The organism is Rhizobium lentis, assembly GCF_017352135.1.
Taxonomy (GTDB): domain Bacteria; phylum Pseudomonadota; class Alphaproteobacteria; order Rhizobiales; family Rhizobiaceae; genus Rhizobium; species Rhizobium lentis.
Genome location: NZ_CP071454.1, coordinates 1453119 through 1510027, shown reverse-complemented (window position 1 = coordinate 1510027; position 56909 = coordinate 1453119). Strand labels below are relative to the sequence as shown.

Genomic DNA, 56909 nt, shown 5'->3' with positions numbered 1-56909 from the left:
ACTGCTTGCGGTGCGCGAAGATGTGGGCCGGCACAATGCGCTGGACAAGCTCTGCGGCGCCGTCATCCGCGCCGGCGAAGGGGGCGGGAACGGCGCCGTCGTCGTCACCAGCCGGCTGTCGGTCGAGATGGTGCAGAAGGCGGCGATCCTCGGGAGCCCCGTGCTCATTGCCATTTCCGCGCCGACGGCGCTGGCCATCCGCACGGCCGAAGAGGCCGGCATGACGCTCATCGCGCTGGTGCGCGGCGAGGATTTCGAGATATTCACTCACCCGCACCGCATCTCGCCCGGAAGCATCGCCGATGTCGCATGATACCAAGACCAAGCTTGTCTATATGGCAAATCAGATCGCCACCTTCTTCAAGAGCCAGCCGGAAAGCGAAGCCGCACCAGGGGTCGCCAACCACATCAACAAATTCTGGGAGCCGCGCATGCGGCGGCAATTGTTTGAAATCCTGGAGACCGAGGAAAACGGCCTGGATGCGCTCGTGCTTCGGGCCGCTCCCATGATCCGCAAGCCGGAGGCGGAAGCAAGCCAGGTCCGGTAATCGAAAGTGGCGTGTGCGGGAGCAGCAGTAGACTCCGCGAATGCATGATCGAATACCTGAAAATTAAATCGATTTAAATTTAAAGCCTGGCAGAAATTCAAAATGCGACAGCGTCTTTTGCGCTCCTGAAAAGACGGGCAGCGCTCCCATCCCAGCAAGGTCTGAAATAAGGAGGAGTTGTTCATGACGGCAGCGGAAACCCGTACAGACGGAGCGGTGGCGGGCTCAGGCCTGCTAGATCGCGAAAGGATCGTCGCAAGGCCCGGTTTCAACCGATGGCTGGTGCCGCCGGCTGCGCTTGCCATCCATCTTTGCATCGGCATGGCCTATGGCTTCAGCGTGTTCTGGCTGCCGCTTTCCAAGTCGCTCGGGATCACCGCTTCGGCCGCCTGCCCCGATCTGACGCTCGCCTCGGCGCTGTTCACAACGACTTGCGACTGGCGCGTTGCCGATCTCGGCTGGATCTATACGCTGTTCTTCGTTCTGCTCGGCTCATCTGCCGCCATCTGGGGCGGTTGGCTGGAGCGGGCCGGTCCGCGCAAGGCGGGGGTCGTTTCCGCCTGCTGCTGGTGCGGCGGCATCGTGCTTGCCGCCGTCGGCGTCATCACCCATCAGCTCTGGCTGATGTGGCTCGGCGCCGGCGTTATCGGCGGGATCGGTCTCGGCCTCGGTTACATCTCGCCGGTCTCGACGCTGATCAAGTGGTTTCCCGACCGGCGCGGCATGGCGACCGGCATGGCGATCATGGGCTTCGGCGGCGGCGCGATGATCGGCGCTCCGCTTGCCAATCTGCTGATGAATGCTTTCAAGACCGATGTGTCGGTCGGCGTCTGGCAGAGCTTCATCGTCATGGCAGCAATCTATTTCGTCTTCATGATGGGCGGGGCCTTCGGCTATCGCATCCCGCCGGCCGGCTGGCGACCGGAGGGCTGGACGCCGCCTGCCGCCAAGAGCACGATGATCACCACCAGACACGTGCACCTGCGCAATGCCCATAAGACCAAGCAATTCTGGCTCATCTGGGCCGTACTTTGCCTCAACGTCTCGGCGGGCATCGGCGTTATCGGCATGGCATCGCCGATGCTGCAGGAGATCTTCGCCGGTTCGTTGATCGGCCTGCCGGATGTTGGCTTCGCTGAGCTCGACGCCGGGCAGAAGGCTTCGATCGCAACGATCGCCGCCGGTTTCGCGGGTTTGTTGTCGCTCTTCAATATTGGCGGACGGTTCTTCTGGGCTTCGCTGTCGGACAAGATCGGCCGCAAGAATACCTACTACTGCTTCTTCATCCTCGGCATCGGGCTCTATGCGCTGGCCCCGACCTTCGCCGGCATGGGCAACAAGGCGCTGTTCGTTCTCGCTTTCGGCGTCATCCTGTCGATGTATGGCGGCGGCTTTGCGACCATCCCGGCCTATCTTGCCGATATCTTCGGAACGCAATTCGTCGGCGCCATCCACGGGCGGCTGCTGACCGCCTGGGCAACGGCCGGCATCGTCGGCCCCGTCGTGGTGAACTATATCCGCGAAGCGCAGATTGCCGCCGGCGTCGCTCCAGGCCCAACGCTCTACACCGGCACGATGTATATCCTCGCCGGCATGCTGGCGCTCGGACTCGTCGCCAATGCGCTGGTCAGGCCGCTTCCGGATAAATGGTTCACGTCGGACGACGAGGTCTCGGCGCTGCAGGCGAAGTCGGCGGCCGTCAATGCCGGCCCGACCGGCTCCTTCGGCATTGGCACCGGGGGGCTGGACGCCAAGGCGGTGCTAGCCTGGGCTGTCGTCGGCATTCCGCTGCTCTGGGGTGTTTGGGTCACGCTGAAGGCGACCTTCGCGCTGTTCGGATGAGCAACGAAAGCGCGCGGCGTTGGCTGATGCGGCGCGCTTTATCCCGTCCTACGCAGATCGCCACAGAGCGCCGCCTGTCTGTCTTGTCTCCTGCGCGCCGGTGGTCTGAATCTGGTCCGGCAGGCGGAATCGCGTCAGCAGGACACGCAGCGTTTCAGCTTCCCTCGCAAGGCCGTGGCTGGCGGCTGTGCTCTCCTCGACCATGGCGGCATTCTGCTGGGTTGCCTGATCCAGCGTATTGACCGCCTGGTTGATTTCCTTGAGGCCGGTTGCTGTTCCCTGGAGGCCTCGACGATGGCGGAGACGTTGCCGTCGATATCCCGTCCTGGGCGACGATCTACTCGAGCGCCTTGCCGGTCTGGCCGACGAGGCCGACGCCATCCTTGACGAGGTCGTTTGCGACACGCACCAAAAACCGCCCAGGTCGGGCGGTTTTCGAGTGGTGAATTAATATCGGCCGGATCAGGCCGCCAGTTCATCCGTCTCGTTTTCCTTGAACATCTTGGCGAGGTTGAGGAAGCAGATCATGCCATTTTCCGAAGCGATGATGCCTTCGCAGAAAGCGCGGTCGAAGGAGGCGGTCACCTCGGGCACCGGCTGGACCTGGCCGGACGAAATGGTGAGAATATCCGAGACACGATCAACGAGCATGCCGATGACCATGCTGTGAACTTCGGCGACAACGATGGCGCTGCGTTCGTTGGCGACGGTGCTCTTCATGCCGAGCTTGTAGGCGAGATCGATGATCGGGATCACGGAGCCGCGCAGGTTCATAACGCCGATGACGTCGGCCGGGGCATGTGGGATCGGCGTCGATGGCGCCCAGCCGCGAATCTCGCGGATGGTCGTGGTCTTGACGCAGAATTCCTGATCATGCAGGCGGAAAGCAATGATCTCGAGCGTATCGCCGCTGAAGCTAGTGGAATTGATCGTGGCCATTAGATTCTTCCCAACTGTCGTAAGCCAAAGCAGAAGCGGGTGCGCCACCATTGGCGCCGACGAGCCTTGCCTTCACACCACGCGATGGCTTTGCGCTCAGCGAAGCATCGTTACGGTTAGCGACGACATTAACGGAAGAGTGTTGCCCAAATCTAAATCGGGAACGGGATTGCGAAAGGTTTTCAGCCTCGGTTTACTTCAGCTGATCGTCTTTTCAATCTGAGAGACGGCCCAATCGACCTGCTCCTTTGTTATGACCAGCGGCGGAGCGAGGCGAATCGTGTGGTCGTGGGTATCCTTGGCGAGAAGGCCGCTCTCCTTCAGCGCATGGCAATATTGCCGTGCGCCGCCGGCTTCGGGTTCCAGCTCGATCGCCATCATCAGGCCGCGGCCACGCACGTCCCTGACGATGTTGGAGCGGATCGACCTCAAGCCTTCGAGGAAATAGTCGCCCATGACGGCGGCGTTCTCGATCATGCCCTCCTCCACCAGCACCTTAAGGGCCGTGCGCGCCACCGCACAGGCGAGCGGATTGCCGCCGAAGGTCGAGCCGTGTTGGCCGGGTTTCAGCACGCCGAGCACTTCGGAATTCGAAAGCACGGCCGACACGGGATAGAAGCCGCCGGACAGCGCCTTGCCGATCAGCGTCACATCGGCTTCGATGCCTTCGTGTTCTTCGGCCAGCAGCTTGCCGGTGCGGCCGAGGCCGGTCTGGATCTCGTCGAGGATAAGGGTGACGTTGTTATCAGTGCAAAGCTCGCGAATGCGGGTGAAATAACCCGCCGGCGGGATGATGACACCGGCTTCGCCCTGGATCGGTTCGATCAGGGCGGCCACCGTATTCTCATTGATTGCGGCGGCGAAAGCCTCGGCATCGCCGAAGGGAATGATGCGGAAGCCCGGCGTGTAGGGGCCGAAGCCGGTTCGGGAGTCGGGATCTGTGGAGAAGCTGATGATGCTCAGCGTCCGGCCGTGGAAATTGTCGGCGCAGACGATGATCTCCGCCTTGCCTTCCGGCACGCCCTTGACCTCGTATCCCCATTTTCGCACCGCCTTGATGGCGGTCTCCACCGCCTCGGCGCCCGAATTCATCGGCAGGATCTTGTGCGAACCCGTCAGCGCCGCAAGCTCCTCGTAGAGATAGGCGAGCTGGTCATTGCGGAAGGCGCGAGAGGTGAGCGTCAGCCTGCCCGCCTGTTCGACCATGGCGGCGAGGATCTTCGGATGGCAATGGCCCTGATTGACGGCGGAATAGGCAGAGAGGCAATCGAGATAACGATTGCCGTCAGTATCCCAGACGTACACGCCTTCGCCGCGCGTCAGCACCACGTCGAGCGGCTTGTAATTGTGGGCGCCGAGGCGCTGTTCCGTGGCGATCAGTTTTTCCGAAGTGTTCATGGCGCTTCTCCCTCCAGTCTTGTTTACGCAGCGCGTGTCGGGCGATCGAAGATGCGGCGGCCGAAGAGGCTTGCCGTCAGTTCCACCAGTATGCGAGCGCTCTTGCCGCGATCATCGAGAAACGGATTGAGCTCGACGAGATCGAGCGACGAGACGAGGCCGCTGTCCGACAGCATTTCCATGACAAGATGCGCCTCGCGAAAAGTCGCGCCGCCAGGCACCGTCGTGCCAACGCCCGGGGCAATGTCAGGATCGAGGAAGTCGAGGTCGAGGCTGACATGCAGCAGGCCGTCCGCTTTGGCGACGACGTCAAGGATATGGCGCATGATGGCGCCGATGCCCTGCTCGTCGATGGCGCGCATATCGAAGACGTTGACGCCGTGTTCGTGGATCTCCTCACGCTCGCGCGCATCGACCGAACGGATACCGACCTGGAAGACATTCTTCGGATCGACGAACGGCCGGTCCCTCGGCAGGATTTCGGCGAATTCCGCCTCACCGCAAAAAAAAGCGACGGGCATGCCGTGGATATTGCCGGAGGGCGAGGTGGCCGGAGAGTTGAAGTCGGCATGGGCATCGAGCCAGAGCACGAACAGCGGGCGGCCTTTGCTGGCGGCATAGCGGGCCATGCCGGAGACGCTGCCCATGGACAGGCTGTGGTCACCGCCGAGAATGAGCGGAAAGCGGCCGGCTGCCGCGACCTCATAGACGCTGCTTTCGAGTGCGCGCGTGAAGGCGCCGACGATCCTCAGATTGTGGGCTTTCGGATGATTCGGCAGGTCCATCGCCGGCACGATGCGGAGATCGCCGTTATCGGCCACATCATGGCCGAGATCGATCAGCGTCTGGTCGACACCGGCAATACGCAGCGCCGCAGGGCCCATGGCCGCGCCCCTGCGGCCGGAGCCTTCTTCCAACGGAGCGCCGATGAGGGTGACAGATCGCGATTGGGCATTCATTCGATGGCTCCGTGTTGAGGCCTGTTTCGGCCGATAGTGGGATAAAGGGCTGGCAGCAAAAAGATGGAAAAATGCCAGAAATGGAGTATGATTGCGCAAATTGATAAAGCTATTTTGACAAAGTGTTCAGCGTGGACGATCTTGATACCGAACTTCTGAGTGCGCTTCGCCACAATGCCCGCATTTCCGTCTCGTCGCTCGCGGCAATGACCGGTGCATCGCGGGCAACGGTCGCCGCCCGTATCGACCGGCTGGTCGCCAGCGGCACCATCGTCGGCTTCACCATCCGTACCGGTCATGAGACGCGATCCGCCGGTGTGCGCGCCATTGTTATGATCGAGGTGCTCGGCAAGCTCGCAGACAGGGTGGCCGATCAACTGCGGGGGCTGCCGCAGGTCCGGGCGCTTCACAGCACCAATGGCAAATGGGATTTCGTCGCTGAACTCGAGGATCGCGACCTTGCCTCCTTTGACGAGACGCTACGCCGAATCAGATTGATCAACGGCATCAATTCGACCGAGACCAACATTCTTCTGAAGACAAGCAAGACGGGCTTCTAACGCATTGTCACGCGATGCCCGGCCTCCTAAATCGGGCGCCCCATCCCCCTGCCGGTAGCGTGTGGGGCGTAGGGGACCTGCCGCGACCTCGCCGTTCCTCTCCCACCTCGCGCTGGGCACGTCCCCTCTCCCCGTCAGAACGGGGATAGGGTTAGGGTGAGGAGCGGCTATCGGCCCGAAACGGAAGCCGGCTCAATATTCTCGCTCGTAGACAATGCCTGCCTCACCAGCGCCGTTGCCGCCGGCCGCTCCCCGGAGTTTGACGCCCCGGCCGACATCGAGATTGATGATGGCCTTGGCGCCGGCCGCGCCGCCTTGCTGCAGTTCGAAATAGGTACGGTCGTTGAGATAGCGGCCGACGCTGACGCTGGTCTGGCCCTTGGAATCGGTGCTGATGTCGAGATCGTCGACGCCGAGCTGGTTGCGCAGGCCTTCGAAAAGCGAGGTGGAGCGATTGCCGGCCAGCTGGCTGACGGCGTCGGCGAGCTGGGCGATTTGCACCGGCGAGAGCTTCGACATCGACTGCCCGAAGATCAGCTGCGCCAGCACCTCATCCTGCGGCAGCTGGGGCGAGGAGGAAAAGGTGATCGAAGGATCGGTGGCGAGGCCCGTGACGTCGACGGTCAGCGTCGTCGAGCCGGAGGTTGAGGTCGCCTCCATATCGAGCGCTGGCGTCAGGTCGCCGGCGAAGGTGATCCGGCTCTTGTCGGTAAAATCCAGGCGGCGGTTGAGAATGGTCAGGCGACCGCGGCGCATGGTGAATCCGCCGGTCACGATCGGTGCAGCCGCCGTTCCGCGGATTGTCACACGGCCGCCGAGCTCGGCATCGATGCCGCGGCCGCGCGCGAAGATCTGCGAGGGCGCGTCGATTTCGAGATCGAGGGTGATCACCGAGGATTTCTCGCCGGGTTTCCGCTCGCCGTCATCGCGCAGCTGTGCCAGCACCGCGCGCGGTGCATTCTTGTGGCGAATGTCGATTTCCCGCAGCGAGGTCGGCAATTTCTCCGGGACGGTGATCGAAGTCTTGTCCAGCCGGAGCTTGCCGCTCACCGTCGCGGCCATGATCGGGCCGCGCAAGCCCACTGTCCCATTGACGGTCGAAACGACGAGGGTGCCGTCGACATAGACCGCCTTGTCGAGCTTGATCGAAATGTCGGCGGGAAAACCGCTGGCCGGCTGGATGCCGATGGTGCCGCTTGCCGAAATCGTGCCGCCGCCGCCAAGATTGCCGCTGAGCCGCGATATCACGGCCTGATTGCCATTGAAGGTGACCGTGGCCGCAAGATTGTTGATGGCAAGATTGCGCCTGACGTCGACGAGTTTGGCGCGCGATGTCGAGATGGTGCCGTTAATGATGGGTGCTGCGGCCGTTCCGCCAAGCTGGAGATTGACGGCGGCGACCCCTTCGGCGACGAGGCCCTGCTGCGCAAGCGGGGCGCCGAGCACAGCGAAGGGAAGGTTGCCGTTGAACCGAAGGTCGAGGGCGCGATTGCCAGATATAACGACGCTGCCGCCGCCCTTCACCGACATGCCGGCGTCACCGGCAAGACTGGTGTCGACTGTCAGCCTGTTGCCGGCAAGCTTGCCGGATGCGTCGATGCTCAGTGGCGAAAGACCGGCGCCTTTCGTCTGGCTCGTCGCAGCATTCTTCCAGTCGACCTTGAAATCGACGGTAGGTGAGGATAGCGCGCCCGTCGCTCTGGCTGTCGCCGAGACCGCGCCCTCGGCTCCGATACCCGGAACAAACCCGTTGGCGATGGCCGCCGGAACATTGGCAGCGTTCGCCGTGACGTCGATCGATTGGATCGCTGTGCCTGCAATGGAAAGATTACCGGCGGCTTTCAGCGAAATGCCGCCGCTGCCGCTGAGAGCGGCATCGAAATCCAGCCGGTCGCCGGCATATTTTCCCGTCGCCGCCAACGCAAGGCGGGAGAGGCCGGCGGCCTTGGTGTGGCTGGTTGCGGCATCTTTCCAGTTCAGCTTGAAATCGACAATCGGATCTGCCGGCGTTCCTGAGGTCTTCGCGCTTGCCGAAAGCGTGCCTTCGGCGCCGAGACCGGGAACAAAGGCATTGGCGATATTTGCCGGCAGCGCCGGAATATCGGCATTGACCGAGAGATCCCGAATGCCATTTCCGGCAATCGTGACGCCGCCCACCGCCTTGGCCAACACGCCATCCTTACTGGCAAGGCTGGCATCGAAGTCGACCCTGTCATTGGCGAATTTGCCGGAGGCCGCAGCACTGAGACCCGAAAGGCCGCCGCTCCTGGTCTGGGCGGTGGCAGCGTTCTTCCAGTTGAGTTTGAAATCGACGGCCGGTTTGGGAAGCGCTCCTGCGGCGGATGCCGTTCCCGACACGGTGCCCTCCGCGGCAAGACCGGGGACGAAGGCGTTAGCAAGGCCCGCAGGCAGATTGGCAAGCTCGGCTTTGACGTCAAGATTGCGGAGTGAGGTGCCGGATATCGCGACATTGCCCACCGCGTTCAGCGAAAGGCCGTCCTTGCCGCCGAGATTGGCGTTAAAATCCAGCCTATTGTCGGCGAGGTGTCCCGATGCTGCAAGCGCAAGGCCGGAAAGATGCGCGCTTCTGGTTTGGCTGGTCGCGGCATCCGTCCAGTCAAGCTTGAAATCGGCCTTCGGCGCAGCCGGTGTTCCGGCCGCAGACAGGGTGCCTGATATCGTGCCGCCGGCCGCCAGATCGGGAATGAAGGCATTGGCGAGAGCGGCCGGGAGTCGGACGATTTCGGCATCGACCTTAACGCTGCCGATCGTCGTACCGGCGAGAGCGACATTGCCCATGGCCTTCAAGGAGAGACCTTGATCGCCAGCGGCCGCCGCGGTGAAATCCAGCTTGTTATCGGCAAATTTCCCCGATGTGGTAATGCCGAGAGCGGCAAGGCCGGCACGCTTCGTGTGGCTCGTCGCAGCGTCCTTCCAGTTGAGGTCGAAATTGGCGGTCGGCGCGGAAGGCGAGCCGGCGGCCGAGATTCTCCCGGAGACGACGCCTTCGGCGGCGAGATCGGCGACGAAACTGTTTGCGAGGCTTGCCGGGATATCGGACAGCGTCGCATCGACGCTGACGGCGCCAATTGTCCTGCCGGTAACGGCGACATTGCCGTTGGCCTTGAGCGAGAGGCTATCTGCGCCGGCGATCGCGGCGTTGAAATCAAGCTTGTTGTCGGCGAATTTCCCGGATGCCGTGACGCCAAGAGCGGCAAGGCCGGCGCGTTTCGTGTGGCTCGTCGCGGCGTTTTGCCAATGGAGATCGAAATCGGCTGCCGGAGCAGCAAGCGTCCCGTTGGCCGACACCGTTCCGGAAACAGCACCTTCCGCCGCCAGATCCGGGACGAAGCCGTTCGCAATGGCGGCGGGGACATTGGCCAGCGTTGCATCGACCTTGACGCCGCCGATCGTCGTGCCGGTGATGCTCACATTGCCGTTTGCCTTAAGCGAGAGGCTGTCGGCGCCGCTGGCCGCGACGTCGAAATCGAGCTTGTTGTCAGCGAATTTACCGGATGCCGTCACATCAAGGCTCGCTAGACCGGCGCGCTTCGAGTGGCTGGTCGCAGCTTTTTCCAGGCGAGATCGAAATTGGCGGTCGGAGCCTTGAGGGGACCGAAGGCGCTCACCTTTCCGGTGATTGTGCCTTCGGCGGCGAGATCGGAAACGAAGCCATTGGCGACGCGCGCAGGCAGGTTGAGGATATCGGCGTCAATATCGAGCACGGGCGCCGTCGGATCAGCGAGCGCGACGTTGCCGCCGGCCCTGAGTGAGAGGCCGTCGCTACCTCCGATTGTCGTGGCGAAATCGAGCTTCCTTTCGGCAAATTTGCCGCTGGCGGTGATGCCGAGCGGTGTCAGGCCGGCGCCCTTCGTCTGCCCTGTCGTCGCATCCTTCCAGTCGAGTTTGAAATCGGCGATGGGTGCTGCCGGCGTTCCCGTCACAGCAATCGTTCCCGAGATCGTGCCGCCGGCCGAAAGATTTGGCACGAAACCGTTGGCGAGCGCTGCCGGCAGCTCCTTGATGACGGCATCGAGTTTCAGCGTCTCGCCGGCAGTACCGGTCACGCTCACCGTGCCGGCGCCGGTCCTCAGCGTCAGACCGTTCAGGTTGGCGGCGCCGCCGCCGATCGTGACCTGCGTCGGCGCGGCAAGCTCGAGCTGAATGTTGCGCGGACTTGCCGCGAAACGATCGAGATTCAGGTTCACCACGTCGCCCGCCGTCTCGATATTGCCGACTGCCAGCACGGGATTGCCGTCATAGGTCGCATCAAGATCGAAGTCGGTCTTGTCCTGCTTCTTGCTAAAACTGAGGTAAAGTTTGCCGAGCTTGTTTGCTCCGGCATTCAGTTCGTCCGCCCGGACCGTGCCGTTTGCCGCAAGCGTGCCGAGATCAGTGACCGTGACGTCGATATCCGGCTTGACGATCGCGATGGTATCGCGGCGGATCGCGGCGCCTGATGCAATGAGCTTGAGCGCAATCTTGCCGCCATCGCTTTCGACGCCGAGCGAACCCTTGAGATCGCCTTCGGCTTTCTGCCCGCCGAGCGCGGCCAGGAGGCCGATATTGGGGAAATCGAAGCTCAACGCGCCCGAGGGCGTCAAGGAGGGCGAGAGCTCCAGACTGCCGGTCAGCCGATTGCCGCTGACATCGGCGCTCAGTGCGGGAATGCTCGTCTTGCCGTTCTCAGAGCGGATGTCGCCGGTGATGCTGAGCGGTTGGCCCTCGATCGTGCCGGTGGCCGCGATCTTCCCCTGAGGCGCCTTCGGATCGGCGACACCCGACAGATCGATATTGAGGTTGGCGAGCATGCGATCGGCCATCTCAAGGCTGGGAGACTTGACATTCGCTGTCACGGAGATCGCCGGCAATTCGCCTCCGACCCTCAGCGCATAACCTGCTCCGCCGCGCGCGCCTAACACAAGCTTGCCGATATCGGGCAGCCGGCCCGAGAGATCGGCGTTCAACATCGAGCCGTCGAGCGTGACGTTGCCGGCGGCTTCGAGCGTGCCGGATTTCAGGACAAGGTTGGACAGCGCGAATTTCGACGGGATGGTGCCGATCACCTGGCTTTCGAGCGAGATCGGCTGGTCGAACTTGCTCGTCACCGCGGCCGGCAGGGCCGCCGGTGCGATGCTCAGCTTGACATTGCCGGTCAGCGCGCGGTCCGCCGGCCGATAGGAGCCATTGAGGCTGCCGTTGATATTGGCGCTTTCGACCGTGGTGCCGTTGAAACCGATGCTGCCGGCCGAGATCTGCAGCGGTGAGGCGATCGTGATGGGGCCCTGGACTGCACGGTTGAGGTTCGGTTCGGCAAAGGTCGCCTCGCCGGCCACGAGGCGCAGCTGGACGCTGCCGGAGCGGGCGGCAAGATTGAAGGCGTCGCTCTTTGCCGTCAGCTTGACGTTTCCGATATCGGCCTGCGGAAGGGTCGCGCTGTCGAGCGAGCCGCTGACACTCAGTCGGGCGGCCTGCGCATTGCCTGTCAGCGCCAGGTTGAGGCCCGATATCAGGAAGCGCGCTTCGCCTTCGGCGAGCGGCCAGCGGAAATCGACAGGTCCGGATGTCCCGAGCAGATTGGCGTTGAGGCTGTTGTTGCCAGCCGGATCAAGCGCGCCCGATGCGGCGATGACGACGCTGCCGGTGGCGATATTGCCGGTCTGGATATCGATCTTGCCATGGTCGTCGAAGGTGGCGGCAAGATCGATATTGGTCTGGCCGGCGAAAAGCGGCCGGAATGCCGCAGGAAGCAGCGAGCTGAGGTCACCGCCACCCTTGAGATCGAGATGGTGCAGCCCGTCTGCGGCAATCGCGTGCCGGCCTTCGATTGCGGCACGCTGCTGTCCGTCGAGCGCAGCCTGCACCTTGCCTGTCCAGTCGGATATCGGTCCCTGGCCGTCGAGGTCGATGTTGACGGCCGGATCATCAGGCAGGCCGAGGAAGCCTGCCAACAGCCCGCCCTTCGGTTCGGCGAGCTGCGCCTTCAGCCGCAGCCGGTTTTCGGCCGGCGCATAGGCGATATCGGCAGTGAGCCGCGCATCCGGAACTGTGTGGCGGCTGACATTGACCTTCGCTTCGCCGCCGTTGCCATCTGCCGAAAGGCTGCCTTCGGCGGCGAGCGCAAAGGCGCGCCCGGCAAAAGGCTCGGCAAGTTTGATATCGGGCAGGGCCACGTGGTCGACATCGATCTTGACCGGAAGCGTGAAGCCGCCGGAACTTTCAGCGCTGGGCCGCGAGGGCAGGGTGCGCACCGGCTTGCGCAGCACGTTGATCGCTTCGATCTCGAAGCGTTTGGCGTGGAAGGTTCCCGTCAGCAGTGCCAGCGGGTTCCAGTCGATCGCCACGCCGTGGATTTCGGCAAAAACGCCCCTCGTGTCGGATAGGGAGATTTCGGCGGCGCGAAGCCCGCCGGTCAGGAGTCCTTCCGGTTCGCGCACCTCGATCGTCATGTCGCGGTTGGAAAGCGTGGAGGCTATCCTTTCAGTAACGATGCGGGCGCCAAAGGAGGTGAAGCCGAAGATCGCAAGCGCTGCAACAGCGACAATCAAAACGGCGCCGACGGCAAAGCCGGTGACCCGCACGATCCAGTTGACGATTTTTGCCAGCGTTTCCATCGGCGCGGACTACCCCGTTTTCATGCGGCCCATCGATCGGAAGCAGCCGGAATCGGCAATCCTAGAAGGACTGGCCGATGCCGGCATAAATTCCATAATCTGTGCCATCTTCGTACTTGTTCAGCGGCACGGCAAAATCAAGCCGCAGCGGGCCGAAAGGTGTGGCATATCGTATTCCCGCGCCGGCGCCGGCGCGAATATCGGAAAATCCCGGGAAGGTGCTGTCCGCTACGGTGCCGACATCGATGAAGGGCACGATGCCGATCGTATCGGTGATCTTGATGCGTGCCTCCAGCGAACCGGTTACATAGGAGCGGCCGCCGGTGGCATCCCCATCGTCATTATAAGGCGAGATTTCCTGATAGGCATAGCCGCGCACAGAGCCGCCGCCGCCGGCGAAGAAACGCTGCGTGGCCGGAATGTTCTCGATTCCGCCGCTGCTGACCAGAGTACCGGCTGCGACCTTGCCGGCAAGCACCACGCCATCCTCTGCGCCGAACGGCAGATAGCCGGAGATCGAACCCTCGAATGCCGCATAGGGCGTGGCATTGAAGACCTCGTAACCGGGCTTTGCCGAGACTGTTGCGCGATAGCCTTCGGTCGGGTTGAGCTTGTCGTCGCGCGCGTCGCGATCATATTGGAGCGGCAGGGCGACGGTCAGGTAGTCGTTGGTGCCGAAGGCGTCGTCGTCACGCTCCCAGCTGACCTCGCCGCTCGCCGAGACCGTATCCTGGTCGGTCAACTCGTAGGAAAGGCCGAGCGAGGCGGTGACGAGCGTCGCATTATAGGCATCCGGATTTTGGGTCTTGGCAACGATGCCGGCTTTCAAAGTGGCGGCGGGGAAGAAGGCGCCCGGCTTGGTAAAAAGGATGCCGGCGGAATAATCGAGGCTGCCAACATCTGTGGTTTCGCCGAGCCTGGAGACCGATCCCTCTATCCGCAGCGTTTCGGCTTCACCAAACAGGTTGCGGTGGCCCCAATAGCCCTGGACGCCGAAGCCGTCGGTGGTGGAATACTGCGCGCCGACGCCGAAATAGCGCCTCTTGCCTTCGGAAACCTCGATCGTCATCGGCAGGGTGCCATCCGGCGCCAGCGCATCGCCTTCGTGAATGGTGACGCTGGAAAAGACGCCGAGGGCGCGCAGCCGCTCGCCGGCCTTCTTCAGCGCTTCCGGGGAATAGGCTTCGCCCTTGTTCAGCCGGGAGTAGCGCTGGATAAAACCGGGCCTGACCGTCTTTTCGCCGGTGACGCCGACATCGCCGATCGGTGCGACCGGTCCGCCTTCGGCAGCAAGCACGATGTCGACCGTGTCGTTCCTGTGGTCGGCGACAACCTTGCGTTCGGTCAATTTGGCGAAGGGCCGGCCTTCGCTTTTCAACTGCTCGACGATCTTTTCGCCGGCCTTGATGATGGCGAGCGAGCCGGCCTCAGCGCCCGGGGCGAGGTCGTAATCGGCGGGATTGCGGCTTGCGGCATCGCCGCCGAACTGAACTTCCTTGACCCTGAAGACGGGGCCGGGAACGATGTCGACGGTGACCGGGATAGGCGCGGAACGGTCGAATGTCGGATTGGGTGGCAGGTCGTCGATGTTTCTGCCGTCGATGGTGATCGTCACCACGCCGCCATAGCGCGCCTTTTCATAAAGGGCGGCGATCAGCCGGTCACGATCGTCGCGCGCTTTAACGACGATGCCGAGATCGCCCGAGACAGGTCGCTTCTGGTCGCTGACCAGCCGGGAACTGTTTTCCAGGGCTTTCTTGAGATCGGGGTCGGCGCTATCGGCTTTGAGATCGACCGTGTAGCGTACAGGATCGGGCACCTGTTCGCCTTCGTCTTCCTCCTTGCCGAAGATGGTGATGCCGAAAAGCTTGAAGGCGTAAGCGTCGCCGATCAGGACCGGTGAGAATGCAGCCGCAGCTGCCATCACCATCATGGTGCCTGTTCGCCGATACGCAGTACCTGTTTTCGGACCTGTCCCTCTAATCCGCATCCGCTGCTTTTGGTTACGCTTACAATGAAGCTTCGTTGCCCAGCCGTGAATAACTTAGCGGCAAAATCGCGCAGGGTGTACCATTTTAAATTGACGACGCGCCGATTCAGTACAAAAAATCCCGGATGTGTGTCCGGGATTTCCTGTTTTTGCCGGTTTGCAAGCGCTCTCAGCGCGGGCAAGAATCGATGTAGCGGCGGCCGTAGCGATCGCGATAGTAGCACTGGCCGGGCTGTTCGGCGACGCTGCCGATGAGGGCACCGGACACGCCACCGATGGCGGCGCCGACCGCCGCGCCACGAACGTCGCCGGTAACCGCGCCACCGATGACGGCACCTGATGCAGCGCCGATGCCCGCACCCTGCTGGGTCGGCGTGCAGCTTGCGATCGACAGGCCGATCAATGCGAATATGACAGCTTTCTTCATTACGTTTCTCCTGGGTTGTCGCCCAATGGGCATAGGCCGTCCCTTTTGTTTTTTTGGCACGCTAGCTCGAAAACTATGTCGGAAGAAAGGGTTGTCCACACTTGCCCCGACTTTTTTGCGAACCGGTCCTGTCACGACCCCCCGATTTCGGGAATTTTCGGTCGCCTTCGGCAGGATCGATTTCATTGATCGCAGCGCGGATATTTTTTATCTGGAATCATTCAAAAAACTGGGCCTTTTGCCGCAGTTGATGTTAAAGCAAAGGGTAAGCATTGACGCGCGGACGTCCGGTCGGCAAGAACGGCCGCGCGAACTGGAGCATATGATGGATTTCGAAGCATTTTTCAAAAACGAGCTGGACGGGCTTCATGCCGAGGGCCGCTACCGCGTTTTTGCCGATCTCGAGCGTCACCGCGGCAACTTCCCGCGTGCGACGCGTCATACGGCCGATGGCGAGAAGGAAGTCACGGTCTGGTGCTCCAACGATTATCTCGGCATGGGCCAGAACCCGAAGGTGATCGAGGCGATGAAGACCGCCATCGACCACTGTGGCGCGGGTGCGGGAGGCACCCGGAATATTTCTGGCACCAACCATTATCACGTCCTGCTCGAGCGGGAGCTTGCCGACCTGCACGGCAAGGAAGCGGCGCTGATCTTCACCTCCGGCTATGTCTCCAACTGGGCCGCACTCGGCACGCTCGGCGCCAGGATCCCCGGCCTGATCATCTTCTCCGATGCGCTCAACCATGCCTCGATGATCGAGGGCATCCGCCATGCCAAGTGCGACAAGGTGATCTGGAAACACAATGACGTCGCCGATCTCGAAGCCAAGCTTGCCGCCGCCGATCCGAAGGCGCCGAAGCTGATCGCCTTCGAGAGCGTCTATTCGATGGATGGCGATATCGCCCCGATCAGGGAAATCTGCGATCTCGCCGACAAATATGGCGCCATGACCTATCTCGACGAGGTGCATGCGGTCGGCATGTACGGCCCGCGCGGCGGCGGCATTGCCGAGCGCGAGGGACTGATGCACCGGCTGACGGTCATCGAGGGCACGCTCGGCAAGGCCTTCGGGGTGATGGGCGGTTATATCGCCGCCTCTGCGGCGCTGTGCGATTTCATCCGCTCGTTTGCCTCCGGCTTCATCTTCACCACCGCCCTGCCGCCGGCGCTCGCCGCCGGTGCGGTCGCCTCGATCCAGCACCTGAAGGTCAGCCAGTTCGAGCGCGCCCGCCACCAGGACCGGGTGCGCAAGCTCAGGTCGCTGCTCGACCAGCGCGGCATTCCGCATATGCAAAACCCCAGCCACATCGTACCGGTGCTGGTCGGCGATGCGGCCAAATGCAAGTGGATCTCCGACCTGCTTCTCGACAATTGCGGCGTCTATGTCCAGCCGATCAACTATCCCACCGTGCCGAAGAAGACCGAGCGGCTGCGCATCACGCCCACACCGCTCCATTCCGACGCCGATATCGCCCACCTCGTCGAGGCGCTGCATTCGCTCTGGTCGCGCTGCGCACTCGCAAGGCATGTCGCCTGACCTGTCTATGATCGCGTGTGTTCAAGCCGCGAATCAAGACTTCCAGGGGAAGTCCTGATGGTGATCGTTTTCGCTCGGTAAGACATTCCGTCGAAACTCCCTTCGCCTTTGACGACATCATCCGCTCGGCGTTGATCTCAACATCGACGGCACATCGCGGTCGGCCGGCCGACGCGAATCTTTCCTCCCCACGCTCGCCGCGCTGTCATGCATTCGAGTTGCCGATTTCGATGAGAAAACCTTTTCTCACTTGACATGCGGCTTGGTAAAAGCTTTTCTCAAGCCACTGCAGAAGGAGGACGGGCTGAACATATCGGGAGGAAAAAGAGGCAGGATCACCATTCATGAAGTGGCGTCAGCTGCCGGGGTTAGCATCTCGACGGCGTCTAAGGCTCTCAATGACACCGGCCGGATGGGGACGGAAACGCGCGATCGGGTGAAGCGGATCGCCGGTGAAATCGGATATCGGCCGAACGCGCTGGCGAGAGGTCTTCTCAGCAAACGCAGCTTCACCATCGGGCTGCTGACGAATGACACCTACGGCCGTTTCACGCTGCCGGTGATGGCGGGTATTTCAGACGCGCTTGTCGATCACGGAGTTTCGGTCTTCCTGTGCGCCATCGAAGACGATCCGGCGCTCGCCCAGATCCATGTCGACGCGATGCTGGACAAGCAGGTTGACGGCATCATCGCGACGGGAAAGCGGCTGGACAGGCGTCTGCCTGTCGATCTGTCGAATTTGCATGTGCCTGTCGTCTACGCCTTCACGGAGGGGACTCAGAACAGCGTTACCTTTCGTTCGGACGACGAACAGGGTGCGAGACTGGCCGTGGAATGGCTCGTGAAGATCGGGCGGCGGCGGATCGCCCATATCACCGGGCCGGAGGATTTCTTTTCGGTGCGGGAACGCGCCGGTGCCTACCATCAGGTGGCCGGCCACAGCGAGCCGGTGCTCTACGGCGTCTGGTCGGAAAGCTGGGGGCACGAGGCGATCGAACAGCTTTGGAAGAGGCCGGGACAGAAACCGGACGCGCTCTTCTGCGGCAACGACCAGATCGCCCGCGGGGTGGTGGATGCCTTGCGCGAACGCGGCGTCAAGGTGCCGCAGGACGTTTCGGTGATCGGCTTCGACAATTGGGAGATTGTCGCGGCCCAGACGCGGCCGCCGCTGACGACGGTTGATATGGAGCTGAAGGAGCTCGGGCGGCAGGCCGGATTGACGGTGCTGGCGCTTGCGGAGGGACGGCCCGTCGAGCCGGGTGTCCGGAAATTGCCGTGCCGGCTGATCGTCCGGCAGTCATGCGGGGGCAAAGCTCCCGAGACATGAAAGCAAGGGAATGAGCAAAGGCGCAGGGAGATGCGCCATATCGGGAGGAGTGTCATGATCAAGCGTCTATTGGCGGCGACCAGCATCGCTACCTTGTGCCTGTTTTCGGCCGCGTCGGCTGCCGAGAATGTCGAAATGTGGGTTCGCACGGGGATCGGCGACTCCTTCAAGAAGGTGGTCGAGGCCTATAATTCCAGCCACGACAACAAGGTCGTGGTGACCGAGGTGCCGTTCTCCGAGCTGGTGCAAAAATATGCGACGGCGATCGCCGGCGGGCAGGCACCTGATGCGCTGTCGATGGACCTCATCTATAACCCCGCCTTTGCCGCGGCCGGCCAGCTGGAAGACCTCACGGATTGGGCGAAGTCGCTGCCCTATTTCAATTCGCTGTCGCCGTCGCATGTACGTCTCGGCACCTATCAGGACCGGGTCTACGGCCTGCCGCTGTCTGTGGAAACTTCGGTCTTCGCCTGGAACAAGGATCTCTACAAGAAGACCGGTCTCGACCCGGAAAAGGCGCCGGCGAGCTGGGAGGAAATTACCGCCAATGCGGAAAAGATCCGGGCGCTCGGTGACGATACCTACGGCTTCTATTTCTCCGGCGGCGGCTGCGGCGGCTGCATGATCTTTACCTTCACGCCGCTCGTCTGGGGCGCTGGCGCCGATATCCTGTCGGCCGACAGCAAGACGGCGACGCTCGATACGCCTCAGATGCGCAAGGCCGTCGACATCTATCGCAACATGGTCAAGAAGGATCTCGTGCCGGCGGGCGCCGCCAGCGACAACGGCACGAACTTCCTGACCTTCACCAACGGCAAGATCGGCCAGCAAAGCCTCGGCGCTTTTGCCATCGGCACGCTGGTGACCCAGCATCCCGAGATCAATTTCGGCGTCACCCTCATCCCCGGCGTCGACGGCAAGCCATCGTCCTTTGCCGGCGGCGACAATTTCGTCATCACTAAGGGCACCAAGAAGGTCGACGCGGTGAAGGAGTTCCTCGAATATATCTATTCGATGGACGGCCAGAAGATCATGGCGAAATACGGCAGCCTGCCGACGCGCGGCGACATCGCCGACAAGGTGCTGGAGGGTCTCGACCCGCGCATGCAGGTCGGCCTCAAGGCGATCAGCGTCGCCAAGACACCCTATACACTGCAGTTCAACGACCTGATCAACAGCGCCAACGGCCCATGGGCGAGCTTCACCAACGCCGCGATCTTCGGCGACGATGTCGACGGCGCGTTCTCGAGCGCCCAGTCGGAAATGCAATCGATCATCGATAGCGGCCAATAGTTCTCCCAGGCCGCGGCCGGGGAGCGGTGGCAGCTTCCCGGTCAACTTCCACAGATGCGGAGCGTTTGATGACCGGTTCCGGTTCCAAGACCCTATTGCCGCGGCGCAAACGGCGGCGCAGATCCAACTGGCGCGGCCTTGCCTACATCGCGCCGGCTATGGCGCTGGTCCTCGTCTTCTTCATCCTGCCGGTTATCTTCACGGGGTGGATGAGCCTGCACAACTGGCCGCTGATGGGGGCGTCGCGCTGGATCGGCTTCAACAATTACTTCCGCATGGTCAACGACACCCGTTTCATGACGGCATTGAATTTCACCGCCTATTATACCGTGATCGTGACCGTCGCGATTTTCGCCGTCGCCTTTCCGCTCGCAATTTTCGTCGAGAAGGAACGGCAGTTCGTCGGCGCCTACCGCACGATCATCTTCCTGCCTGTTGTCGTCGGCCTTGCCACCGCCTCGCTGCTTTGGGTTTGGCTTGCCAATGTCGACAGCGGCTTCATCGGCCCGGCCCTGAAAGCGCTCGGTTTCGTCGAAAAGAGCCCCAATCTGCTTGCCACCTTCGACACTGCCTTTCTGACCATCGTGGTGATGGTCGTCTGGAAGATCGCCGGCTTCACCATGATCATTCTTCTGACCGGGCTTCAGGCCATTCCGGCCGAACTGACGGAGGCGGCCCGGATCGACGGCGCCGGCCGCTGGCAACGTTTCCGGCACCTGACGCTGCCGCTGATGCGCAAGACGATCGCGCTGGCGCTGATCGTCTCCGTCACCGGCTCGATCCTCGCCTTCGACCAGTTCTACATCATGACGGCGGGCGGACCGCAGAACAAGATGATTTCGGTGGTCTACTACATCTTCAACCAGTCCTTCGTGTCGTTCAATCTTGGTTATGGCGCCGCACTCTCGATCGCGCTTCTCGCCATCCTGGTCGCCATCAGCATCGTGCAGCTCTGGCTGCTGCGCGTCGGGGAGGAGCGTCCATGACCACTTCGAGGGAGCGCCGCGCGCGCAAGGCCATCCGCACGAAGTCGGCCTATCATCTCATAGGCATCGCCATCTCGATCTTCTTCCTCGCACCCTTTGCCATCACGCTGCTCTCCTCCTTCCGGCACGGCGCCGAAGCCAGCCTGCCGCCCCTGCCGCCATGGCCGACCTCCGGCATCAGCTTCGATGCCTATGCGCTGCTCGATACGTTCGGCGCCGGCATCTGGCGGCATATGATCAATTCGCTGTTCGTGTCGGTCGCCACCGTGGCGCTGACCGTTCTCGTCAGCCTGCTCGCCGGCTACGGCTTCTCGCGCTATCGCTTCCCGATGAAGAATGCGCTCTTCGTGCTGATCATCGCCACGCTGATGATCCCGTTCCAGTCGATCCTGACGCCGCTCTTCATCATCCTGGCGAAACTCGGGCTCAACAATTCGCTGCTCGGGCTGACGCTCGTCTATGTGACGCTGCAGCTGCCCTTCTCGGTCTTCATGATGCGCAACGCCTTCGACGCGGTGCCGAAGGAGATCGAAGAGGCCGCGCGCATCGACGGTGCGCGGGACCTGAGGCTGCTCGCGCGTGTCCTCCTGCCGCTAGTGCTTCCGGGTGTTGCGACAGTTGCGATCTTTGCCTTCCTCAATGCCTGGAACGAATTCCTTGCCGCGCTCGTGCTGCTTTCCAGCAACGAGAAATACACCCTGCCGGTGCTGATGACGGCGGTTCGCGCCGGACGACTCGGCGCCATCAATTGGGGAGCGGTGCAGGCCGGTGTCGTCGTCATGACGATCCCCTGCCTGATCGTCTTCCTGCTCCTGCAGCGCTACTACATGCGCGGGCTGATGGCCGGCGCGGTGAAATGAACGAGAGAAAGAGGAGCCCATGACCCAATCAAGCAATGACCGCCAGTTTCGCCCCGTCGCCGTTCCCGATGTCGAGCTCGGCGGCTTCTGGGGCAAATGGCAGGATGCAGTCTGCAATTCCACTGCCGAGACCCTGCTCGACCGCTGCGTCGAGGCCGGCATGCTGACGGCGATCGACGTCAGCCAGCCGAGCCCCGGCGTCGTCATTCCCATTCAGCCCTGGGGCGGCACGACGCAGATGTTCTGGGATTCCGACCTCGGCAAGTCGATCGAGACCATCGCCTATTCGCTCTATCGCCGGCCAAACCCGAAGCTCGAGGCGCGCGCCGACGAAATCATCGACATGTATGAGAGGATGCAGGATAAGGACGGTTATCTGAACGCCTGGTTCCAGCGCGTCGAGCCCGCCCGCCGCTGGACCAATCTGCGCGACCATCACGAACTCTATTGCGCCGGCCATCTGATGGAAGCCGCGGTCGCCTATTATCAGGCAACCGGCAAGCGCAAGCTGCTCGACATCATGTGCCGCTATGCCGATTACATGATCAAGGTCTTCGGCCATGGCGAGGGGCAGATCCCCGGTTATTGCGGCCATGAGGAGATCGAGCTGGCGCTGGTCAAGCTCGCCCGCGCCACCGGCGAAAAGAAGTATCTCGACCTGTCGAAATTCTTTATCGACGAACGCGGCACCGAGCCGCACTTCTTCACGGCCGAGGCTGCCCGCGACGGCCGGAGCGCTACCGACTTCCATCAGAAGACCTATGAATATGGCCAGGCGCACCAGCCGGTGCGCGAACAGAAAAAGGTCGTCGGCCATGCGGTGCGGGCGATGTACCTCTATTCCGGCATGGCCGACATTGCCACCGAATATAAGGACGACAGCCTGACGGCGGCGCTGGAAACGCTTTGGGACGACCTCACTACCAAGCAGATGTATATCACCGGCGGCATCGGGCCGGCTGCGTCGAATGAAGGCTTCACCGACTATTACGACCTGCCGAATGCCACCGCCTACGCGGAGACCTGCGCTTCCGTCGGTCTGGTCTTCTGGGCAAGCCGCATGCTTGGGCGCGGCCCCGACCGGCGCTATGCCGACATCATGGAACAGGCGCTTTACAATGGCGCGCTGCCGGGGCTTTCCACCGATGGCAAGACCTTCTTCTATGACAATCCGCTCGAGAGCGCCGGCAAGCATCATCGGTGGAAATGGCACCATTGCCCCTGCTGCCCGCCCAACATCGCCCGGCTGGTGACGTCGATCGGCTCCTACATGTACGCCGTTTCCGACGACGAGATCGCCGTGCATCTCTATGGTGAGAGCACCGCCCGGCTGAAACTTGCCAACGGCGCCGAAGTCGAACTCGGGCAAGTGTCCAACTATCCGTGGGACGGTGCGGTCACCTTTACCGCCCGGCTGCAGAAGCCGGCGAAATTCGCGCTGTCGCTGCGCATTCCCGGCTGGGCGGAAGGCGCCACCCTCAGCGTAAATGGAGAGATGCTCGATCTCGGCGTCGACATCCAGGACGGGTATGCCAGGATCGATCGCCAATGGACCGACGGCGATCGTGTGGCCCTCTACCTGCCGCTTTCGCTTCGTCCGCAATATGCCAACCCGAAGGTGCGCCAGGATGTCGGCCGCGTCGCCCTGATGCGCGGCCCGCTCGTCTACTGCGTCGAGACGACCGACAACGGCGAAGACCTCAACGCCATCGTCCTGCCTCGCGAGCTCCCGGCTGCCGAAACCGTCGTGTTGAAGGACCTCAATGATGCCGTCGCCCTCGATCTCAAGGTCGAGCGCGAGGAAACATCGAACTGGGGCACCTCGCTCTACCGCAAGACGCCGGCCGAAAGGCAGGTCGCCACCGCACGTTTCGTGCCCTATCATCTCTGGGACAACCGCGCGCCCGGGGAGATGCTCGTCTGGGTCCAGGCGGACAAGTAGGTCGTTGGGGATGACGAACGGTATGGGCAACAAGAGCGTCGTGCTCCAGGACGTGCGCAAGAGCTATGGCAATCTGCAGGTCGTCCATGGGATCGACCTGACGGTCGAGGAGGGCGAATTTGTCGTCTTCGTCGGTCCGTCCGGTTGCGGAAAATCGACGCTGCTTCGCATGATCGCCGGCCTGGAGGACGTGACCGACGGCGAGATCGAAATCAAGGGACGCCTCGTCACCGATCTCGATCCCTCCGAGCGTGGCATCGCCATGGTCTTCCAATCCTACGCCCTCTACCCGCATATGAGCGTGCGCGAGAACCTGGCCTTCGGCTTGAAGATGGCGCGTACGAATGCCGCCGAGATCGAGACGCGCGTCAAGGCCGCATCCGCGATCCTGAAGATCGACCATCTGCTCGACCGGCGGCCCGGACAGCTTTCCGGCGGTCAGCGCCAGCGTGTGGCGATCGGGCGAGCGATCGTGCGCAAGCCCGACGTCTTCCTGTTCGATGAACCGCTGTCCAACCTCGATGCGGAGCTGCGCGTCTCCATGCGCATCGAGATCGCCCGCCTTCACCGCGAGCTCGGCAACACGATGATCTATGTCACGCATGATCAGACCGAGGCGATGACGCTTGCCGACAAGATCGTCGTGCTGCGCGACGGCCGCGTTGAGCAGGCCGGAACACCGCGGGAAATCTACGAGGATCCCGCCAATACATTCGTGGCGGGCTTCATCGGCTCGCCCAGGATGAATCTCCTGAATGCCCGGTGGGGCGGAGGGGGCCAGGTCGAGGTCGCCGGCGGGCGCGTCGAAAGCGGCCTGTCACCTGCGGACAGGCCGGCCGCTGCGGCCGTGACGCTCGGTCTGCGGCCGGAGCATCTGACGGTGGCATCCGACCGTTCAGGCAGCCTGACGGCAAGGGTCGATTTTTCCGAATATCTCGGCGGAACGCAGTATCTTTACTGCCAGCTCGGCGATGGCCAGTCGCTCACCGTCGAGCATCGGTCGCCGACCAGCATCGCCGCCGGCGAGCAGGTCAGCCTGCATTTTGAACCGTCGAATTGCCGATTGTTCGACGAGGGCGGCAATCGGCTGCGATAAGTGCGGCCGCCTGCGGCCTCAGCCAACGAGGTCGAGTTTCATCAGCTCCACCGCCCGCTGCCGGGCTTGCCTGTCGGCGCCAAATACATCGTCCATGCCGGCTGCCGGCGGCAGGCCGGCCAGATCGTCCATGACCTTCTCGGTGACCTCGGCCATGGCGAGGAAGGACAGGCGCCCCTCGATGAAGGCTTCAAGCGCCATTTCCTTGGCGCCGTTCAGCACCGCGCCCTGAACACCGCCGCGCGTCATCGCAAGGCGCGCCAGCCGCAAGGCCGGGAACCGCACCTCGTCCGGCGCCTCGAAATCAAGCCGCGCCAGCTTCGCAAAGTCCAGCCGCTCGACCGGCAGGTTCGGTCGGCGCGGATAGGAGAGGGCATAACCGATCGCCGTGCGCATATCGGGCGCGCCGAGCTGGGCCAGCACCGAACCGTCGCTATAGCCGACCATGGAATGGATGATCGACTGGGGATGGAAGATGACCTCGATCTGCTCGGGGTTCAGGCCGAAAAGGTGCCGGGCCTCAATCATCTCCAGCGCCTTGTTGAACATCGAGGCGCTGTCGATCGAGATCTTCAATCCCATCGACCAGTTCGGATGGGCGCGCGCGGTTTCCACCGTCACATGCTTCATTTCCTCCAGCGATGCGGTGCGGAAAGGACCGCCCGACGCCGTCAGGATAACACGCTCGACGGCATGGCGCTGGTTCTCTTCCAGCACCTGGAAAATTGCATTGTGCTCGCTATCGACGGGAAGCAACCTGCCGCCGCCTTCGCGGATCGCCTTGATGAACAGATCGCCGGCCGAAACCAGACACTCCTTGTTGGCCAGGGCAATATCGGCGCCGCGGCGCGCGGCGGCGAGCGTCGGGGCGAGCCCCGCGGTGCCGACGATTGCCGCCATCACCCACTCGGCTTCGCAGTCGGCCGCTTCCATGAGCCCGGATTTTCCCGACGCGACCGCTATGCCGCTGCCGGCGAGCGCATTCTTCAGCGATTCGTAATGCCGGTCGCTTGCCGTCACCGCCAGTCGCGCGCCGGATGCTCTCGCCTGTCGGGCCAGCAATTCGATATTGCCGTTGCCCGTGAGAACGGAAATTTCGAAATTCTCCCGCCCGCCCAGGTGTTCGACGACATTGAGCGTGTTGCGGCCGATCGAGCCGGTCGAACCGAAGATGCTGAGGCGCCGCGGCGCGGTTTTGCCGGTCGTCATGTAGAATTCACGAAAAAATTCCTGTCGTAAGTTCAGGCTCTACTAGGGTTTGGAGGGGGCGGCAAGTGTGCGGTGCAGCAGATTTCCCCCTCAAGGGGTTTACAGAGTGGCGGCGGGATGTGATCCTAATAACATCCCGGCAGGGATCGTGATTCCCATGCTGCCGGTCATGGTCGCATGATTATTCGGGCGCTGCGGCGTCCTTTGAAGAACGGGCACTTGGCTGCCTCCGGCCTTTCTGGCCAAACATTAATCGAGGATGACATCGGGTGTTCGGCTTGGCCGCGCTGCCCGCCCGTGTTCGCTGCGGGCACTTTGGTGCGAAATCGTGCCGTTCGATGAGCCAGCCCGTGTCAGTCAAGACGATCGGATCACATGACGAGATTTAAAATAGCCATCAGTCTTTTCGCCATCCTGCCTTGGCTCACCGCCGCTGCAAAGGCGGACGACCTGCTGATCTGGTCGCCCGCCAAACTTTCGGACCGGTCGTACAAGGCGACGATGGGTTTTCGTCTGCCGGCGGAATGGGAAACGAGCGCCGGCGCCGACCTCGCGCTCGCCGCGACTAAAGGCGGCGCCCTGCTGCCTGAATCCGAACAGGCGATGCTCTGGGGTCGGATCAGCCGGACAAGCGTCACGCCGGCCGGCCGGTCACAGCAGGGCGTGCGTGTCAGCGTCGATACGCTGCGCGGCAGCGGTGCGTTGACGCTCAGCCGTTCGCGCAGCTGGATCCTGTCGGATTCGCTCGACATGCAAACGAGCCGCTCCGTCAGCGTCGGTTACGACCCGGTCGATGCCCGGCCAGCCTCAGTGACGGCGTCGCAGGCGCTGAAACTCATCCATCCCTGGACCGGAACCTCGCTTTCGGCCGGTGCCGGCCTTAGCGATACCAGCGGCGACTTCTCCAGTTCGGTGGCCATCAGCCAGACGATCCTGCCGAACCTCAATCTCGACGCCGCGATGAACAATCCGTTTTCGGAGGATGAAGCCGGCAGCGTCAATCTCCGCTATCGCATCAACTGGTAACGCGCTGAAACCAAAACCAGCCGACGGACGTTTCTTTTCAAGGTTTCACAGAGGAACGGATCATGGTTTTCAAGGAGCAGACATTTCACGGGCTCGCGCCTGAAATGGAAGCGGAAATCGCCAATCGCGCATCGGTCGAGGCGGCCGTCGCCAATGCGCTGGCGATTGCTGGCGGCATCGACGCATCCGATGTCGAGGTCACGATGGAGGACGACCTGGTCGTGCTCAGCGGTATCGTCGGCACGGTCGGCGAGATCGAGCGGGCGACCGCGGTCGCCAGGGCCGTCGAGGGCGTGCATGAGGTGCAAAATCGAATTCTGCTCGGCGGATCGTCGCTGGACGGCACGCATTGAGTGTCGGCTGCTGCGCTGTCAGCGGCGCGGCAGCGAAATGCGGTCAGCGCGCCGCGCGCTCCAGGCTGCCGGAGCGCGCTCGGGTTGATCAACCGGCGAAGCGCTCGACAAGGAACGTTGAGCCGGCCAGACGATCGGTCTTCGCCGTGGTCACCGGCCCTGGTGGTTGATGGGCGATGGCGAGCAGCAAAGCGCTGACGGCGACATAGGTGATTGCCAAAAGAGTCATCTTGATACGCATGCTGAATACTCCCGTTTCGCGATAAACGTGGCCGATATTGCGAAGTTCCTCATCGGCGCAATCTGGCGAAGAGCCCGGCGTCGTCGGCGGGGCTCGTCTGCGTGGGGGCGTCTCATCGGCAGATCCGGGTTTCTTTGACGATCGTGTGGCCGTGACGGCGGATCTTCTCCGTCTTGGTGAAGCAATCGCGGGAAACGTAGCGCTCCCTCATATGGTGGCGGTAATAGGGGCGATGGCGGTAATAGGGGCGTTCCGACTCGCCGTAATAGGGACGGACGTCATCCGTGGTGATGGTGACGCTTGCCGCTTGGGACGGCAGGGCTGACAAAACGGACGCCGCGGAGAGCGTGCAGGCGAGGATAAACTGTTTCATGACGAGCCTCTCTTTCTGAGTTTGTCCTGCCGTCAACTCGCCGGAAGCGCTGCCGGTTCAATCACATAGCATTACCGATTGTGTCGAAGGCAGAAACCTTTGCGGCTGCGGATCGTTAGCGCAGGGAACAGCCGGAGACATCGATCATGGGACAGATTGCAAGGATCATCGCCATCGTCGCAGGACTTGCCGGCGGCACGGTCTTTTCGCAGGCGCCCGAATTTGCACAGCAATATCGCCAGCGGATCGGCGGCGCGATCGATGAATTGCGGGTCATCGTCGACGACTTCAACCGCCAAGCCGCTCAGCACCACCTCAACCGCCAGCAGGCGCTTAGCGCCTATGCGCAGTCCGCCGACGATTTCCTGCGCGACCGCGGCGTCTCGATGCAAAGCACGATCACGCGTTACGAAAAACTGCAGTTGCAGCAACTTAAACTCGCCACCGCCGCCCCGGTCGCCAAACCCTTCGTGCTTCTGGGCAATGCCGATGACGTCGTCTTTGCCAATACCTGGCGTGATTTCGTGCCCGGTGTTCCGGTCAGCTTTGCGGGTCTCGTCTGGGGCGCAATCGGTTTTGTCGGCGGATCGGTTGTGGCGGCGCTGCTGGGGTTTGGTGTGCGGCGGATCATAAGGAGACGAGGAGCCTATCGTCAGGCGCCGCGAGCTTGACACGGGGCAAAGCCGTCCCGCGGCGATCTACAAGACGAGATCAGCCATTCCACCCATTCCCGCAGTGGCCATATGGCTCAGCGCTTGAAAAATGGTGATCCCGGCGCGATTCGAACGCGCGACCCCCAGATTAGGAATCTGGTGCTCTATCCTGCTGAGCTACGGGACCACTTGCATGCCATGCATACAAAAGGCTTGGGGCGAAGCCAAGCCTTAATTGTTGCTAGGCGCCGAGGCGTTGTTCGGCGAGGCGGACCCAGTAGGAGATGCCGTGGGCGATGGCCTCGTCGTTGAAGTCGTAGGCCGGGTTGTGGAGGCCGGCGCTGTCGCCGTTGCCGATGAAGATGAAGGCGCCGGGACGGGCGTTCAGCATGTAGGAGAAATCCTCGCCGCCCATCATCGGATCGATTTCGGCGTTGACGTTGTCCTCGCCGGCAATGGCGCTTGCGGTGGCGACGGCGTGCTCCGTCTCGTCGGGATGATTGACGGTGACGGGATAGTTGCGATGGAAGCTGATCTCGGCCTCGGCACCGTGGGCTGCAACCAGGCCCTCGACGATCTGCCGGAAGCGCGTTTCGGCGAGCGTGCGCACCTCGGGGTCGAGGGTGCGCACCGTGCCGGCGAAGGTCGCGTCATTCGGAATGACGTTATGGGCGAAACCGGCATTGAACTTCGTCACCGAAACGACGACCGAGCGCAGCGGATCGGCGGTGCGCGAGGCGATCATCTGCAGGTTGGCGACGATCTGGGCGCCGATGACGATCGGGTCGATCGTCCGGTGCGGCTGGGCGGCGTGGCCGCCGCGGCCCTTGATGGTGACGGTGAATTCGTCGGTCGCCGCCATAATCGCGCCCTTGCGGATGGCGAACTGGCCGACGGGCAGTCCCGGCAGGTTATGCATGCCGTAGACCTCTTCGATTCCGAAGCGCTCCATCATCCCGTCCTTCACCATCAGGTTGCCGCCGCCGCCGCCCTCTTCGGCGGGCTGGAAGATGACCGCGACATTGCCGTTGAAGTTACGGGTCTCGGCGAGGTATTTCGCCGCGCCGAGCAGCATGGCGGTATGGCCGTCATGGCCGCATGCATGCATTTTTCCCGGTGTCTTCGAAGCCCAGGGCTTGCCGGTGATTTCGGTCAGCGGCAGGGCATCCATGTCGGCGCGCAGGCCGATCGTACGGCGGCCTTCGCCCTTGCCCCTGATCAGGCCTACGACGCCGGTGCGGCCGATGCCGGTGACGATCTCGTCGACGCCGAATTCCTTGAGCTTTTCGGCCACGAAGGCGGCCGTGTTTTCCACCGCGAAGAGAAGCTCGGGCCGGGCATGGATATGCCGGCGCCATTCGGCGACTTCGTCCTGCAATTCGGCGGCTCTGTTCAAAATCGGCATACTGGCGTTCCTGTTATCAAATCCGACAATCGTTGATCGCTTCACAGGGCGTGAGGCTCATGCAAATTACTTCGTCAATGACCTTTGCCATGTCATAGCCATATAGGCTAGATAGATGAAGCTTTCGAGATTTCCTGATATCTGAAGGATGAGCCGTGTCGACGAGCCACTTTGGTTTATTTGCCGCAGTGCGGCCGCTTAGCTTCCTAGTCGCTGCGACTGCCGGTTTTATTGCTTCCGTTCCGCTTGCCCAGGCCAATCCGCATATTCTCGTCGACGTGCAGACCGGCCGCGTGCTGGAGCATGAAGAAGCCTTCCGCAAATGGTACCCGGCCTCGCTCACCAAGCTGATGACCGTCTATACGGTCTTCGACGCGATCCGCGCCGGTCAGATCAGCCTCGATACGCCCATCGTCATCAGCAAGCGCGCTGCCGCGCAGCCGGCCGCCAAGATGTATTTCAAGCCGGGCCAGAAGCTGACGCTCGACAGCGCACTGAAGATTCTGCTGGTGAAATCGGCCAACGACGTCGCGGTCGCGGTTGCCGAAGCCATCGGAGGCACGCAGGAGGGCTTCGTGAACCGGATGAACGGCGACGCGCTGAAGCTCGGCATGACTGATTCGCATTTCGTCAATCCGAACGGCCTGCCCGGCAAGGGGCAATACACGACGGCGCGTGACCTTGCCGTGCTGACGGTGGCGCTGCGCCGCGATTTTCCGCAATATGCCAGTTATTTCGCGCTCGAGGGCTTCACCACCGGCCAGCAGAACGTGCCGAGCCTCAACATGCTGATCGGCCGCTTCGCCGGCGCCGATGGTATGAAGACCGGCTTCATCTGCGCCTCGGGCTTCAACCAGATCGGTTCGGCGACGCGCAATGGCCGCACCCTCGTTTCCGTCGTGCTCGGCACCGATAGCCTGGCGGCGCGCGCCGATGCGACGGCGAACCTTTTGCAAAAGGGCTTCACCACGCAGTTCTCGGGCAACGACACGCTCGGTTCGCTGAAACCTTACGGGCCGGGGCAAGACCAGGTGACCGACATGACCGCGGATATCTGCAGCGCCAAGGGCGCCAAAGTGCGCAGTGAAACCCGCGATGAGGTCGGCCGCATGAAGGTGCACTCGCCCTATATCCTGGAGATGGACCACGACCCGCGATTCGTGTTTGCCGGCCTGATCCCGGGGCAGGATCCGCAGCCGGCCGAGCAGCCGGAAAAGATGGCGAGGGGCGATACGGCCGGCGCAATCGCCAACGTGCCGGTGCCGATGCCGCGCCCGACAGCTTTTTAAGGTCTGATCGATGAGCGCGCTCAACAACCGGATTCCGGTCACCATCCTGACCGGCTTTCTCGGCGCCGGCAAATCGACGCTGCTCAACCGCATCCTGAAAGATCCTGTCATGAAGGATGCAGCCGTCATCATCAATGAATTCGGTGATGTCGGCATCGATCATCTGCTGGTCGAAAGTTCCGGCGATTCGATCATCGAATTGTCCGACGGCTGCCTCTGCTGCACCGTGCGCGGCGAACTGGTAGATACGCTGGCGAACCTGATGGATGCCGTGCAGACGGGCCGCGTCAAGCCGGTCAAGCGCGTCGTCATCGAAACGACCGGCCTTGCCGATCCGGCACCGGTCATGCAGGCGATCATGGGAAATACCGTCATTGCCACGAATTTCGAGCTCGACGGCGTCGTCACGGTCGTCGATGCGGTCAACGGGCTGCAGACGCTCGACAATCACGAGGAGGCGCGCAAGCAGGCGGCTGTCGCCGACCGGCTGATCGTTTCAAAGACATCGATGGCCGACGCAACGGCCGAGCTGGAACAGCGCCTGCGGGCGCTCAACCCGCGCGCCGCGTTGATGGATGCCGACAGCATCAAAGCGGGCAGCGCCGCCGTCCTGGTGAACGGGCTCTATGATCCGGCGACGAAGATCGCCGATGTCGGCCGCTGGCTGCGGGACGAGGATGGGCACGAGGCGCATCATCATCACGGCGATCACGGTCATGATCATGATCACGTCGGCCATGAGCATCATGATCATTACCAGCATGCGCGTGACGTCAACCGTCACGACGCCTCGATCCGGTCCTTCTCGATCATCGAGGAAAAGCCGATCGATCCGATGGCGCTCGAAATGTTTATCGATCTCTTGCGATCGGCTCACGGCGACAAGCTTCTGAGGATGAAGGCGATCGTGTCCGTTTCGGACCGGCCGGAGCGGCCGTTGGTGCTGCACGGGGTCCAAAACATCTTTCATCCGCCGGTGCGGCTTCCCGCCTGGCCCGATCCGGACGACAGGCGAACCCGCATGGTGCTGATCACCAAAGACCTGCCCGAATCCTTCGTGAAGGATCTCTTCGACGCCTTCCTCGGCAAGCCGCGCATCGACACGCCGGACCGTACGGCGCTGGCCGACAACCCGCTCGCCATTCCCGGCATGCGGATCTAATGCGCCCGTAACCCTACGTGATCTTATTCTTGCGTTTAGGGGCGCCTGAAAGCCATCTTGCCTGCTGGCCGCTCAGCAGGGTGCGGTAGCGCTCCTGGCTTGCAGTCAGGTGGGCGCGCATGGCGGCGCGGGCGGCTTCCGGGTCGCCGGCAGAAATCGCCTTCAGAATGGCCAGATGTTCGCGCTGCAACCCTTCCTGATAGTCGCGCGACAGCGTGCTGTCCGTACCCCAGGGCGAGGCGATGTCGCAGGGAATCGCACGCATGCCGAGCGCATCGAGGACTTCGACATAATAGGAATTGTTGGTGGCAGCCGCAATTTCCCGGTGGAAAGCGAAGTCGCTCTTGCCCGTTGCTTCGCCACGTGCGAGCAGCCGGTCGAATTCGAAGAAGGCTTCCTGGATCTGCGCCTCCTGGGCGGCATTGCGCCGCAGCGCGGCGAGCCCTGCGCTTTCGATCTCCAGGCCCATGCGCACCTCGATGACGTTTAGTGCATGGGAAATCTTGTTGCCGACATCGAGGCTGATCGCGCCGAAGGTGATCGTCGGATGATTCTTGACGAAAACGCCAGCCCCCTGGCGCGCCTCGACAAGGCCGTCGGCGGCAAGGGTTGCGATCGCCTCGCGGACAACTGTGCGGCTGACGCCGAAAAGCTCGCCCATTCGCGTTTCCGTCGGCAGCTTCTCGCCCGGGGCGTAACCCCCCGACAAGACCTGCGCACGGATGGCCGAAACCACGCCTTCCGAGAGTTTCGGCTTCCGCTCGATCCTGAGATCAACGGCTGTATCGGCCGCCATGTCGGTCTCCTATTTGAACATGGCGGGCAGCCATAACGAGATTGCCGGGATGTACGTCACCAATCCGAGGACAACGAGGCCTGCACCATAGAACGGCCAGATCGAACGCATAGCCTCCCAGACTGAAATCTTGCCGACCGCGCAAGCCACGAATTGCACCGCGCCGACCGGAGGCGTATTCAACCCGATGCCGAAATTCAGGATCATGATCACGCCGAAATGCACAGGATCGACTCCATAGGCTTGCGCCACCGGCAGGAAGATCGGCGTGCAGATGATGATGGTCGGCCCCATATCCATGAAGGTGCCGAGCACGAGCATGAGGACATTGAGCAGGAGCAGCACCGTCAGCGGGTCGTCGGCGACGGACTTCATCCAGATAACCAGCGAGGCCGGCACCTTCAGGAAGGCCATCAGCCAGGAGAAGGCGGCAGCCGTACCGATGATCAGGAGGACCATCGCCGTCGTACGTACGGCGCCCTGCGTGGCGTGGACAAAATCCTTCCAGCCCATCTGCCGGTAGACGAAGAGCGTTACCAGCAGGGCGTAGATGACCGCGATGCACGAGCTTTCCGTTGCCGTGAAGATGCCGGACCTCACGCCGCCGAAGATGATGGCGATCAGCAGCAGCCCGGGGACCGCGACGGCGAGCAAGTGGGCCACCGCCGCAAAGCCAGGAAAGGACTCCGTCGGGTAACCCCGCGAGCGCGCCACGATGTAAGCGGTCGCCATCAGCGCAAAGGCGAGCAGCAGACCGGGCAGCACCCCGGCGGTGAACAGGTCCGCGACGGATATCTTGCCGCCGGCAGAGATCGAATAGATGATCATGTTGTGGGAGGGCGGCAGGAGCAGCGCGATCAGCGCCGCCATGGAGGTGACGTTGACCGCGTAGTCGGCGCCATAGCCGCGCTGCTTCATCTGCGGGATCATCAGACCGCCGACGGCTGCGGCTTCGGCCACCGCCGAACCGGAAATGCCGCCGAACAGCGTCGCCGTGACGACGTTGACCTGGCCGAGGCCGCCGCGGACATGGCCGACCAGCGACGCGGCGAAGGCAACGATGCGGCTCGCGATTCCGCCGCGCACCATCAGATCGCCGGCATAGATGAAGAAGGGGATGGCAAGCAGCGAAAAGACGCTCATGCCGGAATTGAGCCGTTGAAAGACGACCAGCGGCGGCAGCCCCATGTAGAGCACGGTGGCGAAGCTGGCGACGCCGAGGCAGAAGGCGATGGGCGTGCCGATCAGCATCAGGGTGGTGAAAACACCGAACAGGATCCAGAGTTCCATCGCGCTACGCTTTCAATTTGATGTTCGGGTCGGCATTGATGTTCTCCATCTCGACGGCGATTTCCGTCGGCAGGACTTCATCCAGCACATCGTCAATCGGTTCGCCGGCGAGGCGCAACACGATGCGCTCCAGCGAGAAGATCACGGCGAGCGCGCCACCGGCGCAGAGCGGCATATAGTCGAACGCGCCTGAGATACCGAGCGACGGCAAGGTTGTGTTCCAGGTCAGGCTCACGAGCGCGCCGCCGTACCAGATCATGCCGGCGCCGAAGGCGAGAATGACCACGTCCGAGATCATGCGCAGAACGCGCTTGCCGGATTTCGGCAGCACATAGAGCAGCACGTCGAAGCCAAGATGATTGTTCTCGCGGATGCCGACGGCGGCGCCCAGGAAGATGAACCAGCTCATCAGCATCACTGAGCCCGGCTCAGTCCAACTCGGCGAGTCGTTCAGCACATAGCGGCAGAATACCTGCCAGGCGACGAAGACCGTCATCAACACCAGACCGATACCGGCGAGCCACAGGGCGGCGTTGCTCAGGCGCGTCAGGAAATTGGCGACGGGGGTCAGGTTATTCGACATAAGGGCCTCGTCGAAATTGGCGCTCACTCGCCCTATCGGGCGGATCGAGAAGATGGCACGAAACATCGGGGAAACCGGGGTGGAGATGACTCCACCCCGACCTCCACACGAGGAGCAGGCTGCGGCTATTGCACAGCCTTTACATCCTCGACCATCTTCTTCAGTACGTCGTCCTTGACGTGCTTCTCGTAAACCGGCGCCATGGCGTCGATGAATCCCTGTTTCTCCGGCGTGGTGATCTGCGCGCCCAGTTTTTCGACATTGGCGCGGGATTCGGCGACCTTGGCGGACCAGAGTTCACGCTGCTTGGCGACGCTGTCCTTGGCTGCCTGCTTGAAGATCTCCTGATCCTCCGGCGTCAGCTTGTCGAACGCGGCCTTGTTCATGACGAACACTTCCGGCAGGATCGTATGCTCGTCGAGCGAGTAGTTCTTTGCCACTTCGGCGTGCTTGGCGGTGTCGTAGCTCGGGAAATTGTTTTCCGCGCCGTCGATGACGCCGGTCTCGATTCCCGAGTAGACTTCGCCGTAGGGCATGGGCGTGGCATTGGCGCCGAGGGCCGCCACCATGTCGACGAAGATATCGGACTGGATAACGCGGAACTTCAGGCCCTTCATGTCGGCAACCGAGTTGATCGGCTTCGTCTTATTGTAGAACGAGCGGGCGCCGGCATCGTAGAAGGCCAGCACGACAAGGCCGGCCGGTTCGAACGCTTTCTTGATCTGATCGCCGATGGCTCCGTCCATGACCTTGTGCATGTGGTCTTCCGAACGGAAGATATAGGGCAGGGCGGGAACGATCGATTCCTTCACCGTGCCGTTGAAAGGCGCCATCGACACACGATTCAATTCGATTACGCCCGAGCGCACCTGCTCGATCGTGTCCTTCTCCTCGCCGAGTTGGGCGGAATGGTACACTTCGACCGAATAGCGGCCCTTGGTGCGCTCCTTGACCAACTCGCCAAAATATTTGACGCCCTCGACTGTGGGATAACCGTCAGGATGGGTATCGGATGATTTCAGCACGGTTTGAGCGCTGGCGGCGCTGCTCACAAACGCGGCAGCGATCATCAGACCTGCTGCCAGCTTAACGAAGTTTTTCATGCTATCCTCCCGTATTGCATGACAATTCACTTTTCATAATCGGCACGCCAGCTTTGCGAATACAAGGACAGAACCCTGCACACGCCGCCTTTTCCGGCCATTCCACAATCAGGCGCTGGCGTCGGTACCATTGAGAAGTCGTGTGGGAGGAGGCCAACCGGGCATGCCGATGCGGGTCGACGTGCCCATCGAACCGATGGCACGGCTGTTTTCATCTACATGCAGGGGCTTTCGCTCTTCCCTTGGAAACAGAAGACGTGGATCGACCAGCCCCTTATCCTGCCGCTCCTCCAACCGGCTCATTATGGCTAAAACCGCGAGGACATAATGTCAACATACAAAAGCTGGCAAGTTGTATGATGAATTTTTAACGTCGACCGAGCAATGGTCGGCGGCCGGAGAACGAGCGGGAAAAGTTGTAGGCGCCGCCACGGAGGCAGCCGGTTTGGGATGGAGATCTAGCGCTTGCGGATCAGAAAGCGGTGGCCGCTTTCAGTTTTTTCCGTCTCGACCAGCTCGTGCCCGTCCTCATTGCAGAAATGCGGCATGTCGATCACCGCCAGCGGATCGCTGGTATCGACGAGGATGAGCGCGCCGCTTGCCATGGCGGCAAGCTTCCTGCGTGTTTTCATCACGGGCAGCGGGCATTTCAGGCCGCGAAGATCGTAGAGAACGGGGTTCAAGCCGTTCAGTTCCGCGCCCAGAACTTCCAGAATGGCTTCTTTGCCGCGGCGTCGGCCGTTTCCTGCGGTTCGGGTGCGGTATAGGCGAGCGGATTTTGCATCGGCACCGGCACGACCGCCGGTGTTGCGGCGGCGACGGCCGTTGCCTGGGACTGCGCCGTTGCTTGGGGCTGGGCCGGCGCTGCAGGTGTCGCGCCTGCAGCGGAGTTGGCGGTGAGGCTCTGAGCGGTGCGCTTGGCCATCAGGTCCTCGAGTTCGGCGACCTTGACCATGCGGCCGGCTTCGAGCGAGGTGCCTGTCGGCGCGAAGGCGAGTTCGCGGCCCTTGCGCAGCTTGGCGACCACCGCCTTGCGCTCGGCCTCGGATGGATCGTACCAGGCCATGCCCTCAAATTTGCTCATCGCCTTGGCATAGTCGGCATCATAGGTCTTGCCGTAGGAGGCAAGGGCGGCCGCCAGCGCCGGCGGCGTCGACATGGCAGGGCATTTGCCGGCGGCATTGAAGGCGCCGCCGTCGGTCGCCTGCTGGTTGAAGACATATTTCTTCTCGCAGACGTTCACCTCAGGCGGGCGCTTCGTCACTTCGAAATTGTCGTAGCCGACCTTCAGCATCTTCCAGAAGTCGTAGTTCGGATCGAGGCGATGCTTGACCATGTTTTCCGCCGTCATACGGAAGGGGAAGGCCTGCAGCTGCACGGTCGACTGACCGCCCTTGAAGGCGTCGCGGGCAAAGGCATAGATCTCCAGCACCTGCTGGTCGGTCATCGAATAGCAGCCGGAGGAGGAGCAGGCACCATGGATCATCAGATCGGAACCGGTGCGGCCGTTCGCCGCGTCGTAGCGGTTCGGGAAACCGGTGTTGATCGCCAGATAATATTTCGAATTGGGGTTCAGGTTGGCGCGCGTCAGATCGTAGAAACCTTCCGGCGCCTGCCGGTCGCCGGTCTTGACCTTCGGACCGAGGCGGCCCGACCAGGCGCAGATCTTGTAATCAGCGATTTTCTCGAAACGGTTGTCGGTCTTCGCCTTCCAGATCTCCATGGCACCTTCTTCCTTGAAGATGCGAATCATGATCGGCGAATTGCGGTCCATGCCCTTGGCGGCCATGGCATTGAGGATATGTGGGGGGAGCGGCTGCTCGACCTTGTTCTTGACCTTGGAGAGATCGACCTGCGCGGTTTCCAACGCGTCGTTGCAGCCGGTCAGAGCCAGCGCCATCAGGGAAACATAGGCAAAATGACGTATGCGCATCCAAACTAGCCCATAAAGATAATGCGACCCGGTCCGCCTATGGAGTCCGGGCACGAAGCGGAATCATAGGCGGCTTATACTTCACAAATGCTTAACAGCCTATGACGTGTCAGGAAACGCCCCCGCAAGCGCAATGTTAGAGATAACAACAATGTGGCCAAGGTTTGGCCTCAATCGCTCAACAGTTGCGGCTGAGCTTACAGATTGCGGCCCATATTGAGGAATTTCTGGCGCCGCTCGTTGCGCAATTGTTCGCCGGAGCGGGATGCCATTTCACCAAGCGCATTGGCGATCACATCGCCGGTTGCGGCGATGACGCTGTCGGGATCGCGGTGGGCGCCGCCGAGGGCTCGGAGATGATGCCGTCGATGACGCCGAGCGATTTCAGGTCTTCGGCGGTGATCTTCATGTTGGTCGCCGCTTCCCGGGCGCGGGTGGAATCACGCCAGAGGATGGAAGCCGCGCCTTCCGGCGAAATAACGCTGTAGATCGAATGCTCGAGCATATAGACCCTGTTGCCGGTGGCGATCGCGATCGCTCCGCCCGAGCCGCCTTCGCCGATGACGACGGAAACGAGGGGAACCTTGACGCCGAGACACATTTCCGTCGAGCGGGCAATCGCCTCGGCCTGGCCGCGCTCTTCGGCGCCGACGCCGGGATAGGCGCCTGCCGTATCCACCAGCGAAATGACAGGCAGGCTGAAACGATCGGCCATTTCAAGGATGCGGATCGCCTTGCGGTAGCCTTCCGGACGCGGGCTGCCGAAATTGTGTTTCAGGCGGGTCTTGGTGTCATTGCCCTTTTCCTGGCCGATGACGGCCACGGGCTGACCACGGAAGCGGGCGAGGCCTGCCTGAATTGCGGCGTCCTCGGAAAACTTGCGGTCGCCGGCAAGCGGCGTGAATTCCTGGAACAGCGTCTTGGCGTAATCAACGAAATGCGGGCGTTGCGGATGGCGGGCCACTTGCGTCTTCTGCCAGGCATTGAGCTTGGAATAGATTTCGACGATGGCCTCACGGACGCGAACCTCGAGCCTGCCGATCTCATCGGTCGTGTCGATGCTCTCGTCTTCCATTGCGAGCTTCTTCAGCTCGATAATCTTGCCTTCGAGGTCGGAGATCGGCTTTTCGAAGTCGAGATAATTGTGCATGAGGTGCGTTTCCGTTCCTTGTGCCACGGGGCGTTTTCCTGGCTCCGCCCCTTGTCGCCGGTCCTATTCGTGCTTTTTCGCCTGTTTGGCAAGGGGGTGGTGCGTCTGGACCAGCTGCTGAAGCCTCTCTTCGAGGACATGGGTGTAGATCTGTGTGGTCGAAATGTCCGAATGGCCGAGGAGTTCCTGCACGACGCGCAGGTCGGCGCCGTTGGCAAGCAGATGACTGGCGAAGGCATGGCGCATGACATGCGGCGATATCAGCGACGGCGTCAGCCCGGCGCGGATCGCCAGGTTCTTGAGGTCGCGCGCGAAGACCTGGCGCGGCAGATATCCCTCCTTGGAGGCGGCGGGAAACAGCCAGGGGCTTTGCTGCGGTTCCTTTACTGCTGCATTTTCGGCCGCCAGCAGGCGCCCATACGACTTCAGGGCTGCAATCGCCGAGTGCGACAGCGGCACCAGCCGTTCCTTGTTGCCCTTGCCGCGGATCATCAGGAAGCGGCCCTCCTGATCGAGCACACGGGCAGGAAGCGACACGAGTTCGCTGACGCGCATGCCTGTGGCATAGAGCAGTTCCAGGAGCGCCAGCATACGCAGGCGCTGCAACTGGCCCGGAGCCGGGTCGTTGGCCTCGGTCTGCGCTTGGGAAAGCAGCCTGCCGACCTCTTCGACCCCCATCGTCTTCGGCAACGCGCGCCCCTTTTTCGGCGCATCGAGAACGCCTGTGGGGTCGTCGGTCCGAAGGCCTTCAGCGTAGAGGAACTTGTAGAATTGCCGCATGGCGGCAAGCCGGCGCGCCTGCGAGGAAGGCTTGAAGCCCTGGCGGGCGAGCGAGGCGAGATAGGCGGCCAGATCGGTGGAGGCGGCTTCGGTCAACCTTATGCTGCGGCTGTTCAGGAAAGCGCTGATGTCGTCGAGGTCGCGCTCATAGGATTGCAGCGTATTGGCGGCGGCGCCACGTTCGGCGCTCATCATTTCCAGGAAGGATTCCACGTGGACGCGGCTGAGATCCATCGTCGCGCTCACCTGCCGGTCGTGTCGATCGTGCCCGTCGCAGGCGGGTTGACCCGCTCGGAGGGGATACGGATCGTCACGTCGCGCTGCTGCGGTTCCACGAAGGTCACGAGCGCCCACATCGCTCCGTAAACCGTCCCGGCGAGGATCGCGCAGACGAACAGGAAACGGAACAGGGTCGGCATCCGGCAACTCCTCATGCTCTGCTTCTGTTATAAGAAGCGTATCCGCAAGTGCAAGAAGCGGTACTCAAGCCATGATTCCCTTGTCCGCGGCTTGACGCTCCACTTGCATTTGTCGATACCGTTTGCAAACAAAGTGTGAATGGACCGATGAGTGAACCACTGCTGACCGTTGCTGACAGCCTGAAAGACAGAGCTCGCGCCGCGCTCGGTTCACGCAATCTGATCCTCGTCGGCCTGATGGGTGCGGGGAAATCCTCCGTCGGGCGCATCGTCGCCAGCCAGCTCGGCATTCCCTTCATCGACAGCGACCACGAAATCGAACGGGTGTCACGTATGACGATCCCCGAACTCTTCGCAGCCTATGGCGAGGAAGAGTTCCGGGCGCTGGAAACGCGGGTGATAAAGCGCCTGTTAAAGAGCGGGCCACGCGTCGTCTCCACGGGCGGCGGCGCCTTCATCAACGAGCGCACGCGCAGGCATATCAAGAAGGGCGGCGTTTCGGTCTGGCTGAAGGCGGATCTCGACGTGCTCTGGGAGCGGGTCAACAAACGCGACACGCGGCCGCTGCTCAAGACAGAAAATCCGAAGCAGACCCTCGAAAACTTGATGAACGCGCGTTATCCGGTCTATGCGCAGGCCGATCTCACCGTGCTTTCGCGCGACGTGCGCAAGGAAATCATGGCGGACGAGGTACTGAAGGCCGTGGTCGAACAGAAAGAAAGTGCAGCGTCATGAATGCGATAAGCTCCACCTCATCAGTCCAGACGGTGCATGTGCCGCTCGGCGAGCGCGCCTACGACATCCTGATCGGGCCGGGGCTGATTGCGCGTGCCGGCGCCGAGATCGCCTCCCGCCTGAAAGGCCGCAAGGCGGCTGTCGTCACCGACGAAAATGTCGCGCCGCCCTATCTCGACGCCCTCGTCGCGAGCCTTGATGCGGCGGGCATTGCCTCCGCCGGGGTCGTCCTGCCGGCTGGCGAGAAGACGAAGAGCTTCGAACATCTGATCACGGTCTGCGACAAGGTGCTCGAAGCCCGCGTCGAGCGCAACGACTGCGTCATCGCCCTCGGCGGCGGCGTCATCGGTGACCTCTCGGGTTTTGCCGCCGGCATCGTCCGGCGCGGCGTGCGCTTCGTGCAAGTGCCGACCTCGTTGCTGGCGCAGGTCGATTCCTCCGTCGGCGGCAAGACCGGCATCAATTCCCGCCATGGCAAAAACCTCGTCGGCGTGTTCCATCAGCCGGACCTGGTGCTGGCCGATACAGATGTGCTGAATACGCTGAGCGAGCGCGAATTTCGCGCCGGTTACGCCGAGGTCGCGAAATACGGGCTGATCGACAAGCCGGATTTCTTCTCCTGGCTGGAAACGAACTGGAAGGCCGTGTTTGCGGGCAGCTCCGCTCGCATCGAGGCGATCGCCACGAGCTGCCAGGCGAAGGCCGACGTCGTCGTCGCCGACGAGCGTGAGACCGGTCAGCGGGCGTTGCTCAACCTCGGCCATACGTTCGGCCATGCCCTGGAAGCGGCGACCGCCTATGACAGCCGCCGCCTCGTGCACGGCGAGGGTGTGTCGATCGGCATGGTGCTGGCGCATGAGTTTTCCGCACGCATGAACCTTGCGAGCCCCGACGATGCGCGGCGCGTCGAGCGGCATCTGAACGAGGTCGGCCTGCCGACCCGCATGTCTGACATTCCTGGGGAACTGCCGCCGGCCGAAACACTGATGGAGGCGATCGCGCAGGACAAGAAGGTCAAGAGCGGCAAGCTTACCTTCATCCTGACGCGCGGCATCGGCCAATCCTTCGTCGCCGATGATGTCCCGGCGTCCGAGGTCCTCAGCTTTCTCAGGGAAAAACACGGCTGATGACGATCGAAGGCGCTTTGGAATTTCTCGCGGCACACTGGCCGGAGATTCTTTCGATCGCCGCGCTCGTGCTGATGTCCGCCTTCTTTTCCGGCACGGAGACCGCGCTCACCGCCGTATCGCGCAGCCGCATCCATACGCTCGAAGTGAACGGCGACGAACGCGCCGGTCTCGTGCGCCGGCTGATCGAAAGGCGCGACCGGCTGATCGGCGCGCTGCTGATCGGCAACAATCTTGCCAATATCCTCTCCTCCTCGATCGCGACAAGCCTCTTGCTCGGGCTGTTCGGCAGTTCCGGCGTGGCGCTGGCGACGCTTGCCATGACCGTCATCCTCGTCATCTTCGCGGAAGTGCTGCCGAAGAGCTGGGCGATATCGACGCCGGAACGCTTCGCGCTCGCCGTAGCCCTTCCGACCAGGCTCTTCGTCGCTGTCGTCGGGCCGATTTCCTCCTTCGTCAATGGTGTGGTCCGGCGGATTCTTTCACTGTTCGGCATCAATCTGTCGCGAGAGATATCGATGTTGACGGCGCATGAGGAACTGCGCGGCGCCGTCGATCTCCTGCACCGCGAGGGGTCGGTGGTGAAGGCCGATCGCGACCGGCTCGGCGGCGTGCTGGATCTCGGCGAGCTGGAACTTTCCGACATCATGGTTCACCGCACCAAGATGCGGGCGATCAATGCCGACGATCCGCCGGAGGCGGTCGTGCGCGCCATCCTCGAAAGTCCCTATACGCGCATGCCGCTGTGGCGCGGCACGATCGACAACATCATCGGCGTGGTCCACGCCAAGGATCTCCTGCGGGCGCTTGCCGAGCCGAACATGGAGCCGCAGAATCTCGATATCGTGAAGATTGCGCAGAAGCCGTGGTTCGTGCCCGACAGCACCAATCTCGAGGATCAGCTCAACGCCTTCCTGCGGCGCAAGCAGCATTTTGCCGTCGTCGTCGACGAGTATGGCGAGGTCCAGGGCATCGTCACGCTGGAGGATATTCTCGAAGAAATCGTCGGCGACATTTCCGACGAGCACGATATCGAGATGCAGGGGGTGCGCCAGGAAGCTGACGGTTCCGTCGTCGTCGACGGCAGCGTGCCGATCCGCGATCTCAACCGCGCGCTCGACTGGAACCTGCCCGACGAGGAGGCGACAACCATCGCCGGCCTCGTCATCCATGAATCGATGACCATCCCGGAAGAGCGTCAGGCCTTCACCTTCTACGGCAAACGTTTCGTCGTGATGAAGCGGGAGAAAAACCGCATCACCAAGCTGCGCATCCGCCCCGCGCAGGAAGGCGACACAAAACCGGTGTGATCCGGTTGGATTGCCTGCGCCTTATACCCATATAGGCTGCTGTGCCGCTACCAGCGGGTGGGTTCACCAGGTGCCGCCGGTTCGACGGCCAGCGCGTGCAGGCCGGCATCGAGCTCCGGTTTCAACAGATCGGTGATCGCCCGGTGGCGCGCCAGGCGGGAGAGGCCGGCAAATTTAGTCGAAACGATCCTCACCCGCATGTGGGTTTCGCCGGTGCCCGTGATGTCAGGCTGGTGGCCGGCATGCAGATGGCTTTCGTCGATGACGCTCAAGCGTTCGGGCGCGAAGGCTTCGATAAGTTTTTCTTCGATGCGGGTCCGCAGGGTCATCATCCGGTCTTGCTGCTTCGCGAAAAGGGTTCCCACCAAGCCAGCAACATTCCCATTTGTCAATTCTTGTTGTCGCCTCGCGACAGCCCCATAATTAGCGCCGCCATGAGACTTGATTCAAAATACTTCGATCGCATCCGCACACGCCGCAAACGCGAGCAGGAGACAGAGCAGGCGCCGCCTACCTGTCAATGGGACGGCTGCGATAAGAAAGGTGCGCATCGCGCTCCGGTGGGGCGCAATGCGGAAGGCCAGTTCTTTTTGTTCTGCTTCGAGCACGTCAAGGAATACAATAAGGGCTATAATTATTTCTCCGGCCTTTCGGACGGCGAGATCGCGCGCTACCAGAAAGAGGCGATCACCGGCCATCGACCGACATGGACCGTCGGCGTCAATAAGTCGGCCAAGGACAGCCCGCTGCATTCCGAGGTGCGCTCCGGCGCCTACTCGCGCGTTCGCGATCCCTTCGGCTTCGTCAAGGAAGGCGGCAAGGGCAGCGGGCCGCGCTTTCCCCAGGCGCGCAAGCTGAAATCGCTCGAAAGCAAAGCCTTCGACACGATGGGTCTCCACGCCAACGCGACCTCGGCGGAGATCAAGAGCCGCTACAAGGAGCTGGTCAAGAAGCACCATCCGGATGCCAATGGCGGCGACCGCGGCTCGGAAGAGCGTTTCCGCGCCGTCATCCAGGCGTATCAATTGTTGAAGCAGAACGGTTTTTGTTAATTCCCGTCCTTGCTCTTGGGCTTCAATCGGGTATGGTCCAAATCGGCTGAGGCCGCAGGCAAACGCGGCTCCTATCTGCGTGTTTTCCCGACATCGCCTCGGCCGACCTTCCGGACGCGGCGTTTCTTGTCCGGGACTCTTTCAAGAATGCTCGCACGCGGTCATCATCCCGCCGAGGTTTCGTTTCAGTCCCGGAGAAGTATCGCCGACGTTCCGACCTGGACGGGCGCGGAATAAAATCGCGGCGTCACGGTTGCGACATGGCCTGAGACAGTTTGGCCGGGTGGCTTCACCCGCCTTGGAGACATGATGAGCAAGATCGACCTCGATATTTCAGAACTGCCCGATACTACCGTTTCGGTCCGCGAGACCTTCGGCATCGATTCCGACATCCGCGTTCCTGCCTACAGCAAGGGTGACGCCTATGTGCCGGATCTCGATCCCGACTACCTGTTCGACCGCGAGACGACGCTCGCCATTCTCGCAGGCTTCGCGCATAACCGCCGCGTGATGATCTCCGGCTATCACGGCACGGGCAAGTCCTCGCATATCGAGCAGGTGGCGGCGCGGCTCAACTGGCCTTGCGTGCGTATCAACCTCGACAGCCATGTCAGCCGTATCGATCTCGTCGGCAAGGATGCCATCGTCGTCAAGGACGGGCTGCAGGTCACCGAATTCAAGGACGGTATCCTGCCCTGGGCCTATCAGCACAACGTCGCGCTCGTCTTCGACGAATATGATGCCGGTCGTCCCGACGTGATGTTCGTCATCCAGCGCGTGCTCGAATCTTCCGGCCGCCTGACTTTGCTCGACCAGAGCCGCGTCATACGGCCGCACCCGGCTTTCCGCCTGTTTGCCACCGCCAACACGATCGGTCTCGGCGATACCACAGGCCTCTACCATGGCACGCAGCAGATCAACCAGGCGCAGATGGACCGCTGGTCGATCGTGACGACGCTGAACTACCTGCCGCACGATCACGAAGTGAATATCGTCGCCGCCAAGGTGAAGAGCTTCGGCAAGGACAAGAACGGCCGCGAGATCGTTTCGAAGATGGTTCGCGTGGCCGACCTGACGCGCGCCGCCTTCATGAATGGCGATCTGTCGACCGTCATGAGCCCGCGCACGGTCATCACCTGGGCCGAGAACGCCGAAATCTTCGGCGATCTGGCCTTCGCCTTCCGCGTTACCTTCCTCAACAAGTGCGACGAACTGGAGCGCCCGCTGGTCGCCGAGCACTATCAGCGCGCCTTCGGCGTCGAGTTGAAGGAAAGCGCCGCCAACATCGTTCTCGGAGCCTGAGGCCCGACCGATCATGGCAGCTCGCGGTGACAATTCGAAAGCAAAGCCCGGCGCGCCCGTCGACGCGGAGCCACTGCGCCGGGCGATATCAGGTTGCGTACGCTCGATCGCTGGCGACGGCGATGTCGAGGTGACCTTCGCCAACGAACGGCCGGGGATGACCGGCGAGCGCATCCGGCTGCCGGAGCTTTCCAAGCGGCCGACGGCGCATGAGCTGGCGGTCACCCGAGGGCTCGGCGATTCCATGGCGCTGCGGCTGGCCTGCCACGACGAGAAGGTGCATGCGACGATGGCGCCGCAGGGCTCGGATGCCCGGGCGATCTTCGATGCGGTGGAGCAGGCGCGGGTCGAATCGATCGGCGCGCTACGCATGGAGGGCATGGCTGCGAATCTGCGCTCCATGACCGAGGAGAAATATTCCAAGGCCAATTTCACCGGCATCGAGCGCCAGGAAGACGCACCGGTCGGCGAAGCCGTGGCGATGATGGTGCGCGAGAAGCTGACCGGCGAGCGTCCGCCTGCTTCCGCCGGCAAAGTTCTGGATCTCTGGCGCAGCTTCATCGAGGACAAGGCCGGCTCCGAGTTCGACAACCTGTCGGAGGCGATCAACGACCAGCAGGCCTTCGCCAAGGTTATCCGCAACATGCTGTCGGCCATGGAGATGGCCGAGGAGTACGGCGACGACGACAGCGAGGCCGACAATGACGATCAGTCGGAACAGGAAGACCAGCCGAGCGGCGACGAGCAGGACCAGGACGAGGTCGACGAAGATGCCGGCACCGATGCCGCCCCCGTCGAGGACAGCGAAGTCTCCGACGAGCAGATGGAGGACGGCGAGACCGAAGGCGCCGAAATCTCCGACGACGACATGATGGAGGAAGGCGAGGACGATTCGGAAACGCCGGGCGAGACCCGCCGTCCGAACACACCTTTTGCCGACTTCAACGAAAAGGTCGATTATCACGTCTATACCGAAGAGTTCGACGAGATCATCACCGCCGAGGAGCTGTGCGATGCCGCCGAGCTGGAGCGCCTGCGCGCCTTCCTCGACAAGCAGCTGGCGCATCTGCAGGGCGCGGTCGGGCGGCTCGCCAATCGGCTGCAACGCCGCCTGATGGCCCAGCAGAACCGTTCCTGGGATTTCGATCTGGAAGAGGGTTATCTCGACACCGCCCGGCTGCAGCGCATCATCATCGATCCGATGCAGCCGCTCTCCTTCAAGATGGAGCGCGACACCCAGTTCCGCGATACCGTCGTCACCCTGCTCATCGACAATTCCGGCTCGATGCGCGGCCGGCCGATCACCGTTGCCGCCACATGCGCCGACATTCTGGCTCGCACGCTGGAACGCTGCGGCGTCAAGGTCGAGATCCTCGGCTTTACGACAAAGGCATGGAAGGGCGGGCAGGCGCGCGAAACCTGGCTTGCCGGCGGTAAGCCGCAGACGCCGGGCCGTCTCAACGACCTGCGCCACATCATCTACAAGTCGGCCGACGCGCCGTGGCGGCGGGCGCGCGCCAATCTCGGGCTGATGATGCGCGAGGGCCTGCTCAAAGAGAATATCGACGGCGAGGCGCTGATCTGGGCCCATAATCGCCTGCTCGCGCGCCGCGAGCAACGGCGTATCCTGATGATGATCTCGGACGGCGCGCCGGTGGACGATTCGACGCTGTCGGTCAATCCGGGCAATTATCTCGAGCGGCATCTGCGCGCCGTCATCGAACAGATCGAGACGCGCTCGCCGGTGGAATTGCTGGCGATCGGCATCGGTCACGACGTGACGCGCTACTATCGCCGTGCCGTGACGATCGTCGATGCGGACGAGCTTGCCGGCGCGATGACCGAACAGCTTGCCTCGCTCTTCGAAGATCAATCCGCCCAGCCGCGCGGCAGCCGGCTACGCCGTGCCGGCTGACGCCGCTGGAGGAACATGACGGTCAAACGGCTTTATCGCGCGGCGGCGACTGCTTTGTTCATCGCAGCCGGCACTTATCCTTCGTGGGCCGGCAACGAGGTGCCGGTCATTAGCCGGCAAATCACGGATTTCAGGATCGGCTTCTCGGAGACCAAATTCGGATCGCTGGAATTTCTCGGCGGGCTGGAGATGGTGTCCAGCAGAGCCTTGTTCGGCTCGCTTTCGGCGATTCGTTTCCGGCAGGATCAAAAACATTTCGTCGTCGTGCTCGATACCGGGCAGTGGCTGACCGGCAACATCGAGCGCGATGCCAAGGGCAGGCTTTCGCGCCTTTCGGGTGTCGAGATCACGCCGATGAAGAACCGCGCCGGCCGCAGCCTCGAGGGCAAGGGTTATATGGATGCCGAGGGACTGGCGCTCGACGGCGACCGGATACTGGTGTCTTTCGAGCAGGCCCATCGCGTCGACGTCTATCCCGATCAAGGCTTTGAGCAATCGCGCGCCATCGCCACCCTGCCGATCCTCATCCCGCGCGATATGCTGAGCGACAATCGCGGTATCGAAACCATTACCGTGGCGCCCGCCTCCAGCCCGTTGCAGGGCGGTGTGGTCATCGTCTCCGAGCGCGGTCTCGACAGCGAGGGCAACCGGATTGCGGCTATCCTCAACGGGCCGCTGAAAGGTCTGTTCTCGATCAAGCGGGACGGCAGTTTCGACGTCACCGACGGCGCCTTCCTGCCGGACGGCGATCTCTTGCTGCTGGAGCGGCGGTTCAATATGGCGGAAGGCATCGGCATGCGGCTTCGACGCATCAAAGGCGCCGATATCGGGCCCGGCGCCGTCGTTGCCGGAGACTTGCTGCTCGAAGGCAATTTCAACACGCAGATCGACAATATGGAAGGACTTGACGCTTTCCAGGCCGCCGACGGCACGACCCACATCATTCTGGTGTCGGACGACAACCACTCGATCCTGCAGCGCAATCTGATGCTGGAGTTCCGGCTCGACGAAGGGACCCGATTGATCGGGGCGTCAGATTGACGTCACATGCCTCGGTTATTCCGGGTGCCGAATTGAGAAAGCAGTCTACGGAGGAGATCATCGTGCATATCCATGTCACGGGTGCATCCGGTTCCGGCACGACATCGCTCGGCCATATGCTCGCCGAACGGCTCGTTATCGCCCATCTCGATACTGACGATTTCTTCTGGCTGCTGACCGACCCGCCATTCACGACGCCGCGGGAGGCCGACGAACGAATCCGGCTGCTGCTTGCGGAGGCTGGCAGGCATGACGGCTGGGTGCTCTCCGGATCGGCGCTGAAATGGGGCGGGCAGATCGAGCCGCTCTATGATCTGATCGTCTTCCTCAAGATCGAGCCGGAGCTTCGGATGGCGCGGATCCGTGCGCGGGAGATTGCCCGATACGGAGACAGGATCGGGGCCGGCGGCGACATGGAGGTGAAAAGCGGACAGTTTCTGGAATGGGCGGCGACTTACGACACGGCCGGACCGGAACGCCGCAGTCTCGCGGCGCATGAGCAGTGGCTGGAAACGCAGACGGCGCCGGTCTTGCGGCTCGATTCCTCACGAGATATCGATGATCTGGTTGCCGAGGTTCTGCTGCATCCGGCCATCGCCGCAGGCGCGATCCGGCGTCGTTGATGCCTCGCCCGGTTCAGCCGGCTCGGGCGGGCTGCATCGGCCGCAATACGTTCATCAGCGCGCCATAGGGCAGCAGCATGATCAGACCGACGATCATCTTGACGGCGAAATCGCCGATCGCCCAGGAAATCCAGCGCGGGGCCTCGGCGGCGAAGACGCCGAGGATAGGAGCTGCTTCCAGGGCGAAGGGCTCGTTCGGGCCGAGGAAGACGAAAAACGGGGCAAAGGACAGCGAGAAGAACATCACCGTATCCAGCGCCGAACCGATCAGCGAACCGAGGAGCGGCGCGCGCCACCAGGCCTGACGGCGCAGGCGGTTGAAAACGGCGATATCGAGCAGCTGCCCGGCGAGATAGGCCGAGCCGGAGGCGATGGCGATACGTGGCGCCGCGGTGAAGAAGGACAGCGTCACGCCGACGACAAAGCCGGCAAGGACGACCTTGCGGGCCGCCTGCGGGCCGAACTGGCGGTTGGTCAGGTCGGTAATCAGGAAGGCGACCGGATAGGAAAAGGCTCCCCAAGTCAGGATGTCGGCGAGATTGATGCCGGCGACTTCGACCTTCAGCGGAAACTGGACGAGGAAGTTGGAGGCAACGACGACAAGCGTCATCAGCGCGACATAGGCAAGTGTGTAGCGGGTCTTCAGCATTTTTTTATCCTGGGTGATGCCACCAGTTGGAGCGACGAGCCGACAAAGCAAAAGGCCTGACCGGAGATCATCCGTGCAAGCCTTTCGAATCGGTATGAAAAAGATGTCGAAGCTTATGCGGCTTCGGCGGTCTTCTTGACGATCTGGCGACGCAGCAGACGAGCGCGCATCGACAGTTCATTTTCGCTAGCCTTCAGCAGGAAGGCATCGAGGCCACCGCGATGCTCGACGGAACGAAGAGCAGCAGCCGAAACGCGAAGACGATAGCGCTGGTTGAGAGCGTCGGAAATCAGCGTTACCTGGCACAGGTTCGGCAGGAACCGGCGCTTGGTCTTGTTGTTGGCATGGCTGACATTGTTACCAGTCAGGACGGCCTTGCCGGTCAATTCGCACACGCGGGACATGGAACACCTATTCTTGTTTTTCTCGGGCCATTAAATTGCAATCTCCGGCAAAACCAGGCTCGCAATCCAACAGGCATGATTGGAAAGTTGCGGTTCTATAGTCAGAGAGCCTGCCCGCGTCAAGCCAAACCTTGGCCTTTCCCGCAATTCTGTCAAAAAGCTGCTGTTTTCTTCTCTTCAGGGCAGGAGTATAGAGCACACGGCAAGGGCTGGCGACGCACGGCAGACAAGGCTTCACTCATGGCTCATTCGGGCAGACGAATTTTCATTTCGGCCATCGCCGCACTTCTTGCCATACCGGCATCGGCGGCCGAAATCCAGCACCAGACGGTCTACCGGGTGACGCTTGCCGGCCTGCCGATCGCGCGCGCGGCTTTTCTGACGCAGATCGAGGACGATCACTCTTACAAGATCGCCGGTGATATCAATTCTGCCGGCCTGGCCGACCTCGTCAAGACGATCCGGGCCAAAACCAGCGTTACCGGCGTCGTCCGTAACGATCGGCTGCAGGCAGTGAAGTATTCGCTCTACTACAAGAGCGGCAAGAAGGCCCGCGTCTACGAGGTCAGCTACCGCAACGGCAACATCATCTCGGCGACGACGACGCCACCGCCGAAGCGGCCGAAGAACTGGATCGACGTCACGCCGCGTGACATGCGATCGGTTCTCGATCCGATTTCCGGCCTGATTTTCACCGGCGATACCAAGGTCTGCTCGCAGACGCTGCCGATCTTCGACGGCGAGACGCGCATGGATCTGGTGCTCTCGCCAAAGGGCGACGAGGATTTTTCGACCGACGGCTTCAAGGGCAAGGCGCTCGTCTGCGGCGTGCGCTTCATTCCGCGCTCGGGCTATAAGAAGGGCCGCAAGGATATAGACTATCTCAGCAGGAGCGATCGCATGGAGATCTGGTTTGCCAAGTCGGACGCGGCAAATGTATATGCTCCTGTCTATGTGCGCATTCCAACCGAATATGGAATGGTGACGATCACTGCGGTGAAATATGGCAGCGTCAGCTGACGGAGCTTTTGCCTCCGTAAAGGGGGAGAGGTGAAGTTTCGCGCGACGGCGATCGGTTTTACGGCCATTGTGATGTGGTCGTTCCTTGCACTTTTGACGGCCGGCTCCGGGAAGATGCCGCCGTTCCAGCTTTCGGCCGTCTGCTTTGCGATCGGCAGCATTCCCGGCCTCGTCATGCTTATCTTCAATCCCGCGCGCCTGGCGCTGCTGAAACAGCCGCCAAAGGTCTGGATAACGGGCATTGCAGGCTTGTTCGGCTATCATTTCCTGTATTTCACCGCACTCAGGAACGCGCCGGCGGTGGAGGCGGGCTTGATCGCCTATCTCTGGCCGCTCCTGATCGTCGTCGGCTCGGCACTGCTGCCGGGAGAACGGTTGCGCTGGTATCACGTGGCGGGCGCGCTTGCCGGGCTTTGCGGCACCTTCCTGATTGTCGGCCGCAACGGCATCGATTTCGACGGCGCCTACGCGGTCGGTTATGGAGCTGCCTTTCTCTGCGCCTTTACCTGGTCGGGCTACTCGCTGCTGACCCGGCGTTTCGAAGCCGTTTCCACCGATGTCGTTACCGGCTTTTGCCTTGCCACGTCCGTCCTGTCGCTCTTCTGCCATCTCGGCCTGGAGCAGACCGTCTGGCCGGCGACAATTTTCGAATGGGTCGCCGTCATCGGGCTCGGGCTCTTGCCTGTGGGAGCTGCCTTCTACGCCTGGGACCATGGGGTCAAGAACGGCGATATCCAGATCCTCGGTGCGGCAAGTTATGCCGCACCGTTGCTGTCGACGCTTATCCTGACGCTGTTCGGCTTTGCCGAGCCGAGCTGGCGCATCGCGCTCGCCTGCCTGCTTGTCACCGGCGGGGCAGTGCTGGCGGCCCAGGACATGTTCCGCCGCAAAAATCCGGCGCGCCCTGTGGCTGCCGAGTGAGTTTTACCCGCCGGGCTTCCAATCCGGCGGCGCCATCTCGAAACTCGAAAATTCGAAGCCGGGTGAGACGGTGCAGCCAACCAGGGTGAAATCGCCGCGCGTTTCGGCCGATTGCCACCAATTGGCTGGAACAATCGCCTGCGGTCGTTCGCCGGCTGAGAGGTTGGTGCCGAGGGTGAGGGTCTCGCTTGCTGCCCCGTCCTGCGAGCGGTGCAGCGAGAGCGGCGCACCGGCGTAATAATGCCAGACCTCGACCGCGTCGCGGACGCGATGCCAGTGCGAACGCTGTCCCCTTGTCAGCAGATAATAGATCGCCGTCGAATGGCCGCGCTCGCCGCCCGACGTGTCGCGGAATGTCTGCACGTACCAGCCGCCCTCCGGATGTGGCTCCATGCCGAGCGCGCGGATAATCTCCTCAGGCGCCATCAGAAATTGTCCTTGCGCTTGCGGATCTCGGCAAAGACCTCCTCGTTCGTCTTGCCTTCCATGATCAGATTGCGGCGGATCGCCGGATCGGCGGCGCGCAGGAACGGATTGGTTTCCTTCTCCAGCCCCAGCGTCGTCGGAATGGTGAATTTGCCCTCGGCGCGCAGGGCCTCGATCTCGGCGGCGCGGCTCTTCAGGCGCTCATTGTCGGGGTCAACAGTCAGTGCGAAGCGGGCATTCGCCAGCGTATATTCGTGACCGAAATAGACCGCAGTCTCATCCGGCAGCACGGCGAGCTTCTGCAGGGAGTGCCACATGTCGGCGGCGGGACGTTCGAACAGGCGGCCGCAACCGAGCGCAAACAGCGTGTCGGCGGCAAACAGCAGCTTGTCGTCGACGAAGTGATAGCAGATGTGGCCAGCGGTGTGACCTGGTGTTTCGATGACCTTGACCGTGTGATCGCCGAACAGGAAGCTGTCGCCGTCGGCCATCGTCCGGTCGAGGCCGGGAATGGCAATGGCCTCGTTGATCGGGCCGATGATCTCGCAGTCGAACTGCTCCTTCAGCGCCAGATTGGCGGCGACATGATCCGTGTGGTGATGGGTGGTGAAGATATGGGTGATCTTCCAGCCTCGGCGTGTCGCCGCTTCCAGGATCGGCCGCTCCTCCGGCGCGTCGATCGCCACGGTAAACCCCGTCTCAGGGTCGTGTACGAGAACGCCGAAATTATCGGTGCGGCAGAGAAAAACGTCTAATTCCAAAGGTTTCATCGTTCAATAATCCCTTGTCCTGCGAGTCTTGCGGGAATGTAGAGGTTCCGGCCTTGAAGTCCAACCGCCCGCTGATAACATTTGTCGCAATGCACGCCGATATCGTCGACCTACGTCAGTTCTATCACTCCGACCTCGGGCGTTTTGCCGAGCAGTCGATCGCCATGGCACTGTCTTCGCTGTGGGTGCGCCTGCCGCAGGAGCGGCTGGTTGGCCTCGGTTATGCAGTGCCCTTCCTCGACCGCTTCCAGGCTGATACCGAACGCACCTTCGCCTTCATGCCGGCCGGGCAGGGGGCGGTGAACTGGCCGATGGGCTCGCTGTCGTCGACGACGCTGATTTTCGATGAGGAACTGCCGCTGCCGGATTCCTCGATCGACCGGGTGCTGATGGTGCATTCGCTCGAATTCGCCGAAAGTCCGCGCGAGACGCTGAAGGAGCTCTGGCGGGTGCTGGCTCCGGGTGGACGGCTTGTTATCGTCGTGCCCAACCGACGCGGCGTCTGGGCCCGCATGGAGCATACGCCTTTCGGTTCGGGCCGGCCCTATTCCCGCGGTCAGCTGACGCATCTGCTGCGCGAGACGAACTTCACGCCGGGCGCGACCGCCGAAGCGCTGTTCTTTCCGCCCTCGAAACTCAGGACCATCCTGCGCCTTCGCCGCGCCTTCGAGCGCATTGGCCGGACGCTGTGGCCGGCTTTCTCGGGCGTCATCATCGTCGAGGCGCAGAAGCGGCTCTATCAGGGTCTGCCGGTCGCCGCGCGCGCCTCTCGCCGCGTCTTCGTGCCGGTTCTCGCACCGCATGGCGTGCCGACAACACGCAGCCGGTGACGCCGCTTCCGGCTCTCGACAAGAACCACATTCCGCTTTAATGCCACTTGGTCATTTTCCGGAAAATCCAAGGTCGACCCATGAGCGTTGAGATGAGCAAGCCCGTTCCGCGTCCCGGTATTCTCGATATCGCATCCTATGTGCCGGGCAAGGAACATGCGCCGGGCGTGGCCCGCGTCTACAAGCTTTCGTCCAACGAAACGCCGCTCGGCGCCAGCCCGAAAGCTATAGAGGCCGTCAAGGCGGTTGCCGATAATCTCGGGCGTTATCCCGATGGGCAGGCGATCGAACTGCGCGAGGCGATCGCCGCCGTGCATGGCCTCAATCCGGCGAACATCCTCTGCGGCAACGGTTCCGACGAACTGCTGGGTCTGCTTTGCCATGTCTATCTCGGCGCCGGCGACGAGGGCATCATCACCGAACACGGCTTCCTCGTCTACAAGATCCAAATTCAGGGCGCTGGCGCCACGCCGGTCGTCGTCAAGGAAAAAGACTATACGGTCGACGTCGACGCTATCCTTGCCGCGGTCACCGGAAGAACCAAGATCGTCTTCATCGCCAACCCCGGTAATCCCACAGGCACCTACGTCCCCGTGAGCGAAATCCGCCGTCTGCAGGCCGGGCTGCCGAAACATGTCGTGCTGGTGCTCGATGCGGCTTACGCCGAATATGTGCGCCGCAACGATTATGAAGCCGGCATCGAGATCGTGTCTTCCAATTCCAACGTGGTGATGACCCGCACCTTTTCGAAGGCTTACGGTCTTGCGGCGCTCCGCGTCGGTTGGATGTATGCGCCGGCGGAGATCGTCGACGCCGTGAACCGTGTCCGCGCCCCGTTCAACCTGAATGCGGCGGCGATCGCCGCCGGTGCCGCGGCGATTCGCGACCAGGCCTTCGTCCAGCAGGCCGTCTCTTACAACCAGATGTGGGTGGAGTCGCTGACGGAGGCCCTCGAGGCGATCGGGCTGCAAGTGACGCCGTCGGTCGCCAATTTCGTCCTCATCCATTTCCCTGATATCGACGGCAAGCGCGCGGCCGACGCCGACGAGCTGCTGACGAGCCGCGGGTACATCCTGCGCGCCGTGCGCAGCTACGGCTTTTCGAATGCACTGCGCATGAGCATCGGTCCTGAGGAGGCCAACCGCGGCGTCATCGCCGCACTCGGTGAATTCATGGGACGGCAGGCATGAGCGTGCTGTTCGATCGCATCGCGCTGATCGGCATCGGCCTGATCGGCTCTTCGCTCGCCCACGACATCAGGCGGCTCGGGCTTGCCAAAGAGATCGTCGTCGCGACGCGCAGTGCCGATACGCTGAGGCGCGCCGAAGAGCTCGGCCTCGGCGATCGTTACACGACGTCTTCACCGGAGGCCGTCCGGGATGCCGATCTGGTGATCGTCTCGGTGCCGGTCGGCGCTTCGGAAAGCGTGGCGAAGGAAATTGCGGGAAGCCTGAAGCCCGGGGCTGTTGTCACCGATGTCGGCTCCACCAAAGCGTCGGTCATCGCGCAGATGCAGCCGCATATGCCTGACAATGTGCATTTCATTCCCGGCCATCCGTTGGCCGGCACCGAGAAATCGGGCCCGGATGCCGGTTTCCCCGGCCTTTTCGAAGGCCGCTGGTGCATCTTCACGCCGATTGCCGGCACCGACGAGACGGCGCTGAAACGGCTGCGCGGCTTTTGGGAGGCGCTGGGCTCGAAGGTTGACGAGATGGATGCGGAGCACCACGACAAGGTGCTCGCGATCGTCTCGCACCTGCCGCATATCATCGCCTACAATATCGTCGGCACCGCCGACGATCTGGAGACGGTGACGGAGTCTGAAGTCATCAAATATTCGGCCTCCGGCTTTCGCGATTTCACCCGTCTCGCCGCCTCCGATCCAACGATGTGGCGCGACGTCTGCCTGCACAATCGCGATGCGATCCTGGAAATGCTGGCGCGCTTCTCGGAGGATCTCGCCTATCTGCAGCGCGCCATCCGCTGGGGCGAGGGGGACAAGATTTTCGAACTCTTCACCCGCACGCGCGCCATTCGTCGCTCTATCGTCCAGGCCGGCCAGGATGTCGACGCACCCGACTTCGGCCGCCCCCACGCGTTGGATAAGAAGTAGCGGCCCGCGATGGTGGAGGTGGCGAGCGCAAGTCAGGCGGATATCGACTGGCTGGCTCGCGAGGATGCCAGCGCCGGCAAGGCGTGGGTATCGCGATGCGTGGCGCTCGGCGAATATCTGATTGCCAAAGAGGGCGGCGAAATTGTCGGCTTCCTGCGTTTCTCCCGCTTCTGGGGCAGGGTTCCCTATATGGAAATGATCCGCGTTCTGCCCGGCTATCGCCGTTCTGGCGTCGGCACCGCGCTGTTTTTCGCCTGGGAGGCAGCCATGCGCGGCGAGGGCGCCCGACTGCTGATGACGTCGAGCGAATGCGATGAGAGCCGTCCTCAGGACTGGCACCGCCGCAATGGGTTTACCGAAACCGGCGCGGTCGAGCTGCCCGGTCTGCAATCGGTGCCGGAAGTGTTTTTCATCAAGCGGATTGGTTAGATCGGCGGAATCTTACCGAGCGGAATAAAGCCGCTGACGGTGGCATCACCGTGGTCGACGATGAGATCGACGGAGACCTTGTCGCTGCCGCCGGCCAGCGCCTTCAGCATCTTCGTCGCCGTGTTGACGGTCGAGGCAATATCGGGGAAGGCCTGC

General features: G+C 62.2%; 53 protein-coding genes, 1 tRNA gene and 3 pseudogenes (2 of these 57 cut by a window edge). 30 read left to right on the top strand and 27 right to left on the bottom strand.

All coding sequences use genetic code 11. From position 1 onward, the window contains the following. From fdhD to J0663_RS07235, 3 genes are all read left to right on the top strand, one after another. Positions 1 to 313, top strand: partial view of a formate dehydrogenase accessory sulfurtransferase FdhD gene (gene fdhD, locus J0663_RS07245; RefSeq protein ID WP_207244456.1) — the 3' end only. The gene continues 512 nt to the left of window position 1, outside the view; the window shows 313 of its 825 coding nt (coding positions 513-825); its start codon lies beyond the left edge, outside the window; the stop codon is at positions 311 to 313. Further along, positions 303 to 548 (top strand): formate dehydrogenase subunit delta, encoded by a 246-nt coding sequence (locus tag J0663_RS07240; protein WP_207243755.1) that lies wholly within the window; start codon positions 303 to 305, stop codon positions 546 to 548. Before fdhD ends, J0663_RS07240 begins: the two co-directional genes overlap by 11 nt. A gap of 183 nt (positions 549 to 731) precedes the next feature. Further along, positions 732 to 2390, top strand: coding sequence for an OFA family MFS transporter (locus tag J0663_RS07235; RefSeq protein WP_207243754.1), 1659 nt, complete (start codon positions 732 to 734; stop codon positions 2388 to 2390). Between the two features lie 48 nt (positions 2391 to 2438). Here the strand turns inward: J0663_RS07235 and J0663_RS07230 are convergent. The 4 genes and pseudogenes from J0663_RS07230 to rocF form a co-directional block, all read right to left on the bottom strand. Next, positions 2439 to 2778 (bottom strand): annotated as a pseudogene (locus J0663_RS07230) (methyl-accepting chemotaxis protein); the annotation flags it as partial. A gap of 74 nt (positions 2779 to 2852) precedes the next feature. Continuing rightward, the gene (locus tag J0663_RS07225) at positions 2853 to 3329 is read right to left on the bottom strand and encodes a chemotaxis protein CheW (protein ID WP_207243753.1); all 477 of its coding nucleotides are present in this window, start codon (positions 3327 to 3329) and stop codon (positions 2853 to 2855) included. Between the two features lie 198 nt (positions 3330 to 3527). Then, entirely contained in the window at positions 3528 to 4727 is a 1200-nt protein-coding gene (gene rocD / locus J0663_RS07220; protein ID WP_207243752.1) for an ornithine--oxo-acid transaminase, read from the bottom strand. 23 nt (positions 4728 to 4750) lie between these two features. Then, positions 4751 to 5686, bottom strand: coding sequence for an arginase (gene rocF / locus J0663_RS07215; RefSeq protein WP_207243751.1), 936 nt, complete (start codon positions 5684 to 5686; stop codon positions 4751 to 4753). A gap of 122 nt (positions 5687 to 5808) precedes the next feature. Between rocF and J0663_RS07210 the strand changes: the two genes are divergently transcribed. Continuing rightward, positions 5809 to 6246 carry an Lrp/AsnC family transcriptional regulator gene (locus tag J0663_RS07210; RefSeq protein WP_207243750.1) on the top strand — a complete coding sequence of 146 codons (438 nt, stop codon included), beginning with the start codon at positions 5809 to 5811 and terminating at the stop codon, positions 6244 to 6246. 192 nt (positions 6247 to 6438) lie between these two features. Here the strand turns inward: J0663_RS07210 and J0663_RS07205 are convergent. The 3 genes and pseudogenes from J0663_RS07205 to J0663_RS07195 form a co-directional block, all read right to left on the bottom strand. Next, positions 6439 to 12860 (bottom strand): annotated as a pseudogene (locus tag J0663_RS07205) (translocation/assembly module TamB domain-containing protein). A 61-nt stretch (positions 12861 to 12921) separates the two neighbouring features. Continuing rightward, a complete protein-coding gene (locus tag J0663_RS07200) occupies positions 12922 to 14850 on the bottom strand; it encodes an autotransporter assembly complex protein TamA (protein WP_207243749.1) in 1929 nt (642 codons plus the stop codon). A 169-nt stretch (positions 14851 to 15019) separates the two neighbouring features. After that, complete coding sequence (locus J0663_RS07195; protein ID WP_207243748.1) at positions 15020 to 15277, bottom strand: YMGG-like glycine zipper-containing protein; 258 nt, start codon at positions 15275 to 15277, stop codon at positions 15020 to 15022. A gap of 325 nt (positions 15278 to 15602) precedes the next feature. Between J0663_RS07195 and hemA the strand changes: the two genes are divergently transcribed. From hemA to J0663_RS07160, 7 genes are all read left to right on the top strand, one after another. Continuing rightward, positions 15603 to 16817, top strand: coding sequence for a 5-aminolevulinate synthase (gene hemA, locus J0663_RS07190; RefSeq protein WP_207243747.1), 1215 nt, complete (start codon positions 15603 to 15605; stop codon positions 16815 to 16817). A 349-nt stretch (positions 16818 to 17166) separates the two neighbouring features. Further along, positions 17167 to 18144 (top strand): LacI family DNA-binding transcriptional regulator, encoded by a 978-nt coding sequence (locus J0663_RS07185; RefSeq protein WP_207244455.1) that lies wholly within the window; start codon positions 17167 to 17169, stop codon positions 18142 to 18144. 54 nt (positions 18145 to 18198) lie between these two features. Then, complete coding sequence (locus tag J0663_RS07180) at positions 18199 to 19437, top strand: ABC transporter substrate-binding protein (protein ID WP_207243746.1); 1239 nt, start codon at positions 18199 to 18201, stop codon at positions 19435 to 19437. A 68-nt stretch (positions 19438 to 19505) separates the two neighbouring features. Continuing rightward, the gene (locus J0663_RS07175) at positions 19506 to 20423 is read left to right on the top strand and encodes a carbohydrate ABC transporter permease (protein WP_207243745.1); all 918 of its coding nucleotides are present in this window, start codon (positions 19506 to 19508) and stop codon (positions 20421 to 20423) included. Beyond that, the gene (locus J0663_RS07170; protein WP_207243744.1) at positions 20420 to 21283 is read left to right on the top strand and encodes a carbohydrate ABC transporter permease; all 864 of its coding nucleotides are present in this window, start codon (positions 20420 to 20422) and stop codon (positions 21281 to 21283) included. The genes J0663_RS07175 and J0663_RS07170 overlap by 4 nt, the downstream gene beginning before the upstream one ends. 19 nt (positions 21284 to 21302) lie before the next feature. Further along, positions 21303 to 23225 carry a glycoside hydrolase family 127 protein gene (locus J0663_RS07165; protein WP_207243743.1) on the top strand — a complete coding sequence of 641 codons (1923 nt, stop codon included), beginning with the start codon at positions 21303 to 21305 and terminating at the stop codon, positions 23223 to 23225. Positions 23226 to 23247: 22 nt separating this feature from the next. Then, positions 23248 to 24321 carry an ABC transporter ATP-binding protein gene (locus J0663_RS07160; RefSeq protein WP_207244454.1) on the top strand — a complete coding sequence of 358 codons (1074 nt, stop codon included), beginning with the start codon at positions 23248 to 23250 and terminating at the stop codon, positions 24319 to 24321. Positions 24322 to 24339: 18 nt separating this feature from the next. Here the strand turns inward: J0663_RS07160 and dxr are convergent, their stop codons facing one another. Continuing rightward, a complete protein-coding gene (gene dxr / locus J0663_RS07155) occupies positions 24340 to 25530 on the bottom strand; it encodes a 1-deoxy-D-xylulose-5-phosphate reductoisomerase (protein ID WP_207243742.1) in 1191 nt (396 codons plus the stop codon). A 375-nt stretch (positions 25531 to 25905) separates the two neighbouring features. Between dxr and J0663_RS07150 the strand changes: the two genes are divergently transcribed. Both J0663_RS07150 and J0663_RS07145 read left to right on the top strand, forming a co-directional pair. Next, complete coding sequence (locus J0663_RS07150; protein WP_207243741.1) at positions 25906 to 26556, top strand: hypothetical protein; 651 nt, start codon at positions 25906 to 25908, stop codon at positions 26554 to 26556. Positions 26557 to 26618: 62 nt separating this feature from the next. Then, positions 26619 to 26909, top strand: coding sequence for a BON domain-containing protein (locus tag J0663_RS07145; protein ID WP_207243740.1), 291 nt, complete (start codon positions 26619 to 26621; stop codon positions 26907 to 26909). A gap of 88 nt (positions 26910 to 26997) precedes the next feature. Here the strand turns inward: J0663_RS07145 and J0663_RS07140 are convergent, their stop codons facing one another. Both J0663_RS07140 and J0663_RS07135 read right to left on the bottom strand, forming a co-directional pair. Continuing rightward, positions 26998 to 27150 carry a hypothetical protein gene (locus J0663_RS07140; RefSeq protein ID WP_207243739.1) on the bottom strand — a complete coding sequence of 51 codons (153 nt, stop codon included), beginning with the start codon at positions 27148 to 27150 and terminating at the stop codon, positions 26998 to 27000. 112 nt (positions 27151 to 27262) lie between these two features. Continuing rightward, on the bottom strand, positions 27263 to 27523 hold the full coding sequence (locus J0663_RS07135; protein ID WP_207243738.1) for a hypothetical protein: 261 nt from the start codon (positions 27521 to 27523) through the stop codon (positions 27263 to 27265). A 146-nt stretch (positions 27524 to 27669) separates the two neighbouring features. Between J0663_RS07135 and J0663_RS07130 the strand changes: the two genes are divergently transcribed. Beyond that, positions 27670 to 28194: a DUF2937 family protein gene (locus tag J0663_RS07130; RefSeq protein ID WP_207243737.1), complete on the top strand. Its 525-nt coding sequence runs from the start codon at positions 27670 to 27672 to the stop codon at positions 28192 to 28194. A 92-nt stretch (positions 28195 to 28286) separates the two neighbouring features. Here J0663_RS07130 and J0663_RS07125 read toward each other — a convergent pair. Further along, a tRNA-Arg gene (locus J0663_RS07125) sits at positions 28287 to 28363 on the bottom strand. A 54-nt stretch (positions 28364 to 28417) separates the two neighbouring features. After that, on the bottom strand, positions 28418 to 29581 hold the full coding sequence (locus tag J0663_RS07120) for a M20 aminoacylase family protein (protein WP_207243736.1): 1164 nt from the start codon (positions 29579 to 29581) through the stop codon (positions 28418 to 28420). 155 nt (positions 29582 to 29736) lie between these two features. On the opposite strand from J0663_RS07120, the gene J0663_RS07115 reads away from it, so the two are divergent. Beyond that, positions 29737 to 30870 (top strand): D-alanyl-D-alanine carboxypeptidase family protein, encoded by a 1134-nt coding sequence (locus tag J0663_RS07115; protein WP_207243735.1) that lies wholly within the window; start codon positions 29737 to 29739, stop codon positions 30868 to 30870. Positions 30871 to 30880: 10 nt separating this feature from the next. After that, positions 30881 to 32032: a CobW family GTP-binding protein gene (locus tag J0663_RS07110; protein ID WP_207243734.1), complete on the top strand. Its 1152-nt coding sequence runs from the start codon at positions 30881 to 30883 to the stop codon at positions 32030 to 32032. Between the two features lie 13 nt (positions 32033 to 32045). On the opposite strand, the gene J0663_RS07105 is transcribed toward J0663_RS07110, so the two are convergent. The 9 genes and pseudogenes from J0663_RS07105 to J0663_RS07065 form a co-directional block, all read right to left on the bottom strand. Beyond that, positions 32046 to 32828, bottom strand: coding sequence for a FadR/GntR family transcriptional regulator (locus tag J0663_RS07105; protein ID WP_207243733.1), 783 nt, complete (start codon positions 32826 to 32828; stop codon positions 32046 to 32048). Between the two features lie 9 nt (positions 32829 to 32837). Beyond that, entirely contained in the window at positions 32838 to 34118 is a 1281-nt protein-coding gene (locus tag J0663_RS07100) for a TRAP transporter large permease (RefSeq protein WP_064707921.1), read from the bottom strand. Positions 34119 to 34122: 4 nt separating this feature from the next. Further along, positions 34123 to 34701, bottom strand: coding sequence for a TRAP transporter small permease (locus J0663_RS07095; RefSeq protein ID WP_207243732.1), 579 nt, complete (start codon positions 34699 to 34701; stop codon positions 34123 to 34125). A gap of 125 nt (positions 34702 to 34826) precedes the next feature. Then, on the bottom strand, positions 34827 to 35804 hold the full coding sequence (locus J0663_RS07090) for a TRAP transporter substrate-binding protein (RefSeq protein ID WP_207243731.1): 978 nt from the start codon (positions 35802 to 35804) through the stop codon (positions 34827 to 34829). A gap of 458 nt (positions 35805 to 36262) precedes the next feature. Continuing rightward, positions 36263 to 36487 (bottom strand): sulfurtransferase TusA family protein, encoded by a 225-nt coding sequence (locus J0663_RS07085; RefSeq protein ID WP_012485421.1) that lies wholly within the window; start codon positions 36485 to 36487, stop codon positions 36263 to 36265. 5 nt (positions 36488 to 36492) lie between these two features. Then, complete coding sequence (locus tag J0663_RS07080) at positions 36493 to 37737, bottom strand: L,D-transpeptidase family protein (protein WP_207243730.1); 1245 nt, start codon at positions 37735 to 37737, stop codon at positions 36493 to 36495. A gap of 197 nt (positions 37738 to 37934) precedes the next feature. Beyond that, positions 37935 to 38887: pseudogene (locus tag J0663_RS07075) on the bottom strand (acetyl-CoA carboxylase carboxyltransferase subunit alpha). Between the two features lie 63 nt (positions 38888 to 38950). Continuing rightward, entirely contained in the window at positions 38951 to 39901 is a 951-nt protein-coding gene (xerD, locus tag J0663_RS07070) for a site-specific tyrosine recombinase XerD (protein WP_207243729.1), read from the bottom strand. 8 nt (positions 39902 to 39909) lie between these two features. Next, positions 39910 to 40086: a hypothetical protein gene (locus J0663_RS07065; protein ID WP_207243728.1), complete on the bottom strand. Its 177-nt coding sequence runs from the start codon at positions 40084 to 40086 to the stop codon at positions 39910 to 39912. Positions 40087 to 40233: 147 nt separating this feature from the next. Between J0663_RS07065 and J0663_RS07060 the strand changes: the two genes are divergently transcribed. From J0663_RS07060 to J0663_RS07050, 3 genes are read left to right on the top strand one after another with little or no spacing between them, the layout of a single operon-like run. Beyond that, a complete protein-coding gene (locus tag J0663_RS07060) occupies positions 40234 to 40821 on the top strand; it encodes a shikimate kinase (RefSeq protein ID WP_207243727.1) in 588 nt (195 codons plus the stop codon). Next, positions 40818 to 41948: a 3-dehydroquinate synthase gene (gene aroB / locus J0663_RS07055; protein WP_207243726.1), complete on the top strand. Its 1131-nt coding sequence runs from the start codon at positions 40818 to 40820 to the stop codon at positions 41946 to 41948. Before J0663_RS07060 ends, aroB begins: the two co-directional genes overlap by 4 nt. Further along, on the top strand, positions 41948 to 43258 hold the full coding sequence (locus J0663_RS07050) for an HlyC/CorC family transporter (protein WP_207243725.1): 1311 nt from the start codon (positions 41948 to 41950) through the stop codon (positions 43256 to 43258). Before aroB ends, J0663_RS07050 begins: the two co-directional genes overlap by 1 nt. A gap of 47 nt (positions 43259 to 43305) precedes the next feature. Here J0663_RS07050 and J0663_RS07045 read toward each other — a convergent pair whose 3' ends face one another. Further along, positions 43306 to 43590 carry a BolA family protein gene (locus tag J0663_RS07045; protein WP_176536407.1) on the bottom strand — a complete coding sequence of 95 codons (285 nt, stop codon included), beginning with the start codon at positions 43588 to 43590 and terminating at the stop codon, positions 43306 to 43308. Positions 43591 to 43692: 102 nt separating this feature from the next. On the opposite strand from J0663_RS07045, the gene J0663_RS07040 reads away from it, so the two are divergent. From J0663_RS07040 to J0663_RS07020, 5 genes are all read left to right on the top strand, one after another. Beyond that, positions 43693 to 44310 (top strand): J domain-containing protein, encoded by a 618-nt coding sequence (locus tag J0663_RS07040; protein WP_085779650.1) that lies wholly within the window; start codon positions 43693 to 43695, stop codon positions 44308 to 44310. Positions 44311 to 44619: 309 nt separating this feature from the next. Beyond that, positions 44620 to 45612 (top strand): cobaltochelatase subunit CobS, encoded by a 993-nt coding sequence (gene cobS / locus J0663_RS07035; RefSeq protein ID WP_207243724.1) that lies wholly within the window; start codon positions 44620 to 44622, stop codon positions 45610 to 45612. A 13-nt stretch (positions 45613 to 45625) separates the two neighbouring features. Then, entirely contained in the window at positions 45626 to 47527 is a 1902-nt protein-coding gene (cobT, locus tag J0663_RS07030; RefSeq protein ID WP_207243723.1) for a cobaltochelatase subunit CobT, read from the top strand. Positions 47528 to 47542: 15 nt separating this feature from the next. Further along, positions 47543 to 48568: an esterase-like activity of phytase family protein gene (locus J0663_RS07025; protein WP_207243722.1), complete on the top strand. Its 1026-nt coding sequence runs from the start codon at positions 47543 to 47545 to the stop codon at positions 48566 to 48568. A 59-nt stretch (positions 48569 to 48627) separates the two neighbouring features. Next, entirely contained in the window at positions 48628 to 49191 is a 564-nt protein-coding gene (locus tag J0663_RS07020; RefSeq protein WP_207244453.1) for an ATP-binding protein, read from the top strand. A 13-nt stretch (positions 49192 to 49204) separates the two neighbouring features. On the opposite strand, the gene J0663_RS07015 is transcribed toward J0663_RS07020, so the two are convergent. Together J0663_RS07015 and rpmB are read right to left on the bottom strand one after the other, a co-directional pair. Beyond that, on the bottom strand, positions 49205 to 49840 hold the full coding sequence (locus tag J0663_RS07015) for a VUT family protein (RefSeq protein WP_207243721.1): 636 nt from the start codon (positions 49838 to 49840) through the stop codon (positions 49205 to 49207). Between the two features lie 113 nt (positions 49841 to 49953). Further along, complete coding sequence (gene rpmB, locus J0663_RS07010; RefSeq protein ID WP_168296664.1) at positions 49954 to 50244, bottom strand: 50S ribosomal protein L28; 291 nt, start codon at positions 50242 to 50244, stop codon at positions 49954 to 49956. 240 nt (positions 50245 to 50484) lie between these two features. Between rpmB and J0663_RS07005 the strand changes: the two genes are divergently transcribed. Together J0663_RS07005 and yddG are read left to right on the top strand one after the other, a co-directional pair. Continuing rightward, positions 50485 to 51264: a DUF3108 domain-containing protein gene (locus tag J0663_RS07005; protein WP_207243720.1), complete on the top strand. Its 780-nt coding sequence runs from the start codon at positions 50485 to 50487 to the stop codon at positions 51262 to 51264. A 30-nt stretch (positions 51265 to 51294) separates the two neighbouring features. Beyond that, positions 51295 to 52185, top strand: a complete 891-nt coding sequence (yddG, locus tag J0663_RS07000; protein WP_207243719.1) for an aromatic amino acid exporter YddG — start codon at positions 51295 to 51297, stop codon at positions 52183 to 52185. Between the two features lie 3 nt (positions 52186 to 52188). Here yddG and J0663_RS06995 read toward each other — a convergent pair whose 3' ends face one another. Then, entirely contained in the window at positions 52189 to 52611 is a 423-nt protein-coding gene (locus tag J0663_RS06995; protein ID WP_207243718.1) for a cupin domain-containing protein, read from the bottom strand. Then, a complete protein-coding gene (gene gloB / locus J0663_RS06990; RefSeq protein ID WP_207243717.1) occupies positions 52611 to 53381 on the bottom strand; it encodes a hydroxyacylglutathione hydrolase in 771 nt (256 codons plus the stop codon). Before gloB ends, J0663_RS06995 begins: the two co-directional genes overlap by 1 nt. A gap of 53 nt (positions 53382 to 53434) precedes the next feature. Between gloB and J0663_RS06985 the strand changes: the two genes are divergently transcribed. From J0663_RS06985 to J0663_RS06970, 4 genes are all read left to right on the top strand, one after another. After that, positions 53435 to 54211 (top strand): class I SAM-dependent methyltransferase, encoded by a 777-nt coding sequence (locus J0663_RS06985; RefSeq protein ID WP_207243716.1) that lies wholly within the window; start codon positions 53435 to 53437, stop codon positions 54209 to 54211. A gap of 92 nt (positions 54212 to 54303) precedes the next feature. Next, positions 54304 to 55401 (top strand): histidinol-phosphate transaminase, encoded by a 1098-nt coding sequence (hisC, locus tag J0663_RS06980; RefSeq protein ID WP_207243715.1) that lies wholly within the window; start codon positions 54304 to 54306, stop codon positions 55399 to 55401. Further along, positions 55398 to 56324, top strand: coding sequence for a prephenate/arogenate dehydrogenase family protein (locus tag J0663_RS06975; RefSeq protein WP_207243714.1), 927 nt, complete (start codon positions 55398 to 55400; stop codon positions 56322 to 56324). Before hisC ends, J0663_RS06975 begins: the two co-directional genes overlap by 4 nt. Positions 56325 to 56333: 9 nt before the next feature. Further along, positions 56334 to 56753, top strand: coding sequence for a GNAT family N-acetyltransferase (locus J0663_RS06970; protein WP_207243713.1), 420 nt, complete (start codon positions 56334 to 56336; stop codon positions 56751 to 56753). Here the strand turns inward: J0663_RS06970 and J0663_RS06965 are convergent. Then, positions 56750 to 56909: the final stretch of a DUF2125 domain-containing protein gene (locus tag J0663_RS06965; protein ID WP_207243712.1), read on the bottom strand. Its footprint extends 857 nt past the window's final position; only the last 160 of its 1017 coding nucleotides appear in the window; the start codon falls outside the window, past its right edge; the stop codon is at positions 56750 to 56752. The two genes, J0663_RS06970 and J0663_RS06965, sit on opposite strands and share 4 nt — an antisense overlap.

Coding starts and splice junctions, on each gene's coding strand:
- J0663_RS07240 (WP_207243755.1), top strand. CDS start 303: ATGTCGCATGATACCAAGACCAAGCTTGTCTATATGGCAAATCAGATC.
- J0663_RS07235 (WP_207243754.1), top strand. CDS start 732: ATGACGGCAGCGGAAACCCGTACAGACGGAGCGGTGGCGGGCTCAGGC.
- J0663_RS07225 (WP_207243753.1), bottom strand. CDS start 3,329: ATGGCCACGATCAATTCCACTAGCTTCAGCGGCGATACGCTCGAGATC.
- rocD (WP_207243752.1), bottom strand. CDS start 4,727: ATGAACACTTCGGAAAAACTGATCGCCACGGAACAGCGCCTCGGCGCC.
- rocF (WP_207243751.1), bottom strand. CDS start 5,686: ATGAATGCCCAATCGCGATCTGTCACCCTCATCGGCGCTCCGTTGGAA.
- J0663_RS07200 (WP_207243749.1), bottom strand. CDS start 14,850: ATGCGGATTAGAGGGACAGGTCCGAAAACAGGTACTGCGTATCGGCGA.
- J0663_RS07195 (WP_207243748.1), bottom strand. CDS start 15,277: ATGAAGAAAGCTGTCATATTCGCATTGATCGGCCTGTCGATCGCAAGC.
- hemA (WP_207243747.1), top strand. CDS start 15,603: ATGGATTTCGAAGCATTTTTCAAAAACGAGCTGGACGGGCTTCATGCC.
- J0663_RS07180 (WP_207243746.1), top strand. CDS start 18,199: ATGATCAAGCGTCTATTGGCGGCGACCAGCATCGCTACCTTGTGCCTG.
- J0663_RS07175 (WP_207243745.1), top strand. CDS start 19,506: ATGACCGGTTCCGGTTCCAAGACCCTATTGCCGCGGCGCAAACGGCGG.
- J0663_RS07170 (WP_207243744.1), top strand. CDS start 20,420: ATGACCACTTCGAGGGAGCGCCGCGCGCGCAAGGCCATCCGCACGAAG.
- J0663_RS07165 (WP_207243743.1), top strand. CDS start 21,303: ATGACCCAATCAAGCAATGACCGCCAGTTTCGCCCCGTCGCCGTTCCC.
- J0663_RS07160 (WP_207244454.1), top strand. CDS start 23,248: ATGGGCAACAAGAGCGTCGTGCTCCAGGACGTGCGCAAGAGCTATGGC.
- dxr (WP_207243742.1), bottom strand. CDS start 25,530: ATGACGACCGGCAAAACCGCGCCGCGGCGCCTCAGCATCTTCGGTTCG.
- J0663_RS07150 (WP_207243741.1), top strand. CDS start 25,906: ATGACGAGATTTAAAATAGCCATCAGTCTTTTCGCCATCCTGCCTTGG.
- J0663_RS07145 (WP_207243740.1), top strand. CDS start 26,619: ATGGTTTTCAAGGAGCAGACATTTCACGGGCTCGCGCCTGAAATGGAA.
- J0663_RS07140 (WP_207243739.1), bottom strand. CDS start 27,150: ATGCGTATCAAGATGACTCTTTTGGCAATCACCTATGTCGCCGTCAGC.
- J0663_RS07135 (WP_207243738.1), bottom strand. CDS start 27,523: ATGAAACAGTTTATCCTCGCCTGCACGCTCTCCGCGGCGTCCGTTTTG.
- J0663_RS07130 (WP_207243737.1), top strand. CDS start 27,670: ATGGGACAGATTGCAAGGATCATCGCCATCGTCGCAGGACTTGCCGGC.
- J0663_RS07120 (WP_207243736.1), bottom strand. CDS start 29,581: ATGCCGATTTTGAACAGAGCCGCCGAATTGCAGGACGAAGTCGCCGAA.
- J0663_RS07110 (WP_207243734.1), top strand. CDS start 30,881: ATGAGCGCGCTCAACAACCGGATTCCGGTCACCATCCTGACCGGCTTT.
- J0663_RS07105 (WP_207243733.1), bottom strand. CDS start 32,828: ATGGCGGCCGATACAGCCGTTGATCTCAGGATCGAGCGGAAGCCGAAA.
- J0663_RS07100 (WP_064707921.1), bottom strand. CDS start 34,118: ATGGAACTCTGGATCCTGTTCGGTGTTTTCACCACCCTGATGCTGATC.
- J0663_RS07095 (WP_207243732.1), bottom strand. CDS start 34,701: ATGTCGAATAACCTGACCCCCGTCGCCAATTTCCTGACGCGCCTGAGC.
- J0663_RS07090 (WP_207243731.1), bottom strand. CDS start 35,804: ATGAAAAACTTCGTTAAGCTGGCAGCAGGTCTGATGATCGCTGCCGCG.
- J0663_RS07080 (WP_207243730.1), bottom strand. CDS start 37,737: ATGCGCATACGTCATTTTGCCTATGTTTCCCTGATGGCGCTGGCTCTG.
- xerD (WP_207243729.1), bottom strand. CDS start 39,901: ATGGATCTCAGCCGCGTCCACGTGGAATCCTTCCTGGAAATGATGAGC.
- J0663_RS07065 (WP_207243728.1), bottom strand. CDS start 40,086: ATGCCGACCCTGTTCCGTTTCCTGTTCGTCTGCGCGATCCTCGCCGGG.
- J0663_RS07060 (WP_207243727.1), top strand. CDS start 40,234: ATGAGTGAACCACTGCTGACCGTTGCTGACAGCCTGAAAGACAGAGCT.
- aroB (WP_207243726.1), top strand. CDS start 40,818: ATGAATGCGATAAGCTCCACCTCATCAGTCCAGACGGTGCATGTGCCG.
- J0663_RS07050 (WP_207243725.1), top strand. CDS start 41,948: ATGACGATCGAAGGCGCTTTGGAATTTCTCGCGGCACACTGGCCGGAG.
- J0663_RS07045 (WP_176536407.1), bottom strand. CDS start 43,590: ATGATGACCCTGCGGACCCGCATCGAAGAAAAACTTATCGAAGCCTTC.
- J0663_RS07040 (WP_085779650.1), top strand. CDS start 43,693: ATGAGACTTGATTCAAAATACTTCGATCGCATCCGCACACGCCGCAAA.
- cobS (WP_207243724.1), top strand. CDS start 44,620: ATGAGCAAGATCGACCTCGATATTTCAGAACTGCCCGATACTACCGTT.
- cobT (WP_207243723.1), top strand. CDS start 45,626: ATGGCAGCTCGCGGTGACAATTCGAAAGCAAAGCCCGGCGCGCCCGTC.
- J0663_RS07025 (WP_207243722.1), top strand. CDS start 47,543: ATGACGGTCAAACGGCTTTATCGCGCGGCGGCGACTGCTTTGTTCATC.
- J0663_RS07015 (WP_207243721.1), bottom strand. CDS start 49,840: ATGCTGAAGACCCGCTACACACTTGCCTATGTCGCGCTGATGACGCTT.
- rpmB (WP_168296664.1), bottom strand. CDS start 50,244: ATGTCCCGCGTGTGCGAATTGACCGGCAAGGCCGTCCTGACTGGTAAC.
- J0663_RS07005 (WP_207243720.1), top strand. CDS start 50,485: ATGGCTCATTCGGGCAGACGAATTTTCATTTCGGCCATCGCCGCACTT.
- J0663_RS06995 (WP_207243718.1), bottom strand. CDS start 52,611: ATGGCGCCTGAGGAGATTATCCGCGCGCTCGGCATGGAGCCACATCCG.
- gloB (WP_207243717.1), bottom strand. CDS start 53,381: ATGAAACCTTTGGAATTAGACGTTTTTCTCTGCCGCACCGATAATTTC.
- hisC (WP_207243715.1), top strand. CDS start 54,304: ATGAGCAAGCCCGTTCCGCGTCCCGGTATTCTCGATATCGCATCCTAT.
- J0663_RS06975 (WP_207243714.1), top strand. CDS start 55,398: ATGAGCGTGCTGTTCGATCGCATCGCGCTGATCGGCATCGGCCTGATC.
- J0663_RS06970 (WP_207243713.1), top strand. CDS start 56,334: ATGGTGGAGGTGGCGAGCGCAAGTCAGGCGGATATCGACTGGCTGGCT.